Origin of the sequence: Microcystis sp. LE19-41.2A (genome assembly GCF_027530405.1) — a bacterium.
Lineage (GTDB): Bacteria > Cyanobacteriota > Cyanobacteriia > Cyanobacteriales > Microcystaceae > Microcystis > Microcystis aeruginosa.
Window position 1 is genome coordinate 1 of sequence record NZ_JAPZQJ010000425.1, and the last position, 40,739, is coordinate 40,739.

At 40.9% G+C, this 40,739-nt stretch carries 33 protein-coding genes, 8 pseudogenes and 2 CRISPR repeat arrays; of the genes and pseudogenes, 26 read left to right on the top strand and 15 right to left on the bottom strand.

The features are described 5' to 3' along the window. Nucleotides 1-182, bottom strand: a 182-nt coding sequence (locus O9290_RS28225) for a hypothetical protein (protein WP_061430960.1), incomplete at its 3' end; no start/stop codon positions are given. Nucleotides 183-422: 240 nt separating this feature from the next. On the opposite strand from O9290_RS28225, the gene O9290_RS17460 reads away from it, so the two are divergent. From O9290_RS17460 to O9290_RS17485, 6 genes are all read left to right on the top strand, one after another. Next, a complete protein-coding gene (locus O9290_RS17460; protein WP_288055378.1) occupies nt 423-1,778 on the top strand; it encodes an AAA family ATPase in 1,356 nt (451 codons plus the stop codon). Further along, entirely contained in the window at nt 1,756-2,604 is an 849-nt protein-coding gene (locus O9290_RS17465; protein WP_288055381.1) for a DUF4435 domain-containing protein, read from the top strand. The genes O9290_RS17460 and O9290_RS17465 overlap by 23 nt, the downstream gene beginning before the upstream one ends. Before the next feature lie 368 nt (nt 2,605-2,972). Continuing rightward, nucleotides 2,973-5,141 (top strand): polyphosphate kinase 1, encoded by a 2,169-nt coding sequence (ppk1, locus tag O9290_RS17470; RefSeq protein WP_288055384.1) that lies wholly within the window; start codon nt 2,973-2,975, stop codon nt 5,139-5,141. A gap of 235 nt (nt 5,142-5,376) precedes the next feature. Next, complete coding sequence (locus O9290_RS17475; protein WP_002762890.1) at nt 5,377-5,622, top strand: hypothetical protein; 246 nt, start codon at nt 5,377-5,379, stop codon at nt 5,620-5,622. Nucleotides 5,623-6,020: 398 nt separating this feature from the next. Beyond that, nucleotides 6,021-7,496 carry a bifunctional metallophosphatase/5'-nucleotidase gene (locus O9290_RS17480; protein WP_002762888.1) on the top strand — a complete coding sequence of 492 codons (1,476 nt, stop codon included), beginning with the start codon at nt 6,021-6,023 and terminating at the stop codon, nt 7,494-7,496. Between the two features lie 8 nt (nt 7,497-7,504). Beyond that, a CRISPR array of direct repeats spans nt 7,505-7,835; the repeat unit is 35 nt; unit sequence CTTGCTTCCAATTCGTGAAGCGTATGAATGGAAAC. Nucleotides 7,836-7,896: 61 nt separating this feature from the next. Then, nucleotides 7,897-8,043: a hypothetical protein gene (locus tag O9290_RS17485; protein ID WP_287700101.1), complete on the top strand. Its 147-nt coding sequence runs from the start codon at nt 7,897-7,899 to the stop codon at nt 8,041-8,043. A gap of 462 nt (nt 8,044-8,505) precedes the next feature. Here O9290_RS17485 and O9290_RS17490 read toward each other — a convergent pair whose 3' ends face one another. Both O9290_RS17490 and O9290_RS17495 read right to left on the bottom strand, forming a co-directional pair. Further along, nucleotides 8,506-8,637 carry a type II toxin-antitoxin system HicA family toxin gene (locus O9290_RS17490; protein ID WP_288055387.1) on the bottom strand — a complete coding sequence of 44 codons (132 nt, stop codon included), beginning with the start codon at nt 8,635-8,637 and terminating at the stop codon, nt 8,506-8,508. 95 nt (nt 8,638-8,732) lie between these two features. Then, nucleotides 8,733-8,951 (bottom strand): type II toxin-antitoxin system HicB family antitoxin, encoded by a 219-nt coding sequence (locus tag O9290_RS17495; RefSeq protein ID WP_002733908.1) that lies wholly within the window; start codon nt 8,949-8,951, stop codon nt 8,733-8,735. A 234-nt stretch (nt 8,952-9,185) separates the two neighbouring features. Here O9290_RS17495 and O9290_RS17500 point away from each other — a divergent pair, with 234 nt between their 5' ends. From O9290_RS17500 to O9290_RS17540, 9 genes and pseudogenes are all read left to right on the top strand, one after another. After that, nucleotides 9,186-9,401 (top strand): hypothetical protein, encoded by a 216-nt coding sequence (locus O9290_RS17500; protein ID WP_002741152.1) that lies wholly within the window; start codon nt 9,186-9,188, stop codon nt 9,399-9,401. Further along, complete coding sequence (locus O9290_RS17505) at nt 9,401-9,562, top strand: hypothetical protein (protein WP_288055389.1); 162 nt, start codon at nt 9,401-9,403, stop codon at nt 9,560-9,562. The genes O9290_RS17500 and O9290_RS17505 overlap by 1 nt, the downstream gene beginning before the upstream one ends. Before the next feature lie 22 nt (nt 9,563-9,584). Continuing rightward, the gene (locus tag O9290_RS17510) at nt 9,585-9,659 is read left to right on the top strand and encodes a hypothetical protein (RefSeq protein ID WP_238560405.1); all 75 of its coding nucleotides are present in this window, start codon (nt 9,585-9,587) and stop codon (nt 9,657-9,659) included. Nucleotides 9,660-10,111: 452 nt separating this feature from the next. Then, nucleotides 10,112-11,695: direct repeats of the CRISPR family, unit length 35 nt; unit sequence CTTGCTTCCAATTCGTGAAGCGTATGAATGGAAAC. 214 nt (nt 11,696-11,909) lie between these two features. Next, nucleotides 11,910-13,601, top strand: a complete 1,692-nt coding sequence (locus O9290_RS17515) for a Cas10/Cmr2 second palm domain-containing protein (protein WP_288058284.1) — start codon at nt 11,910-11,912, stop codon at nt 13,599-13,601. Nucleotides 13,602-14,063: 462 nt separating this feature from the next. After that, on the top strand, nt 14,064-14,780 hold the full coding sequence (locus O9290_RS17520) for a DUF433 domain-containing protein (protein WP_016516788.1): 717 nt from the start codon (nt 14,064-14,066) through the stop codon (nt 14,778-14,780). Next, nucleotides 14,777-15,199 (top strand): annotated as a pseudogene (locus O9290_RS17525) (PIN-like domain-containing protein). The gene O9290_RS17520 and the pseudogene O9290_RS17525 overlap by 4 nt, the downstream one beginning before the upstream one ends. Before the next feature lie 254 nt (nt 15,200-15,453). After that, nucleotides 15,454-15,690: a 50S ribosomal protein L28 gene (rpmB, locus tag O9290_RS17530; protein WP_002775299.1), complete on the top strand. Its 237-nt coding sequence runs from the start codon at nt 15,454-15,456 to the stop codon at nt 15,688-15,690. A 144-nt stretch (nt 15,691-15,834) separates the two neighbouring features. Next, complete coding sequence (gene psaK / locus O9290_RS17535; RefSeq protein ID WP_002760753.1) at nt 15,835-16,101, top strand: photosystem I reaction center subunit PsaK; 267 nt, start codon at nt 15,835-15,837, stop codon at nt 16,099-16,101. 229 nt (nt 16,102-16,330) lie between these two features. Beyond that, entirely contained in the window at nt 16,331-17,467 is a 1,137-nt protein-coding gene (locus O9290_RS17540; protein ID WP_288057622.1) for an amino acid ABC transporter permease, read from the top strand. 57 nt (nt 17,468-17,524) lie between these two features. On the opposite strand, the gene O9290_RS17545 is transcribed toward O9290_RS17540, so the two are convergent. Next, nucleotides 17,525-17,833: a ssr2422 family thylakoid membrane protein gene (locus O9290_RS17545; protein WP_002798015.1), complete on the bottom strand. Its 309-nt coding sequence runs from the start codon at nt 17,831-17,833 to the stop codon at nt 17,525-17,527. Nucleotides 17,834-17,891: 58 nt separating this feature from the next. Continuing rightward, the gene (locus tag O9290_RS17550) at nt 17,892-19,067 is read right to left on the bottom strand and encodes a DUF4336 domain-containing protein (protein WP_002760764.1); all 1,176 of its coding nucleotides are present in this window, start codon (nt 19,065-19,067) and stop codon (nt 17,892-17,894) included. Nucleotides 19,068-19,125: 58 nt separating this feature from the next. Between O9290_RS17550 and O9290_RS17555 the strand changes: the two genes are divergently transcribed. Both O9290_RS17555 and O9290_RS28230 read left to right on the top strand, forming a co-directional pair. Further along, entirely contained in the window at nt 19,126-20,388 is a 1,263-nt protein-coding gene (locus O9290_RS17555; RefSeq protein ID WP_288057619.1) for a YcjF family protein, read from the top strand. Nucleotides 20,389-20,505: 117 nt separating this feature from the next. After that, nucleotides 20,506-20,700, top strand: a pseudogene (locus O9290_RS28230) (hypothetical protein). Here O9290_RS28230 and O9290_RS17560 read toward each other — a convergent pair. The 5 genes and pseudogenes from O9290_RS17560 to O9290_RS17580 form a co-directional block, all read right to left on the bottom strand. Next, a pseudogene (locus O9290_RS17560) lies at nt 20,681-20,812 on the bottom strand (Het-E N-terminal domain-containing protein); the annotation flags it as partial. The pseudogenes O9290_RS28230 and O9290_RS17560 overlap by 20 nt on opposite strands. Before the next feature lie 354 nt (nt 20,813-21,166). Beyond that, entirely contained in the window at nt 21,167-23,953 is a 2,787-nt protein-coding gene (locus tag O9290_RS17565; protein WP_288059884.1) for a cation-translocating P-type ATPase, read from the bottom strand. Between the two features lie 223 nt (nt 23,954-24,176). Then, entirely contained in the window at nt 24,177-25,283 is a 1,107-nt protein-coding gene (locus O9290_RS17570) for a hybrid sensor histidine kinase/response regulator (protein ID WP_043999005.1), read from the bottom strand. 365 nt (nt 25,284-25,648) lie between these two features. Next, entirely contained in the window at nt 25,649-26,158 is a 510-nt protein-coding gene (locus O9290_RS17575) for a DUF4164 family protein (RefSeq protein ID WP_288059883.1), read from the bottom strand. Nucleotides 26,159-26,211: 53 nt separating this feature from the next. Then, nucleotides 26,212-27,771, bottom strand: coding sequence for a hypothetical protein (locus tag O9290_RS17580; RefSeq protein WP_288059882.1), 1,560 nt, complete (start codon nt 27,769-27,771; stop codon nt 26,212-26,214). A 419-nt stretch (nt 27,772-28,190) separates the two neighbouring features. Here O9290_RS17580 and O9290_RS17585 point away from each other — a divergent pair, with 419 nt between their 5' ends. Continuing rightward, nucleotides 28,191-28,682: a hypothetical protein gene (locus tag O9290_RS17585; RefSeq protein ID WP_002758540.1), complete on the top strand. Its 492-nt coding sequence runs from the start codon at nt 28,191-28,193 to the stop codon at nt 28,680-28,682. Here the strand turns inward: O9290_RS17585 and O9290_RS17590 are convergent. Further along, nucleotides 28,679-29,713 carry a M42 family metallopeptidase gene (locus tag O9290_RS17590; protein WP_288059881.1) on the bottom strand — a complete coding sequence of 345 codons (1,035 nt, stop codon included), beginning with the start codon at nt 29,711-29,713 and terminating at the stop codon, nt 28,679-28,681. The two genes, O9290_RS17585 and O9290_RS17590, sit on opposite strands and share 4 nt — an antisense overlap. Between O9290_RS17590 and O9290_RS17595 the strand changes: the two genes are divergently transcribed. Continuing rightward, a complete protein-coding gene (locus O9290_RS17595; RefSeq protein WP_256378303.1) occupies nt 29,699-29,824 on the top strand; it encodes a hypothetical protein in 126 nt (41 codons plus the stop codon). The two genes, O9290_RS17590 and O9290_RS17595, sit on opposite strands and share 15 nt — an antisense overlap. A gap of 3 nt (nt 29,825-29,827) precedes the next feature. Here the strand turns inward: O9290_RS17595 and O9290_RS17600 are convergent, their stop codons facing one another. Further along, a complete protein-coding gene (locus O9290_RS17600; protein WP_288059880.1) occupies nt 29,828-31,165 on the bottom strand; it encodes a helix-hairpin-helix domain-containing protein in 1,338 nt (445 codons plus the stop codon). A 605-nt stretch (nt 31,166-31,770) separates the two neighbouring features. Between O9290_RS17600 and O9290_RS17610 the strand changes: the two genes are divergently transcribed. The 5 genes and pseudogenes from O9290_RS17610 to O9290_RS28235 all read left to right on the top strand — a co-directional run bounded on the left by O9290_RS17610 (nt 31,771) and on the right by O9290_RS28235 (nt 34,642). Next, a complete protein-coding gene (locus tag O9290_RS17610) occupies nt 31,771-32,040 on the top strand; it encodes a hypothetical protein (protein WP_002758535.1) in 270 nt (89 codons plus the stop codon). A gap of 611 nt (nt 32,041-32,651) precedes the next feature. Then, a pseudogene (locus tag O9290_RS17615) lies at nt 32,652-33,312 on the top strand (IS1/IS1595 family N-terminal zinc-binding domain-containing protein). A gap of 182 nt (nt 33,313-33,494) precedes the next feature. Then, nucleotides 33,495-33,783: pseudogene (locus O9290_RS17620) on the top strand (IS1 family transposase); the annotation flags it as partial. 310 nt (nt 33,784-34,093) lie between these two features. Continuing rightward, nucleotides 34,094-34,375 carry a hypothetical protein gene (locus O9290_RS17625; RefSeq protein ID WP_288087338.1) on the top strand — a complete coding sequence of 94 codons (282 nt, stop codon included), beginning with the start codon at nt 34,094-34,096 and terminating at the stop codon, nt 34,373-34,375. A 1-nt stretch (nt 34,376) separates the two neighbouring features. Then, nucleotides 34,377-34,642: pseudogene (locus O9290_RS28235) on the top strand (type II toxin-antitoxin system RelE family toxin). A 328-nt stretch (nt 34,643-34,970) separates the two neighbouring features. On the opposite strand, the pseudogene O9290_RS17635 reads toward O9290_RS28235, so the two are convergent. Next, nucleotides 34,971-36,485 (bottom strand): annotated as a pseudogene (locus tag O9290_RS17635) (NACHT domain-containing protein); the annotation flags it as partial. A 78-nt stretch (nt 36,486-36,563) separates the two neighbouring features. Between O9290_RS17635 and O9290_RS17640 the strand changes: the two are divergent. After that, nucleotides 36,564-37,562, top strand: a complete 999-nt coding sequence (locus tag O9290_RS17640; RefSeq protein WP_288087340.1) for an IS630-like element ISMae24 family transposase — start codon at nt 36,564-36,566, stop codon at nt 37,560-37,562. Then, complete coding sequence (locus O9290_RS17645) at nt 37,555-38,490, top strand: P-loop NTPase fold protein (RefSeq protein WP_288087342.1); 936 nt, start codon at nt 37,555-37,557, stop codon at nt 38,488-38,490. Before O9290_RS17640 ends, O9290_RS17645 begins: the two co-directional genes overlap by 8 nt. Nucleotides 38,491-38,876: 386 nt before the next feature. Here the strand turns inward: O9290_RS17645 and O9290_RS17650 are convergent, their stop codons facing one another. Both O9290_RS17650 and O9290_RS17655 read right to left on the bottom strand, forming a co-directional pair. Beyond that, the gene (locus O9290_RS17650) at nt 38,877-40,391 is read right to left on the bottom strand and encodes a GMC oxidoreductase (protein ID WP_288087344.1); all 1,515 of its coding nucleotides are present in this window, start codon (nt 40,389-40,391) and stop codon (nt 38,877-38,879) included. Nucleotides 40,392-40,619: 228 nt separating this feature from the next. After that, a pseudogene (locus O9290_RS17655) lies at nt 40,620-40,739 on the bottom strand (IS630 family transposase); the annotation flags it as partial.

A 40,739-nucleotide genomic window follows, 5' to 3' on the forward strand; every position in this document is an offset into this window, starting at 1 on the left:
TAGGGTCTGCTGAATAAATCTAAAAACCTTGTTGGATAAGACTTTTGGACTTTTTTCCCCTCAAAAAGTGCCAGCCATTGCGGGGATCGGGGGGAAAATTCCTGGACTTTTTCCCTGAAAATTAGGTAGTTGACCACCTGAAAATCGATAAAACCCCACACCCCACACCCCACACCCCACACCCTGCCACCACCGAAAAGCTTTTTGCCGCAAACCCTAAGTAGCGGCTAGGAGAATGGGAAGTGGGCTGTTAAAGTTCGATCGGGAGTTAATCATACTATTTAAAAGGGATTTGGTATAATACAGTGTCTATAGGCGTTTTTTGAAAACGTCTGCCAAAATTTCTAGCTTCAACGCCTCGATCCTCTCAAGTTATGAGTAGTAGAGTGCGTCTAAGTTTAATCGCTTGCTCCCGGGAAATTATGAGAATTAAACAAATTACAGTTAAGCATCTTTTTGGCATATTTGACCATACAATTAATCTCAATATGGAGGAAAGAATAACTATTATTCATGGTAAAAATGGCTTTGGGAAAACCTCAATACTGCGATTAGTCAATGGCTTTTTTAACTTAAAGTATTCAGATATAAGAGCTATTCCTTTTCAAAAATTTACTATAATTTTTGACGATAACAGCTTTGTGGATGTTGTCAAAGCTTCCACCAGTAAGAATAAAAAAAGTAATGTAAGACCAAAGATTAATTTTAATTTTACTTCCTCCGATCAAAAAGAAAAACTGACTTTTTATCCTAATTTACTAGACGGGAAAACAATTTCTTTCCCTCTCAGCATGATAGATGATTTCATACCCGGTTTAGATAGAGTTGGATCAGAAAAATGGCTCTATACCCCCACAAAAGAAATTCTGGATTTAGAAGATATTTATGAACGATTTGGAGAATATTTACCCAAGCAATTCCAGAAAGAATATCCTGATTGGTTAAAGAAAATTATAGACTCTATTAATGTTCGTTTTATTGAATCACAACGTCTATTAGATATTTCCAATAGTGCCAAAAATGGCAGAACTATAAGGATGCCGATGACATTGTACTCTGTGGCCAGCTATTCTGAAGATTTAGCAGAAAATATTCAAACTAAATTAGCAGAGTATGGACAACTATCTCAAACTTTAGACCGAACCTTTCCAGCGAGAGTTGTACAAAAAAAGGCATCATTGACCGATGATCAACTAAGGGAAAAAATTGATCAACTTGAAAGCGAAAGAAATCAATTAATTAGTGCAGGACTATTGAAAAAAGATGAAGATTCTAACTTCCAAGTTAAAGATAGTATTGATGATAGCACCAGAAAGTTATTATCGGTTTATATTGAGGATGTATATAAAAAGCTCAATGTATTCAATGACATTTATCCTAAAGTAGAGCTATTTAAAAATATAATTAATAAAAAATATTCTTTCAAAAGTGTTACTATTGATCAAAGCAAAGGGTTTATCTTCACTACCCAGGAAGGGGAGGTTTTATCGCCAACAGATTTATCTTCTGGGGAACAGCACGAATTAGTAATTTTATATGAATTGTTATTTAAAGTTAAACCTAATACTTTGATCTTAATTGATAAACCAGAAATGTCACTTCATATTTCATGGCAGCAGGAATTTTTAAAAGACTTACAGGAAATCACGAAACTTTCCGGGTTAGATATTTTGATGGCTACCCATTCTCCTGATATTATTAATGATCGTTGGGATTTGACAGTTGAATTAGAGAAACCAAAGCAAAAAAGCAAAGATGAGAGAACAGATAACACCTGACAGAATTGCTAATAGCATTCGTTTACTACGCAGCGATCATGAGGGAGTTTTTTTAATTGTTGAAGGTCATAGCGATAAACTTATTTATGAGCGATTAGTAAACAAGCAAGAGGTTAGGATCACAATTGCCTCTAATAAAAATAATGCTATCAAAGCATTATCCATCTTAGAAAAAGAAAATTTTTGCCGAGTTGTTGCTGTTATAGATGCGGATTTTTCGAGAATAGAACAGCAAATTCCCGACAGTAATCATCTCTTTTTAACCGATGAACATGATTTGGAAATGATGTTAATTAAATCTGCTGCTTTCGATAAATTATTAAAAGAACGAGGAAGTGAAGAAAAAATTGCAGCTTTTCCCAAAGATATTAGAGAAACTTTACTAAAGTTAGGTCAGGAAATTGGTAAATTAAGATTGCTATCTCTTAGGAATAAGTTGGATTTAAAGTTTGAAGGATTAAAGTTTGGTAAGTTTATTGACAAAGAGAAGCTGAATCTGTCAATAGATATTGACGAATTAATTAGAAGTATCAAAAATCATTCTCAGAAACTGTCCTTAGACGAACAGCAAATTAAACAGGATTTATCGGTAATTAGCGATGAAAATCACGATCCGTGGCAGCTATGTTGTGGACACGATTTTATCAGTATTTTAGCGATCGCACTCTGGAAGGTTTTAGGTACATGGAATGCTAATGATGTTAAAAAAGAAGACTTGGAAAGAGAGTTAAGATTAGCTTATGAGTTATCTTATTTTTATCAAACACAAATATATACACTAATGATTAATTGGCAATCTAATCATCATCCTTATCAAATATTCTGATTCGGATTATTGCCTGAAGTTGGAGATGATATATTCAACAAGTCAGATCGGCTCGACTTTGTGTTATAATCAAAGCTGGGCTTTAAAGACAATATTCTCAGCAAATTATGCCTATTGTTCTTCCTGGCACTCTAATTTCACTGAAAGATTAATTTAACCTTGATCTGTCGGGACTGATTTCTTAACCTGTTAATAAATTGATTTTTTCCCCAGTCAGGCTAGAATCAGTAGGACTAGCATCCAAGATAATCGGGGTAACTTTGGTTAATCTGGGGCAATGTAGCCTAAAAAAACGCCAAAAATAGTCAAATTTAGACTTGAGTGGCTTCTTACTAACTGTTTAATCTATTATTTAGGTATTAGACTCTATGACTAAAGCTCCTACCGTAACTTCTGCAATCGATCTTAAAGATTCGCAATATTACTTCAACCGAGAATTAAGCTGGTTAGAATTTAATCGTCGTGTGCTTTATGAAGCACTTGATCCTCGGACTCCTCTACTGGAAAGATTAAAATTTACCGCCATTTTTTGTGCCAATCTCGACGAATTTTTTATGGTACGGGTGGCAGTGCTTAAACAACAAGTAGAGGCAAATGTAGCCGTTTTAAGTGCCGATGGCCGGACTGCCTCGGAACAGCTAACCGAGATCAGTAAACGTCTGCGTCCCCTTGTGCAACAGCAGGATCGTCTTTTTGAACACACCCTAAAAAATCTCTTAGTGGAACAGGGAATTCATCTGATTAACTATGTAGATTTACATCAAGAACAGCGCAATTATCTCCACGATTACTTTGAACAAAATATTTTCCCCGTTTTAACTCCCCTAGCGGTGGATCCTAGTCATCCTTTTCCCTATATTTCTAATCTTAGTCTCAATTTAGCCGTAGTCGTTCGCGATCCCGACACCGATAAAGAATTATTTGCCAGAGTGAAAGTGCCGCAGGTTTTCCCCCGTTTTCTGGCATTATCAAAAGAATTACGCCACCAAGACGGAAAAGCTTCGATTTGGACGGGAGTACCCCTTGAACAGGTGGTAATGCACAATTTAGAGGCACTTTTCCCCGGCATGATCATTCAAGAATGTTATCCTTTTCGGGTGACACGCAACGCCGATATCTCCGTCGAAGAAGATGAGGCCGATGATTTATTATTAGCGATCGAGGAAGAAGTACGCAAGCGCCGCATCGGTAAATCGGCAGTACGTCTGGAAATCCACAGTTCTACTCCTAGCAATATTAAAGACCGGATCATGCGCGATCTGGGACTTGAGGAGATCGATGTTTACGATGTGGATGGACTGCTGGGACACAAGGATTTATTTTATTTTATGTCTTTACCCTGTCCCGAACTGAAAGATCCGCCGTGGAATCCTGTCACCCCACCGGTTTTACAGGGATTGCGAGAAATAGTTGACGGTAACGAAGACGGTATCCTAGAACAGGATGGCGAAGATATTTTTACTTTAATTCGCAATAACGATATTCTCGTTCATCACCCCTACCATTCCTTTAGTGCCTCAGTACAACAGTTTATCGCCCAGGCTGCCCATGATGCCCATGTTTTAGCGATTAAAATGACTTTGTATCGTACTTCCGGAGATTCCCCGATTGTCAATTCCCTGATTGCAGCGGCGGAAAATGGTAAACAGGTAGCGGCGTTAGTGGAACTAAAAGCACGCTTTGATGAGGAAAATAACATTACTTGGGCGAAAAAGCTCGAACAAGCCGGAGTTCACGTTGTTTATGGCTTAGTTGGTCTAAAAACCCATACGAAAGTGGTTCTCGTGGTCAGAAAGGAAGGGGATAAAATCCGTCGTTATTTCCATATTGGCACGGGCAATTATAACCCAAAAACGGCTAAATTATACACTGATTTGGGTTTACTTAGCTGTCGTGAGGATTTGGGGGCAGATATCACCGATTTATTTAACTTTCTGACCGGATACTCCCGTCAGCAATCCTATCGCAAACTTTTAATTGCTCCGGTGAGTTTGCGAAAACGGATGTTAGCAATGATCGATCGCGAGGCCAAAAACTGTAAAAATGGCGGTACGGGGCGCATTGTGGCAAAAATGAACTCTATTGTCGATAAACCGATTATAGAAGCTTTATACGCCGCTTCTCGTGCCGGTGTGCAGATTGACTTGATTATTCGCGGCATCTGTTGTTTACGGCCCGGATTGCCAGAAATAAGCGAAAATATTCGAGTAATTAGCATTATCGGCCGCTTTTTGGAACATTCCCGCATTTTTTACTTTTACAATGATGGTCAGGAGGAGGTGTATATTGGTAGCGCCGATTGGATGACGCGGAACCTGACTCGTCGCGTGGAAGCAGTGACACCCATCGATGAACCAGCGATCGCCAAAGAACTAGAAGAAATTCTCGGCATCATGTTGTCAGATAACCGACAAGCATGGGAATTACAATCCGATGGCAGTTATATTCAGCGTCGTGCTGACAATGAGGGACAGGAAAGCAGTACCCATGTAATTTTAATGGACAAGACCCTTAAATCTGCGGGTATTAGTCCATAGGAACAGTTATCAGTTATCAGTTATCAGTATTCTCTCGTTGACCCCCTCGGATGCCCTTCTACTTCTGGAGTTCGGGGCTTGATAATCTGACTTATTGAGAATAATTTTTATTTGTCGGAGATAATTTAACCCCCCCTCAGAAAATGGGGTGTAGAATGGTGTCAGGGCAATACTTTCATTTATTTCACGGGAACTATTTGTTAGGATCGAAAAATCTTTACGTTCAGCCACAACCATGAGCGTTCTTGTCAAACCCTCTAGCCTGATTCCCAAAGGATTGCGGGTACAACAGATTAATAATCTCACCCTATTCAAATTTACAGATGAACTGGGCGATCGGATGCAGACGCTTCTTGACAAGAAAAAAGCTGATGATCTCACCCCGGAGGAAGTCCTTGAGCTAGAAGCGATTGGCGAACTCGACCAAATTTTCAGCTACATCAACGCTGTCATTGCCGCCAGAGTAAATGGTCATTCCTAAATCGCTCCACCATATTGTTCGACAACGCGCTAGGTTCCAGTGTGAATACTGTCACTATCCCGAACTCCTCAGTGATGCTCTCACCCTGTTTTTACATTGGCGCAAGTCATGCTATATTATGGGCTGTGGCTCTTCGTTACTTGGCATGATTCGATCAGGGGGCATAAATCGAAGCAATGTCTTTCTGTGTAAGGGTTTTATCCTTTATAACCCCCCTCCATTGCATAACACAAACCGAAGAGCCTAAACTGCTAAAAGCTGAACTTTTTCTGGATCGGCTAGAAGAAATCACAGACCAAGCTTCTGACGGTATTCAGAAAGCCAAGCTTTAAACCGTTCGCAGTACCCAAATCAAACTATCTCTTTCATTTAATCAACTCAAACTACTGGAGAGACTCATGGTTGAAACTACAACAAAACTCAAAAAGTTTACGATTTTACATTCCAATGATATGCACGGCGACTTTTTAGCGGAGGCTAAAACTGGACAAGGTGGTTTGATCGGCGGGTTATCATTGCTTTCTGGTTATATCAATCAAGTGCGTCAAACGGAAAAAAATACACTTTATGTTATTTCAGGTGATATGCTTCAAGGTTCGATGATTGATACCGAATTTAAAGGCTTATCAACCATGGAAATCATGAATTACCTAGCACCTAATGTAGTGACTTTAGGAAACCACGAATTAGACTATGGCTTTCCTCATTTGCTCTTCTTAGAAAAAATGGCAAACTTTCCTATTGTTAATGCCAACTTGTACATTAAAAAGTACGGTAAAAGGTTGATGAACCCCTATATCATCCTCAATGTAGATGGATTTGATGTTATGTTCATTGGTATTGTCACCGAAGAGGTTCTTAGTGCCTTAAAGCTGGACAAAAGCATTGGTACATTTGTTGGACTAGAAGATGCAGCGGCTGAAGTTGGTAAGATCTGTAATACCTACAAAAATGAAGATATTGATTTGACAATTCTCCTAACTCACATTGGTTTTGAAGAGGATCAAAAGTTAGCGGCTATGTTAGACCCTGAGTGGGGGGTGGACATGATCATTGGTGGACATTCTCATACACTTTTAGAACAGCCTGCCCAAGTAAACAACATTTTAATCACCCAGGCCGCCGTTGGGACTGATCAGATCGGACGTTTCGATATTACAGTAGACGACGATACGAACAGCATTGTCGAATGGAAATGGGAACTTATTCCTATTAATGATCAGGTAGCTAGTCCTGACGTAGATTTGCAAAATTTTATCAATACCTACAAAGAACAAGTAGATCGCAAGTACAATCGTATTGTTAGCCGTTTAAATCGTCAATTGACTCATCCCGTGCGCGAACAAGAAACTGAGTTAGGTAATTTAATCGCTGATATCTTCTTAGAAATAGATACGATTGATGTCGTGCTTGTCGGTAGTGGTTCCATACGAGGTAAAGAATTAGGGCCTGTGGTCACTCTTGAAGATCTTAAGAAGGTTTATCCGTATGATGGTTCTCTTTATAAAATTAAAGTTACTGGAGCGCAACTGACAAAGGTATTTACCCATTTTCTGCGCCCAGAAAACAGAAAGCCTGGGGAAAGTCAATGTTATCAAATCAGCAAAGGTGTTCGAGTAGTTTATAACAATACTAAGAAAGCAATTGAATCTTTCAGTATTAATGAACAACCTGTAGAGGCTGATCGTTTATATGTAATCTGCGTGCAAGATTATCATTATCAAAATTCGCTGAAGAGTTTGAATCTCACGCCTGAAGAAATAGCTAACGCTAAAGTTGTTACTACTTCAAGCCAAGGTGTTCTTGAAGAATATTTAAGTACTCATCAACTCCTTGACGGTCAGGTGGAAGGACGCTGGACTTTTGTTAACTAGAGTTTATGACTCTACCCAATTCGTGAAGCGTCTGAATGGAAACGAGGAATGTTAAAACATTCCTTTTTATTTTCCGTACAACTTGCTTCCAATTCGTGAAGCGTATGAATGGAAACCAAAAACGCTGCCCGACCCGACCTTCTGTGGGAAAACGATAGCTTGCTTCCAATTCGTGAAGCGTATGAATGGAAACGTGCCACTAAGGCCACGGGTAAAGGGAGCAGTTAGCTGACTTGCTTCCAATTCGTGAAGCGTATGAATGGAAACCCAAAAGGATTTTGAATCGCATCTGGCACATCAAAAGCTTGCTTCCAATTCGTGAAGCGTATGAATGGAAACAGAATGCCAGGGATCAATCCCATCTCATCGGTTAAGAAAAATCCGAGATTTCAGCGAGATTATGCGTCAGTGGGGACAAAAATTTCAGAGGGACTTTAACCAGACTGAACTCGGCAGAATAATTTATGCGGGAGGAGATGATTTTTTGGGCATCGTTTATAATAGCCAATTTCCCGATCTACAACTCAACTCGATCGATCTCGATTGAGTTCTCCACTGGCTACAAACCCCTCATAAGTAGGGTTTGCTGAATAAATGTGAAATGTAGGCAAGGTCAGGGTTTTGTGGCTTTTCTCGTGAAACAGGTGCAAGATTTTGAGAGAATCGTGCTTCAAAACCTTGCGTCTTCATCGGCCCGCGTCCTGTAGGGGCGAAGCATTCGGGCAGTAACCTATCGGTGAAACCGTAGATTTTCTATCCGAATGCTTCGCCCGTACTTTTTCAGCAAACCCTAAGTAGCGATCGCACTTTCAAAAGACCAAATAATCACATTTAAAGGATTTTGCTTTAAATCTTTTCATAAGTAGGTAGGCGTTAAAAGCTGTCAGATGCCCCCCTTATTAAGGGGGGATTAAGGGGGGATCCCCCCGCCTATCGGCACCCCCCTTATCAAGGGGGGCAGGGGGGATCGAACCTAAAATCCATTTTTAATTTAATTATAACCAGCTACTTAGGAAGCAATAAAATCATCTCGTGAGATACCCGCTTGAGTGCAAATATTCCTTAGTGTAGAGCTTTTAATTTGCTTGTGATTGGGTAGCGTTAAAAGTGTTTTTGTTCCATCTGGATTTTTTCTAATCATAGAAATATGCTCTTTTTATCTAACAATTGAAAAACCAAATTTTTCAAGAACTTTAATCACTTTGGCTTTAGGGGCATCAGCCGGAAATTTTGCCATTAGACTATTGCTTCTACAACAAAGGCTTCTAATAAAGATGAGTCAGCTTCGAGAACTGATTCCCCAAAGGTTTCAACATGAAAAGCGATCGCCGATTGCACATCATTAAGAGCATCTTCATAGGTATCACCCTCACCGACTACTACGCCTTGAATTCCCAATGGATAGGCGATATAGCCATCAGAATGTTTTTCCACAATGATTTTAATGGATTTCATAAATTCTTGACACTTTACAGGAATTTCCTGATCCTATCTCATTTCTATAGGACTTTGATAAGAAAACGATCGCCCCTCCCCATCATCAAAATCTCCAAAAAAGTTGACTCTCCAAAAGTGATCGCTATTCCTCATCATCAAAAAGCGATCGCATCCTCCAATTGTATCCCCACAAAACGTGATCGCTATTCTTAAACGATGCTATAGTCAGAATAGTGAGTTCTAATTACAAGAATGCAAGTTAAAGACCTAAGTGTTGAAGATTTTAAGTTTTTGATTCAAGAAACTGTTACGGAAACAGTTCAATCTCTACTAAATGATCCTGATGTTGATAAACAACTTAAAACCGAAGTCTCTCAATCTCTAGCTGACTCTTTACAGCGAACTCGAAATGGAGAACGGGGAATTTCTGCGGAAGAAGTAGCTCAAAGATTAGGATTAGATTGGTAATGCCTCGCCATATAGAATTTACCGATAAAGCTTTTGAAGGTTTAGAGTCGCTTACGGCAGTTGTTCGGGAGCGTGTCTTTAAAAAAGTTCGTTGGATAAATGAAAATTTTGATGATATTAGACATCAAAGTTTAAGTTCTAATTTAAAGCGGTTTGTTTAAACTTAGAATTGGCGATTACAGGGTGATATATTCTTTTGATGATGACTTTATTACGATTCATCAAGTTGGTCATCGTCGAGATATTTATTCTGATTAGTTTTAGTTTAATTACTTCCATTCCAAAAAATTGCTCCTTCTAAAAGCGATCGCACTCCTCCTCATCAAAATCGCCAAAAAAGTTGCTTCTCCCAAAAGTGATCGCTATTCCTCATCATCAAAAAGCGATGTCGTCCTGACAATGAGGGACAGGAAAGCAGTACCCATGTAATTTTAATGGACAAAGCCCTTAAATCTGCGGGTATTAGTCCATAGGAACAGTGATCAGTTATCAGTTATCAGTTATCGGTTATCAACATTTTTCGCGGGTTAGACACAATGGCTGAAAATCTAGAGTTTTCGTTGAGGTGCGTCGATGCCTTGTCCAGTAAGGCTTTGAGCCTGATGACCGAGGTGACTATTGACAATTATTATTAATAATGTCTATGCTTTTCAGTATCCCACGAAAAATCGTTGTACAATCCTTGTACAGCCTAGCTTTGCAAAGCTAGTCTTGCTTCCAATTCGTGAAGCGTATGAATGGAAACCCAAGGGGGGTGGAATGATTATATCCGCCAAGTTATGCTTGCTTCCAATTCGTGAAGCGTATGAATGGAAACACTTAGGAGGGCCGAAAGGGCGTTTGCGTACCCCTCTAAGCTTGCTTCCAATTCGTGAAGCGTATGAATGGAAACTCCGCATTGTTTTACACCAGCAACAAAGTCTGTTAAAACCTTGCTTCCAATTCGTGAAGCGTATGAATGGAAACCGATAAAAGATGCGTATAGCAAAAACCATTGTTTCCATTCTTGCTTCCAATTCGTGAAGCGTATGAATGGAAACTTTAAAGCTGATAGTATGCTTGGAACCAACCACAATACTTGCTTCCAATTCGTGAAGCGTATGAATGGAAACGGGGCTGCCAAGATGGGTTCGGTAATCTGGGACCTTGCTTCCAATTCGTGAAGCGTATGAATGGAAACCCAATGATGGCTGCACCAACCATCATGATGATGACATTCCTTGCTTCCAATTCGTGAAGCGTATGAATGGAAACGTTTATGCGTGTAAGGTATGCCATGGGCTTTAAAATAACCACATCTTGCTTCCAATTCGTGAAGCGTATGAATGGAAACAGTGAGGGGACAGGTGACAGGTGACGGGGATAAAAACTTGCTTCCAATTCGTGAAGCGTATGAATGGAAACGGGAAGTGCTCTTGGAAGAAATCAGCTGGGACATTGTTTCCATCTTGCTTCCAATTCGTGAAGCGTATGAATGGAAACGGCATGGTATGTGATAAAACCTCCTACGATTGATGTCTTGCTTCCAATTCGTGAAGCGTATGAATGGAAACGCATCCTCCTGCTGCAGCAGGATGTGTTGATTCCGCACCTTGCTTCCAATTCGTGAAGCGTATGAATGGAAACAGTAGTAAGGGCGAGTTTTACCAACATCCAGTAACTTGCTTCCAATTCGTGAAGCGTATGAATGGAAACCCTAGCGTCTTGACAGTCATGGCAGCCTTTTCCTGCTTGCTTCCAATTCGTGAAGCGTATGAATGGAAACTTATACAGCCCATCGGCTAACGCTTCATCCAGAGTTATCCTACTTCTTGCTTCCAATTCGTGAAGCGTATGAATGGAAACCCTGATACCAACAGTGATCATAATCCTCTCGCCAAGCCTTGCTTCCAATTCGTGAAGCGTATGAATGGAAACTCTTTTGTACGCCCTGGCCGAGTTAAAACAAGAATTTTTTTTAACTCGCCTTGCTTCCAATTCGTGAAGCGTATGAATGGAAACCGATAGCGGCGGATTCCTCCTCCGTTATGTCCTCAGCTTCCTTGCTTCCAATTCGTGAAGCGTATGAATGGAAACTGGAATCTGCTTTCTTTTCGCAGACAACCTCATTCTTCTTGCTTCCAATTCGTGAAGCGTATGAATGGAAACCTTTGTCTGGTGCTATCAAGCAACCAGAAGAGCTAATCTTGCTTCCAATTCGTGAAGCGTATGAATGGAAATAATGTGTAGGGTTAATTCATGAATTAACCCTACAATTTTTTTAATTCCAATTAGTTAAGCGTCTGAATAGAAACGATACTTAATTAAGAAAAATCAATAAAAATAAAGATTGTTTAAGAAAAATTATTTAAAATTAACATAATAATTAGAAATTTAGTGATAGATATAAAAGTACAAAAGAGCCAATTAATCTAACAATCCTATTTTTTTAGCCAGAGATAAGTCTTTTCTAGGTCTTTTCAAGGCTGTTGAATATACCTCTTAAACAATCGAGTTTTCTATAGCTTTATGTCCAAATATATAGCCATCACCTTCTCCCCCGTCCAAAGCTTTATTGAAAAATCCCGCAAATTGAGAGACCTGTACGGAGCCTCTCAGATTCTCTCGGATCTGACCAGTACAATCGTCACCCACCGGCCCGAGCAGTACCACCTAATTAGCCCCGGACTGCTAAACTCCCAACAGGGAATGCCCAACCGTGTTCTCCTGAAAATCGATAGCGAAATGCAGTCCTCCTCCTCCGAGGAAATCATTGCGGAACTGCAACGAGCCTTTTTAAATCGTTGGAAAAATATTCTCGCAACCTGTAGAAAATGGGTCGAAAACGCCCTCGCGCCTTACTATCGATCCTCAGAATGGAATTGGCAAAAAAGCTGGAAAAAGTGGGAAAAACGCACCTGGGAATTTTTCTGGGGCATGGGGGACGATCTAGAGTCCGCCATGGTCGATCTAGAAAATCGTAAACTCGCCCGCAATTGGCAAGGGGTGAATTGGGTCGGGGAAAGCTCTAGTCTGTCCGGGACTGACGCGATCGCTTGGTACGGGATGGATCGGGAAAACCAAGACATGAAAACGCTTGACTGGAGCGAAGAAAACCGACATATCGCCCTATTCTACCGAAGATTAGCCTTCCTTCTCGATGGAGTTAACGATCCTGACGGTCAACCCAAAGATAGACAACCGGAAGGCAAATACATCGATGGAAACGAAAGATTGAATATTCCCGAATTAACCAAACGGTTGATCACTCTCCCACATATCGCCCGCTCTCTAGGAGTTGAACTTCCCGAAGAACTTCGCCAGCGAGGATTTCGAGACCTGATCAGGAGACCGCAAGATAACCCCGCCTCAGTGGGACAAAAAACGGGCTGGTTCATGGGAGATGGCGATAAAGTAGGCGATTACCTGAAAGACCTCGGCTCAGACCAAAAAATCCGAGATTTCAGCAAGATTATGCGTCGGTGGGGACAAAAATTTCAGAGGGACTTTAACCAGACCGAACTCGGCAGAATAATTTACGCGGGAGGAGATGATTTTTTGGGCATCGTTTATAATAGCCAATTTCCCGATCCACAACTCGACTCGATCGATCTCGATCGAGTTTTTCACTGGCTACAAACCCTCGATCAACAGTGGAAAACTGGAAAAACTGAAGAAATCAATCAACGGGTGACTCTAAGTCTCGGCTTCGTTTGGGCAGCCCACAGCATTCCCCAGAGAGACGTTTTACAGCACTGTCGGGAAGCAGAACAGCGATCGAAAAAACTAGGACGCGATCGCCTCACCATCCGCGTTTTATTTAACAACGGGCAATATGTTCAATGGACAACCAGATGGAAATACTTGAACACGCTAAACCACTATCGAGATCGGGACGGCGGGAAAAACTGGGGTCATATCTATAGCGACTTTGCCCGACTAAAAGCCCGTCACGCTTTCGGTCTGGGCTATCTCGATAACCCTAGAAGCCATTCCGATGGCGCAGACTTGGAAATCCTCGATAACCTCTCCACACTCCTACAGTTTTTCGATCTATACTTTAGCGGCTATAAAAAAATTTTAGAAAAAGAAGATGATCAGATCGTCTCCCTCCCAAAGGACGCGCCATCGAAGGACTACGCTAGGGCGATCGTTCGCTGGATAGACGAACTGATCGCGATCGGTTGGCATCTCTCGATCGGGGAAACGATCAAAAAATAATCCTAAATCCGGTTATTAAAGACCGATTATCTATTGCCTTCTGCCTTGAAAATACAAGCTGAAATAACGCAAACTTGTCAATCATACTAAATCCCTTGAGTATAAGCTACATATCAGGAGAGACACTACTGCAAGGGGAGTGACTCTTAGATTATTACAGATGTGTCAGCGGCTGCGTGTAAGCATCCCACCGAAAAACTAATGCGCGGGGGGTTTGGGGGCGGCGCCACGCCCCCAACGGGGGGTTTGGGGGGTAGAACCCCCCAAAAGCTTGGATTGATTAATAAAGTCGGAAGTAATGCCCAATTTTATCAGAGAGTTTTCGCGTAAAAATCCCAACTTGCTAGATTTACAAAAATAAGATGTACCCTGCTTTATCCCTATCCTCAAGGATACCAAAATTAGCTAGAATGAAATAATAGGCGATAATCTCATCTCAACAACTTCACCAAAATATTAACGATGGTCAAAGCATCATCTCCCTTATCTCTAGAGCATCTCTATCATGTTCCCACCTACACTATAGCCGATACTGCGCGCTATCTCCATATTCCTTTACCCACTCTGAGAACGTGGGTACGAGGACGCACCTACCCCACTAAAAAAGGACAAAAAGAGTTTTTACCCCTCATTCAACGACCTAATCCGAATATTCCGCAACTTTCCTTTACTAACTTAGTGGAAGCGCACGTTTTAAGAGTTATTCGCAAAGTTCATAACATCCCTCTCGATAAAGTTAGACTTGCCCTAGACTATATTAGTGAACAATTTAACACCGATCATCCTCTAGTTCAAAAACAATTTAGTACCGATGGAATTGACCTTTTTATTGAACAATTTGAACATTTAATTAATGCCTCCCGTTCGGGACAATTGACGATGAAACAATTCTTAAATAATCTCTTAACTCGTATTGAATGGGATGAACAAGATATCGCCACACGGCTTTTTCCCACTATCGACATAAATGGGGAAGACTTCAGCAATAAAGTCCTAAAGATAGACCCTAATATTTCCTTCGGAAAACCCGTGATCACAGGAACAGGAATTCCCACTAAAGTTGTCACAGAACTTTATGATGCGGGGGACTCTATAGAAGATATTGCCAATGATTATAATTGTCAACCTTGGCAAATTGAAAAAGCGATTTTATTCGAGTGCAATTGGCAAGCGGCATGACCTATCAATACACCTATTTTATAGACCGCGCTTTAGGAAAATCTATCGGTGAAGCTTTGCAAGAAATAGGGGTTAAAATTGAATTTCATCATGCCCATTTTGCCCCAGATGCACCGGATACGGATTGGCTACCTATTGTTAGTCAAAGAGGATGGATAGTATTAACTAAAGATGTAAACATTGGTAGAAATATTTTAGAAGTTCAACAGATAGCCCGTTATCAGGCTCAAGTATTTGTTCTAGTTTCTGGCAACTTACCTCGTCAAACCATGATTAATATTTTTGTCGAAACAATCGATAAAATCGAAAGAATAACCCAAGATAATTAAGCCCCTTTTATCGCCAAAATTTACCAAAATTGTCAAGTCAAATTGTGGAAAAATAAAAATGAATTAACCAGAATAATAGAAACTATGTAAAACTTATTAAAATATTTTTTATTCAGTAAAAAATTACAGCTAAATTTGTTGACAATATTCTCACCATTACCTTTGAGGCAATTGTCGAAATTGTCTGAGCAGTGAACCGGTTTAATCAACTTCTTAATCCCCCCACTTGCTGTTAAATTTATCTCCGTTCACTTCACCCAGGGGAAGGGGGGGACTTCTGGCGAGATTTGAGTTAAACTAGAAAGGTTGACTATTGACAAACATCGATCGCACAGGAGCAAATTATGTCTAGAGTCTGTACTATGACGGGGAAAAAGGCCAATAACGCCTATGCGGTGTCCCACTCCCACCGTCGCACCAAAAAATTACAAGAAGCTAACCTACAATGGAAAAGAGTCTGGTGGTCGGAAGGCAACCGTTGGGTAAAACTACGCATCTCCACCAAAGCTATCAAAACCATTGAAAAGAAAGGATTAGCCGTCTTCGCTAAAGAAGTAGGCTTAAACTTGAATTTGTACTAAGCGAGTAGTTCAAAAGTGGAGACGAATCGGCCCTATCGTTGACTCCTGTGCTTTTGATTATTAAGTATTGCAACAGGGCGTGATGTGGGGTGAAAACTACCTTTAAGATTAAAAACTTAAAACGACCTGTTCAGGAGAATTTCAATGTATTCAACCCTATTAATGGCCGCCACCGCCGTACAAGGTTCCAGCGAATGGAGTCCCAAAGTGGCGATTGTCATGATTATCTGCAATATTCTCGCTATTGCTTTCGGTAAAGCGACTATTCAACAACAAAATGTCGGTCCTGCTTTACCTTCCCCCGCTTTATTCGGTGGTATGGGATTAGGCGCTTTACTGGGTACTACCAGTTTTGGTCATGTCCTCGGTGCCGGTGTCATCCTCGGTCTCTCCCGTCTCGGAGTTATCTAAATATGTTTTGATTTTCTCAATCGGTGGCCAAAAGTCACCGATTTCTTTTGTTAAAAATTCTGGACTATATAAGTAGGTAGGTGTTAAAAATTATCAGATGCCCCCCTTATTAAGGGGGGATTAAGGGGGGACTAAGGGGGGATCGGCACCCCCCTTATCAAGGGGGGCAGGGGGGATCAGAGGCAAAATCTATCTTCTATTTAATTAGAACCACTTACTTATAATAAATATGACTTTACCTCAAAAAAATTCTTTTTGGTACGATGAGCGATTTCAGAAGATTTTTCTACAGGTAATTATCCTGCTAATTGTCTGCCTAATTTTCTGGTTTTTTGGCCGCAATTTAGTGATTAATTTCCAACGCTTACGCTTAAGTTTTGGCTTTGGCTTTCTCTTTGATCCCGACCGACCAGCCTCTTTTGCTATTGGTGACTCTCCTATTGCCTACAGTCCCACCGATACCTATTTTCGCGCTCTTTTGGTGGGATTAGTTAATTCCCTCAGCATTATGATTACTGGCATATTTTTGGCGATTAGTCTGGGAATAGTCATCGGGTTAGGTCGCTTGTCGGATAATTGGTTAATTCGTCAGTTAGCAACAATTTATGTGGAAACTATTCGCAATACTCCTTTATTATTACAATTATTTTTTTGGTATTTTGCTGTGTTTCTGAAACTGCCGAAGATTGAGGAATCTCTAGAGTTTTTTGGCAGGGTATTTTTAAATAACTCAGGAGTCTATTTACCTTTTCCCGCTAATAGTTTCAGGACATGGTTAGCCTTAGCTATCATTGCTTTAGGAATAATTCTCTCAGTATTTTTATACCTAAAAAATAAACTTAGTTTATGCCTAACTAGCCTACTAATCCTAGTTATAATTCCTCTAATCTGGGGTTTACAATGGCAAAGTCCCCAAGTTAATCCTCTTAATCAAAATATTGACTTTGGTTTACATCTTTCTTCTGAGTTTGCTACTCTCTTAATCGGTTTAACTGTTTATACAGCTGCCTTTATTGCGGAAACGGTACGGGGGGGGATTCAATCGGTTAATCGGGGACAATGGGAAGCAGCTAAAGCCTTGGGATTAAAACCTTTATTAGTGATGAGATTAGTAATTTTTCCCCAAGCTTTGCCAGTGATTATTCCTCCTTTAACTAATGAATGTTTAAACCTGGTTAAAAACTCTAGTTTAGCGATCGCTATTGGTTATAATGATATTTATGCTATCTCTAGTACCATCGCTAATCAGACGGGAAAAGCTGTAGAAATGTTAATAGTAGTTATGGCCACCTATTTATTCTTTAATCTGGTGATTTCCTTGACTATGAATCAATTAAACAAACGGGTAAAAATTCAGGAAAGATAGGGTGTGTTAGCAAGCGCCTAACGCACCGAATCGCACCAGAATTTAGCGATAAAGTAACTAATGAGCATTAGCAGAATATAAAGCGGTGATAATTGCTGTCACCGCAGGACTAAGACTAGATAAAACCACCACAGAAGCGGTGGCAATGATGATAGTAGTAGCCATTCTCACCATACCGTCTGTACCTTTTTGATAGGCATCAAATTTATAATCTATGCGATCAATTTTTTGTCCTATTTCATCTCGCCACTTACTGAATGCGTCCTGGGATTGGCTGAATTTTTCTTGCAAATCACTAACTTCATCACTTAATTGAATCAACGCCGCTCTGATGTCATCATTACTGGGATTTTCGGGAATTTGCATGACTTTGATTAGCAATCAACTAACAACCGCCTATATTATAGCAGTTCTTAGCCATAAATTACAATTTTTTATCAGGAGGAGGAGTCAATCGCCAGCGCACTAAAAAACTATCAATACTTTCTAAACATTCCAAATCATCTTTAGGTAAATAAGAATCTTTTGACAAGAAAGAAAAAGCCTGCTGAAACTCTTGACTATCAGCTTGAATCGGACTAGCAAAATGACAAGGAATAACCTGTTTAATCGGCCATTGGTAAATTCTATCAACCCATTGACTAACCTCGTCAGTAGTGCGATTAAGAATCAAAGTTTGCAAAATTGGGGCTACTATTAACCTCCCCTCTCGACGCAAATTTAAAAAAGTCCTTTGCCAATCATCCCCCCATTGAAAAGGGAATAAACCAAAATAGGCTTTTTTACTCTTTTCCTTAGCAGTAAAAGCATCTCGAAAGACCTTAATCCAATTGGGAACAGCTAAAACAGGAGGTTGAAAATAAAGAGCAAAAAGACAAATTCTCTGCCAACCCCGACGGCGATTTTCTGGGGTATCCTCCACCAAATCCTTAGCACTATTTTTAGCGTGAAACAGCAGCGGATAGGGGTCTAATTCTAAAATAGCGGGAGGATTTTCTGGGATAGAAATAATGCCATCAGTCAGCAGCAGAGTTTGAGAGTAGTGATGAAAAAAAGCCACCTCCGAGAAGTATCCCACATTCAGATCAATTGCGGGTAAAATTTCATAACTAAAATCTTTTCCTAAAGGAGTGGTTGCCGAGTCAGCAGGTAAAATTTCCGTTCGTTTTGCCGGTAAACCCAACCAACTCAAAGGTAAATTAAGAGGAAAACTCCATTGATTAGGAGCAACATAAACTATAGCCTTAGGAAAATAACGGGCAAAAGGACCAACAAAAACCTTATGTTCAATCCCAGAAATCGTAGGCAAAATAATATATTTAACTTCCCCGTGTTCACCTTCCAACTCACGCATTAAGCGAATACATTCAGGAGTCGGGGCCACTGGTGCATAAACAAATAAACCCCCGGATGCTAACTTAATTACCGTCATGCGAATCGGCACGACCACATAAAAAATACCCTGCAATTGCTCAAATGTCCAGAGCGTATCTTTCACCACTTCTTGGCGAATTGTCCGTCTTTGACCGTAGGGATAAAGTGGTACAATTGGCCAAAAAGGCCATGATAAATCTTGCGGAGTTATTGCGGCTTTTGTCATCGTCTGATTCTATTGCTGAAAATCTCTATTTTAGTTATCATAAACCCTTCTAATCCCCATGACTAATAAACTGCCCATTGATTCTTTGGTCAATACTTGGAATAGTCTCACGGGGGAAGTGATGAAAAGACTCCCCATCGACCAGTTGACTAATACTGTCCTCCAGTGGTTTAGTGTTAGTGACACTCAAGTGGCGGAAATTTTAGAAAAAGTCCGTCAAGAATTGCCCACCACCGAGGCGCTGTTAATCGGCAAACCGCAAACGGGAAAAAGTTCGATTATTCGGGGAATAACGGGAGTTTCGGCGGAAATCGTCGGGCAAGGTTTCCGTCCCCATACCCAAAACACCCAGCGCTATACCTACCCCGCAGAAGACTTACCCCTGTTGATTTTTACCGATACGGTGGGGTTAGGGGATGCCTATCAACACACAGACACGGTAATCGCGGAATTATTAGCAGATTTAGCCGAAAACACGGGACGCGCCCAGGTTTTTATCGTGACGGTAAAAATTAATGATTTTGCCACCGATAGCCTCCTGGAAATTACCAAACAACTGCGGCAAAAATACCCTAAAATCCCCTGTTTACTGGCTGTCACCTGCCTTCATCAGCTTTATACTCCTAATACCGCCGATCATCCCCCTTATCCTCCCGATTGCGAGGATATCAATCGCGCCTATCAAGAAATCAAAGAAACTTTTAAGGATTTATACGACAATTCTGTGCTAATAGATTTCACCCTAGAGGAAGACGGTTATAACCCCGTTTTTTACGGTTTAGAGGCATTTAGAGACAATTTAGCCGATTTATTGCCAAAAGCCGAGGCTAACACCATCCACCAACTTTTAGATCGGGAAACCAGCAATAAATTAGGCCATCTCTATCGGGACGTGGCCCGACGCTATATGTTAGCCTTTTCCGTCATAGCGGCGACCTTGGCGGCGATTCCCTTACCCTTAGCGACTATGCCCGTTTTAACCGCCCTACAAGTGTCAATGGTGGGGGTTTTAGGCAAATTATACGGTCAAGTCTTAACCCCATCCCAAGCCGGCGGAGTCGTCAGTGCGATCGCTGGCGGCTTTTTGGCCCAGGCCATCGGTCGGGAATTGGTGAAATTTATCCCCGGTTTTGGCAGTGTGATCGCCGCTTCTTGGTCTGCTGCCTATACTTGGGCCCTAGGAGAGGGCGCTTGTGTCTATTTTGGCGATTTAATGGGGGGTAAAAAACCCGATCCTAAAAGGATTCAAAGGGTGATGAAAGAGGCTTTTTCTGCTGCCCAAGAAAGATTTAAAAATGTCGCTACGGGAGGAGATAATTGATCGGTATTCAAAGAATATAGTCATTTCAGATAAATCTGATACACTCTAGAGCGATGGGAAAATATCTTAAGAATTTGTGGTATGTAGATATAGATTTGTGGCTCTTCGGTTTGTGTTATGCAATGGAGGGGGGTTATAAGGGATGGAACCCTTATATAGAAAGGCATTTAGCGATTTTTGTCAATTGTTTTTTATCTAGAGCGAACTAATCAATTAAGTCTCTTGCCAGATAAGGATTTAGTCGATTTATGCCCCCCTATCGAACCATACCAAGTAACGAAGAACCAGTATTCTCGGCAAATTTCTTCTTAATCAACGCTTTTAAACTCTCATAAGCATCCTTAACGGCTGTTCCTGCCGTATCCTTAGCAGCAGCCGTCGCACCAGCAGCCAACGCAGCGAGAATTAGAGAAATCGGTTCCATTGCCTGAGACTCCAAATTAGATATTGCTAACTCAATCTTACATCAAATCAGTTTTTAATAGTAAGCCAAATCGCAATCAGCTAGAGAACTGGAATTTCACGGCCAAGCCACTAAGCCTTAAAAGTATTGCTAAGTAGGTAGGCGTTAAAAATTATCAGATACCCCCCTTATTAAGGGGGGACTAAGGGGGGATCGAACCTAAAATCGATTTTTAATTTAATTATAACCAGCTACTTATGCAAAAATCTTAGCCGAAAAAGCCAAACTACGGTTTTCCCAGTGGATGGGGTTTATCAGTTATCAGATTTGAGTTTTCAATTCACTGTTTACTGAACAATGAAAAAAACTCCCTGATTATCGCCGATGATACCAACGGGTAAATAATTTTTCTAACTCTACCCAAACGAATAACAAGGTACTAAATCCCAAACAGATTAATAATTCTTCTTTAGTTAAAAATTGAGTGCCGAAAAAATCCCGCAGGGCAGGAACATAGATTAACATCAGTTGAAAAATTGTCGTCAGGGTTACTGCTACCCAGAGATAGGGATTAGTCAAAGGATTCATTTCTATGGTAAGATGATCGCTCGATCGCACGGAAATGGCATGACCCATTTGAGCTAAACAGAGAGTAGTAAAAACCATAGTTTTCCATGAACCAGTATTACCAAAAAGTGGATCCAAGCGCACAGCGATCAACATTTGAGTGATATTAATAATCGAAAAAATAATCCCAATTCTCACGATATAACTGCCCAAACCGCGAGCAAAAATACTTTCTTGGGGACTAAAAGGAGGGCGACGCATAATATTAGGAGAAGCGGGTTCCACTGCCAAAGCTAAAGCAGGTAAACCATCAGTAACTAAATTCATCCAGAGAATTTGTAGGGGAGTTAGGGGAGTAACTAAACCCAAAAGAGGCGAAGCAGCGATAGTAATCACTTCCCCGATATTACTGCCGAGAATATATTTAATAAAACTGCGAATATTGTTATAAACCACTCGCCCTTCTTCCGTGGCAGCGACGATGGTGGCAAAATTATCATCAAGGAGAATCATATCACTAGCCTCTTTGGTGACATCGGTGCCAGCGATTCCCATGGCAATACCTATATCTGCTTGTTTCAAGGCCGGAGCATCATTCACCCCATCTCCGGTCATAGCAACAAATTTACCCTTTTTTTGCAAGGCGCGGACAATAGTTAATTTATGTTCGGGGGAGACACGGGCATAGATGTTAGTTTTGTCAATGATGTTTTCTAGCTGAATTGGTGATAATTTATCTAATTCTCGCCCTGAGATGACTAAAGCTCCCGCTTGGGCAATACCAAGACTTTTAGCCACCGCTAGAGCGGTTAATTGATGATCACCGGTGATCATGATTGGACGGATTCCCGCTTCTCGACACCTAGCCACGGCGATTTGTACCTCCGGTCGCGCTGCGTCGATCATACCGACCATTCCTAACCAAATTAGGGCATCTTCGCTGATTTCAGTTGATTCTGGCGGATAAATCAGGTTTTTGTAGGCTAATCCTAAGACTCGTAAACCCCTGTTAGCCATAGCATTGTTAGCGACTAAGACTTTTTCTTTTTCCCTATCCCCAAAAGGAAGACTTTCTAATCCCGATTGGTAGGAGAGACATTGTTCAAGGATTAATTCCGGGGAACCTTTGGTAAATAGTACGCGATTGACTCCTTGACAAATGACCGACATTCGCTTTCTTTGAGAAGAAAAGGGGATTTCAGCGATTCTAGGGAACTCTTGCTTGGTTAGGGATAAATTTAAGCCCGCTTTCGCCCCTAAAACTAATAAGGCTCCTTCCGTGGGATCGCCTAAAATGCTATCGTGACCGTTATCGAGGTTTAAACTGGCATCGTTGCAGAGGATACTGGCAATTAAAAGATGATGTAATTCTAGATCGGTTTTGGGATCGATCGCCCGTTGCTCGGTGTCTAAAAATTGTCCTTTTGGGCTATATCCTTCCCCAGTAACTAAAAAACTGCGATTAACTGTCTCTATCTCCCGCACGGTCATTTTATTTTCCGTTAGCGTCCCGGTTTTGTCGGAACAGATCACATTAACGGAACCAAGGGTTTCTACTGCCGGCAGTTTACGAATCAAGGCCTGACGTTTGACCATGCGTTGGGTACCTAGGGCGAGCGTTAGGGTGATAACTGCGGGTAATCCTTCGGGAACGACGGCTACTGCCATACTAAGGGAAACTTCCACTAATTCCTCTAGGGCCGACCAACCGGCATTGATCAGGCCGATGGTAATAGTTAGGGCCACTAGAATGAGAGAACCAGCAACAAGGACATTACCCAAGTGAGTCATTCTTTTTTGGAGAGGAGTGGGTTCATTGCCGACTGTTGCTAACATTTGAGCGATTTTGCCTAATTCCGTTGTCATCCCCGTATTGGTAACGATGACCTTGGCCCGGCCTTGCAGTACCTCTGTTCCGGTAAAGACAAAATTTAAGCGATCGCCGAGGGGAGTATCTCTGTCTAAGGGGTCAATGGAGGCGGATTTATTAACACTATTTGCCTCTCCTGTCAAGGCCGATTCGCGAATTTGCAGGTTAAAAGCTTCGATAATTTGGCCGTCGGCACTGATTTGGGTTCCCGCTTCAATCAGCATGATGTCCCCGGGGACGAGATTAACCGCGTCTATTTCTCTGCGTTGACCCTCGCGAATAACATTAACTTGGGGAGAGGAAAGTTTTTTTAAAGCGGCCAGAGCTTTTTCGGCGCGACTTTCTTGCAGATAGCCGAGGATGCCATTGAGGATGACAATTGTTAAAATAGCGATCGTATCTTTGAAGGGAACACCAATTTTAGCCAGATGACCGCGCTGTAATGCTAGTAAATCTAGTCCCCCAGAAATTATGGCCACGGCAATTAAGAGCAGGAGCATAATATTGGTAAACTGATCTAGGAGAATTTGCCAATTACTGCGCCCTGGACGTTCTTGTAGTTCATTTTTGCCATAATATTTAATTTTTTGGGCGATTTGCTCCCTATTGAGGCCATTAACAGCCGAACTACCGAGGATAGATAGGGTGGTTTCCACCGGATAGGTATGCCAAGGTTGTTGCAAGTTAAGGCTAGAATGGGCAGAATAGTCGGCATTAGCGGCCATGGCAAGTGAAGATAGTTGATCTAAATAGATCTTAGCCCTTTCTTTCCCCGGTAACAGGAAAAAACAAATGTTTAAACTGGCTCTTCCTGCTCATAGACAGTCTTAACGAGTAATGTAGATAAGTAGCTGGTTATAATTAAATTGAAGATAGATCCACCCTTAATCCCCCCTTGATAAGGGGGGTGTCTGAAAGTTTTTAACATCTACCTACTTAGTCAACAGCTTAGTAGGGCAAAGTAAACCAAAATTGTGAACCTTTTTCGTCATTATTCATAATGCCAATTTCGCCCCCGTGAGCATGGATAATTTGACGACATAGATATAAACCTAGTCCTAAACTAATCTGATGATTATTATTGCCTCGTTGATAGCGATCAAATAATTTTTTTCTCTGGGTTTCGCTAATTCCCACCCCATTATCGGCAATACTACACCGGAGATAATTGCCCTCTAGTCTAGCGGATAAAGTGATAATTATCCCCTGGGGATTGTGTTTAAGGGCATTGGCTAATAAATTCTCAAAAACTCGCCAGAGATGGTGAGCATCGGCATTAACTAAGGGTAAATCGGGGGGAAAATTATTAATTAAAGTTGCTTGATTTTCCTTTAATCTTAACTCCCATTCCTGACTGATCTGTTGACCAATTTCGTAGAGAGATAAAGGCTTTAGTTCTAGGGAAACTCCCCAAAGATCATTTTGTCGGGTTTCGACGAGAGAATCAATTAAAGTTAATTGTCGATCGCAACTGTTGGCCATCTGTTGTAAAATCTTCTGGGATACTTCTTTAGTTTCTCCCTGAGAATTTTTAATTAAATTATTTAAGATCATTGACATCCCGATCACGGGATTGCGGAGATCGTGAGAGACGGCATGAAGATAAATTTCTAAAGTTTCCTCAGTTTTTTGACGTTCTTTAATTTCGTTTTGGAGTTGTTTTTTTTGACGGCAAATAGTTAATTGATTTTCGATGCGGGCCATCACTTCTTCCCCTTGAAAAGGTTTAGAAATGTAATCGACACCTCCCACTTGAAAAGCTTTGACTTTATCTAAGACATCATCAAGAGCGCTGATAAAAATCACGGGAATTTCTCTGGTTTTTTCATCAGCTTTTAACTGTTCACAAACTTGATAACCATTGAGATCGGGCATATTAATATCGAGGAGGATCAGATCGGGAATTAGCGATCGCACTGTATTCAGGGCCATCTGTCCATTAATCGCTTTGCGTACCTGATAGCCCTTCTCGGTGAGCATAATCGACAATAGCCGCACATTATTGGGCAAATCATCGACAATTAAGACACTAGGGCGCAGTGTGAGTTGAGTCATGCCGGTTATCTTATAACTCAAACTATTTAAATAGGGTTTGCTGAATAATGGTAAAACCCTTTTAAAATAAGGCTTTTGACCTGTTAAAATCCGATGTTCATGCCGCGAAAATCGGATTGGGACCTTCAAAAACCTTGCATTATCCTTCTTGTAGTACAAAAATGGTACGAAAAGAGAGGGCAACAAAGCCTGAAACGACCGACGACCGGCTACTGACGACCGACTCCTAACCCCACCAACAAACTTTTTCAGCAAACCCTAAATAAAGTGTATAAAAAAAACAGGGGCTTGCCGAAAAAGTTTTTCCTGGGGGCAGCGTGTCGGGTGGGACAAGCGAGAAAGTCTCGTTACTCTACAGCGAGCGACTAGGGATTGTTGCCCATAAAAAAAGCACGGAACCCCACAGCAATCAAGGAACCACTCAAAAGAGTTATTAATGTCCAAATTTGGTTACTTTGGGTTCCTTCCACCTTGATCAGTCGATTATCCATACTATCGACTTTCTCTGTTAAAGTTGCTAGTCCTATCTTGACATCGGTGACATTTTTCTGTAGGGTTTCTAGCTTTTGCTCGACATTTTTCTGTAAAGTTTCTAGCTTTTGATCAAACCTTTTTTCGAGATTATCTAGCTTTTGCTCGAAACTTTTTTCGAGATTGTCTAGCTTTTGATCAAACCTTTTTTCGAGATTATCTAGCTTTTGCTCGAAACTTTTTTCGAGATTGTCTAGCTTTTGCTCAAACCTTTTTTCGAGATTGTCTAGCTTTTGCTCAACATCTTTCTGGAAGGTGTCTAGCTTTCGATCAACACCTTTAATACTATCTTTAATTTCCTTAAGGACAGATTCCAGGGAATAGGTAACGGTTTCTGCTGTCATTGCGGTTAACTCCTATCAGTCGAGAGATAATGTAATTATCGATAAAAATCCTCTTAATTCTCCACTTGATTTTTTTGGGAAAATCTCGCATCATCTTCCAATTTGTCGCTGATTTCCGGCAGTTTTAGCAATATTCCAGCGAATAACCAATAGTAAACAGAAACAGGCTCGACGGAGAGAGGATAATAGTAGGGGTTATAGCTAATAAAAAGTATAAAAATCCAGATACAGAGACCCCAATGCTTTAAAGCAGCATTTTTTACTTTTAAATAGGCTTTAAAGGTGAGAATACAGAGAATTGTCACCAGTGCCATAAAAGCGATAAAACCGATGATACCGATTTCGTGGACGAGTTTAGCGTAGTAGGTTTCAATTAGTCTTATCCCTTCTTCTCCCGCTACATGAAGAGCGCCACTGCTGGCTCTGCCTAAACCAAAACCAAAAAGCTGTACATATCTGAAGCTCAACTGCATTTGATTGCCTACAAAGTCAATGGGAGACGAATATAGCCAGCGACCGATAAAATTTAGCCCTCTTTCCTGAATAAAGGGAATTAACGTCACCGCGAGCAGGGAAATCAGTCCCAAGATTCCCAATTTTAATGGTAACTTTCGTTTACTTTTGCTAGTAACAATAAAAAGAACCAAGTAAAACAAAGGTACTAGCAAAAAAGGTAATCTTTGTCCAGAAACCAGAGTCGCAAGCAAGACTAAAACCATGGCCACCCAACCAGCGACGCGCCATCTTTTTTGCGGATCACTAAAACTGGCCGCGTAACTGATGACGCTACTAGATACTAAAAACCAACCCCATTGCCAAGGATCGGAAAATGTGCCGGGGAGACGAATTAAGCCTCGATCGGGATTATACAACAATGAACCGCCGACAAAACATTGAGCTTTCAAGGTGGCTTTTTCGGTAATATCCGGATAAAATTGGCTGTCAGATTTCGGGACACGGACTTCGAGTTGATTGAGGAATTCATTGTCAGGACAGATACCTTGGACGAGTAAGAAGTATTGAATTAGAGCTAAACCGCAACAGACTAAGATCATCACGATTAAAACTCGGTTAACCATGAATAAATCTCGTTTTTGCTCGATTAAATAGTACCCACAGAGAACTAGGGGAATATAACTGAGGAGGATTTTTAATCCCACAATTCCCACAGCAATTGCTCCTTGGGGCAGATTGACAAAAAGAAAAGTTATCAAGCTGCTGGCAAGTAAAATCAAAGCTGTGATGAGAAAAGGCTTGATTTTGGGGCGTAATTGTTTAAAAGTTTTTGTTTTAATTAAAATTGCCGCTAAAGCGGCGAAATAAAAGGCATCCTTGGCGATTTTGTAGAGAGAATATGATGGCTCTATGCCAATAAAGTTGCCCACTACTTGAAAAACTCTCACCACAGACAAAGCGAAGGTATTACTCAGGGGAAGATAGATGATTAGGGCTAATAATCCCAGACGGGGATGGATGAAAGAGGCGACCATGGCAGGAACTGCCAGAATTCCTAATAAGGCCGCTTTTTCGTCAAATACAACCCCTAAGACTAGACTAATTATTGTAGTGGCGATCACTAATATAATTAGCAACAGGGGATTAATCTCTTTCATACCGTGCGGGTTGAACAGGTTTAGCAGAAAGTGTACCGGATTTTTGCCGAGATTCTCATTCTCAATGGCGGAGGTGGGGAGCTTTTCAGTGATCAGTAAACAGTGAACAGTAAACAGTAATCAAGTGAGGTTCTTTTTGTTTGTGTTAGGCAATAGACGGGGTTATAAGAGATGAAACCCTTATATAGAAAGACATTTGGCGATTTTTGTCAATTGTTTTCCATCTAGAACGAACTAATCAATTAAGTCTCTTGCCAGATAAGGATGTAGTCTATTTATGCCACCCGATCAAACCATACCAAGTAACGAAGAACCATCAGTGAACTGAAAACTCACATCTGATACTGATCAAAGTTTCCTCTTGCTTCTTACCTCTTGCTATACTTATGTAAAATTTTATTTATCTCGATCTTGACTCCGTGGCCGAAAATCTTTCTTTTCAAGACCTTTATCAAGCTGGAATCAGTGCTTTTGAGCGTGGACAATATCGTCTTAGTGTCCAGCAATTAAATGCGGCTTTAGCCTTAATTTCCTTAGGCTCCCGAGAAGGGGGTGAGATTCAAATTTGGTTAATTTCTGCCCATCAAGGGTTAGGAGAGGGGGAGAAAGCTAGTGAAATCTGTAGGCAACTTATTACCCATCCTATCTATCAAATTCGCGAACAGGCCAAGCGTCTGCTTTATATTATCGAAGCTCCCCGTCTCAAACGCCCAGATGAGTGGATGACGAAGATTCCCGATTTAGAGAAACTTCCCGATAGTACACCGCAATTTAAAAAGGGGACAAATAAACAGAAAAAAGAAGAATCCCCCGCACCCATGCAGTTAGAGCAGCATAAAAATACTGTTTTTAGCGGACTGGCGATCGCTATTGTTCTATTGATGCTCTGGTTTTTTGCTAAAAATAGCTAAATTAGTTGACAATAAACTTCTAATATGCTAATGCAGTTAGCTATGGCTCCTAAATGGGCGATTTCATAACCGTGGGTGTTTTGGGTGGGAAAACCTAAGCAAGCGGCCTTAGCTATATGACCGAATTTCATGGCGATGGAGGCATCGCTACCAAAACCACTAATAATGGCTAATTGCAGCGGTATTCCCGCCTTTTCGGCCGCGGTTCGTAATTCTTGATTTAATTGCTCATCATAGATACCGTAACCATCCTGAGACAATAACACAGGACTGCTGCCATCCTTAATCGGATATTCAGGAGCGAGGGGACAGATTTCTAGGGCAATTAAAGCATCTAAGCGGTTATTTGCGGTAAAAAATAAGGCCCCTAATGCTCCTACCTCCTCCTTAGCTGAGGCAACCAGATATATATCCACCGCGGGGTTAATTACTCTGGCCGCTAATGCTAAAAGAATCGCCACGGAAGCCTTATTATCAAGGGTATAACTGGCAATGTAGTCTTTTAGTCGCAAGGGTTGTTTTCGGTGTTTTCCCACCACGACTCGACTACCGACGCGCACCCCGCAAGCGTCTAATTCTTCTGGAGTCAATTTCGTCTCTATCCATGCGGATTCCCAGGTGACGGGAGTGTTTTCCTGCTGTACTTTTTGCGGAGATTGATGGGAAATATGACGGGAACCAAAGGAGAGAATTCCCGATCTGGTTTCCCTATCACCGATAATATCCACCACTCCCTCTCCGTAAATCCAAGGAAAAGCTCCCCCAAGTTGGCGAATTTGCAGAGTACCATCGGGATTAATTGCTTTGATAATAGCACCAATTTCGTCTTTATGACCAGTAATAGCAATTTTTTTGGTCGAATCTCGTCCTCTAATTTTGCCGATGACATTTCCCGCTTGATCTTGCCATGTTTCTAATCCTAACTCTTGAAAGCGTTCTAGTAAAAAGCGATCGATTTCCGTTTCCATCCCACTAGGAGAATGATGGAGGACAAGAGTGGCAATAGTGTCAAAGAGGTGATCAAAATCCATATTTGTCTTGATTTGTGGGTCGAAAGAGAATTATTATCGAAACCGGAAATCGAAAAGGTTTTACAGGAACAATATTGGCGCAGCCATGGCTCTTGGGTGATTGCCAGTTAGCATTTAATGATTAATCAGAGGTGCAGAATTAGCCAGAAAACCCGCAACTTTCAGAGACTCTAGCACCGAATTGTCATCCTCTACCCAATAGTTTTGTCCTAAACGCACAAATTGACGCTGAGTTCCCGCACCAATGGTGGCAATAACGGGAACTTTTGCCTTTTGTTTGTCTCCCGATTGCAGAATACTTTTGAGAAGATTTTGACGATTTTGGTTGACGACATCTTGCAGCGATAAATTAACCATCACCATTTTAATGGTTTCGATCGGTTCCGCATCTTCGATAATTAATTGTACCCGATCATCTCGGCGATCAACTTTTCCCCACACCATTAAAGTTGCTTCCTCCACTAATAATTTTTGCAGACGTTCGTAGGTATCGGAAAAAACCACCGCTTCCGATTGTCCCGAGGCATCTTCTAGGGTTAAAAATGCCATCGGAGTCCCTTTTTTGGTCATAATTTTCTTAACGGCATTTAATAAGACAATTGCACTAACTTTTTTTCTGGTTTTGTGTTCTTCTAAGTCAGCTAAATTGATAGGAGATAGGACTTGAGCGGCTCTTTGTAAAGCTTTTAAAGGATGTTCGGAAACATAAAAACCTAAATGTTCTTTTTCCAGTTTTAACTTTTCCTGTAGGGAAAAATCTTCTACTGCGGTGGCACTGGGAGACTGTTCAAACTCGGATTCTTGTTTATTTTCTGTGTTACCTCCTAGCATATCAAAAATATTCATTTGACCACTTTCTTTCTCTTTGGTGCGTTTTTGCGCCCAAGCAACTACTAATTCTAAATCTTCAATTAATTGATGGCGATTGGGTTGAATTTTATCAAAAGCACCACAATAAATTAGCGTTTCTAAAGCTCTTTTGTTGACCAATCGCAAATCAACACGCTCGCAAAAATCCCCTAAGGAAGTAAACTTTCCTCCTGTTGCTTCCCGGGCTTTTAAAATAGCCTCGATCGCATTTTCGCCCAGATTTCTAACTGCGGACAAACCAAAGAGAATTTTGCGTCCAATCGGGGTAAAATGTTTTTGCGATCGATTGATGTCGGGAGGTTCGACATCGATATTCATTTTCTGACAGTTTTCTCGATACTTTTCCACCTTATCCTGATTATCGCTACTAGCAGTTAGTAACGCTGTCATATATTCCACAGGATAATTAGCTTTTAAATAAGCGGTTTGATAGGTGACGTAAGCATAAGCGGTAGAGTGAGATTTATTAAAACAATTGGAGGCAATTAACCCGTTGCCCAGCAAAAAATTATGATCTTTCTCCACACCAATATCGTAAACGGGTTTTCTTCCCAAGGATTGACGACTGATAATTTTAACCATATTAGTAACTCAACTCTCCAGAGATTTTTGTAACGGGGGTAATGGAAATATGGCATTTCTTTGCCAAATCAGGCCGCCAAAGTCCCAAAAATGGCTCTCTTATTCCTTGTAACATAAGTTTAACTTATATAAGAGCGATCAATCTTTGTGTCCTTTGTGTCCTTGTGGTTCTTTCTACTAGCTCGCCAGCAGGACTGTATCTTAGAATACATTTTACCCACCAAACCTAAGAGAGCCAAAAAATTACCATATATATTGATACCTAAAGTGTATATCCTACCTACTATAGGTTACGATCAATGTTAACCGAGGAGAAAAAAACAGAAAAACTAGACTTCTTGAATGGGGTTAGCTGCGGCCGTTTGCCACAAGGTTTAAGACACCTGTAAACAGCTTTTACTAATTTCTTGGCTGGTCGTACAAAATTTGGTTAAAGGGGAGCAACGCAAAGCGGGGCAAAATGCAGCCGTTAGGATAGCAAAGAAACCTTGCCACTGACGGCAAAGGCCTATATTTTACCTTGACGAGAGGTCGGCGCTCGGTAGTTCACCCATTGTGTTATAATCCTGGTCAAGCTATCAAGGGATTTGAAAAGGAGTAACACCATGAGTCTATCTTCAGAAGCCTATCGCCAAGCCCTCGTGCGGGATGGAGAACGGCGCTATCAGGAATGGCACCAAAATTATCACAACCAATGCCGTCAATCAACGGCTGAATACCAAGCTCGTTCTGCCCAACAACGTCCAACAAAGCCTTGGATTTCCTCGGAAGCCTACCGCCAATTTTTAGTCAAAGATGGGGAGCGGCGTTTTGCGGAATGGCATGGCGAGTTTTTAGACTATCAAAGACAATTTCTGGCCCGTCAATCCACCTAAACGGATGTCAACAAATCCGCATTACAGCAATCTCTGAAAATAGTGGCCAGAGTCCCCGAAAAAATAGCTAATACCAATTTTCAATAGTCCTGGCAGGCATTCTACCACCCCCCCCCTTGCCCACCCGAATTCGGGTAGGCAAGGGGGGGTATCGCATCTCAAAAGCTATTGACAATCGGCTAATTTTGTGATAGGTGTGGGCATTTCAAGTGATACCAGTCAATCAAAATAGTTACGAAATCTTAACATTTAGTCGATTTTTGTTTAACAGTTCAGATGAGAAATTCTACTCAAGTATGCCTGGATCGCCCTCTGGGTAAGCAAATCACACGAGGTTCATTTTGTCAAGGGGTGTTAAGATGTGTTTACCTTACCATGTTGCTTATTCGGTATGAACTGTGTAATATACTTATTACTCTCGGCTCGCAGATCACTATAGATGGTGTTTTGACAACGGATAAAACCTACCCGAAGTCGAATTAGTTCAACTTACGCCAGTACAGGCAGTGGGTGGCTTAATCCAAAAACACCATATGTGGAAAATGAGCGAACCGTCAGTTTATCAATAAAAATAATTGGCTCAAATCAATCCTTAAACCTCTAGCTTGATCATGACTTTTCTGATAAGTATCTCTTTATGGCTCGTGGAGGGCCTGCTCAAATATCAGCCTAGCACGGAGCAAAATCCCCCCACTGGTTTGCCTGTATTTACTTGTCCTAGTTGTGGTTCTCACCATACTATTAAGAACGGTTATATTCCTAAAGGGAAACCCAAACGTCACTGTCAAGAATGTGGTCAACCGTTTGTGATCAATCCCACTAATAAAACTATCTCTCCCGATACCAAGACAATTAATCGATCAACTCTTGCTCGAACGAATTTCCTGACGAGGAATTGCCAGAGTAACAGGGGTAAATTGGTCATGTTTACAAAATTATGTCAACAATAAACTAGCGGCTGTACCCCGTCAAGTAAAGGTTTCGGACAAACCAAAAGGTAAATTGCTCATAGAATGTGATGAGATGTGCCCTTTTGTTTTTTCTAAGACGATAAAGGTCTATATTTGGCGGTTAATTGATAGAAAGACAAGGGAACTTATTGGTGGTCATTTAGGATATAGGAGCCGCCAATCAGCTAAAAAACCTTGGCCAAGTTTACCCAGTGTTTACCGACAATGTGCTGTTACTTACACTCATTTTTGGGAGTCCTATAAGACAGTAATTCCGAGTAAACGTCATCGAGAGGTAGAGCCAAGAAACTGGTCAAAGTAATCCCCTTGGAAGACTTAATAATACCTTTCGACCAAGGATTTCTCTGCTGGTGAGAGAGAGCCTATCTTTCTCTAAAAAAATGGAGAATCACCTTGGGGAGTCCTTTGGTATTTTATCCATGACTACAATCCACAGCAAAGCAAAGCATTAAGGCTCCATCACCACTACCGAATCACCACCCAGAAAAATCAAAAGGCAAATTAGTCATAGAGTGTGATGAAATGTAGTCATTGGTTTTTTTTAAGACGATAAAGGTTTATATTTGGCGGTTAATTGATAGAAAGACAGGGGAAATTATTGGCGGCTATGCGCGGAGATAGGAGTCGCCAATCAGCCAAAAAACTTTGGGGCCAGTTTACCCGGTGTTTACCGACAATGTGCTGTTACTTACACTGATTTTTGGAAGTCATATAAGACAGTAATTCCGAGTAAACGTCATCGAGCGGTAGGAAAAGAAACTGGTCAAACTAATCCCATTGTAAAGACTTAATAATACCTTTCGACCAAGGATTTCTCTGTTGGTGAGAGAGAGTCTATCTTTCTCTAAAAAAATGGAGAATCACTTTGGCGCTGCTTGGTAAGCTGAACGGCTTTTACTTCGGATCACCGATATAGACTCCAAAAGGGTTATAGCTGTTGGATCATGCAGGTTAAGCGCCGTTTAGCTTAGTTGGACAAAAATAAAGTTAACTGTGGGGTCAGGAGTCGGTCGTCGGTCGTCGGGAGACGGGATACACGCTAAGATACAAATAATAAACTTGAGAGAAGCACTTGATTAAATATGACTCTAACTGACGTTGAAGTAAATCCCTCGACTCCAGAAGATTTTTTAGATTCTGAAACATTAGTACAGGTCGATTTAATGCAGCAAAAGATTCAACAATATGTACAAACCCTATCAGTAGAAAATTTAAAGATGATTCTAGAATTTGCCGCTTATTTGTCAGATAAAGAAAGTGAAAAGGCAACGCAAGAAATTAGAGCAATCCCGAATATTATGGAACATTTGAAAGAAGCTGAAATGGATTTACAATCAGGTTGCCTCATTGATTGGGAAAGCTGAGATGACTTATAAAGTCCGTTTGACAGCTAAAGCAAATAAAGTTTATTCTGAAGCGGTCCAATCTTAAAAAAGAAGATTGCTAAGTGTTTAAAACTCCTTCAAGAAACACCGAAAAATCACCCTCAAATTAAAGCATTAAAGGGAGAATTTGCTGGGAAGTATCGCTTCCGCGTTGGAGACTATCGGGTTATCTATACCGTTGATGATAGTCAGTCTCAAGTTATCGTCTTGCTGATTGAACATCGCAGTCAAGCTTACCGCCAATAAATAGGGCTTGCTGAATAAATGTGAAATGTAGGCAAGGTAAGGGTTTTGTGGCTTTTCTCGCGAAACGGGTGCAAGATTTTGAGAGAATCGTGCTTCAAAACCTTGCGTCTTCATGGTTCCGCGTCCTGTAGGGGCGAAGCATTCGGACAATAACTTATCGGTGAAACCGTAGATTTTCTATCCGAATGCTTCGCCCGTACTTTTTCAGCAAACCCTATGTTCTATAAAAATGGTAATGCAAGGTTTTTGAAGCTCCCAATCCTCCTAGTGTTAATATTCGCTAATCTCATCCAATTGGAAAGGCAAAATTTGAGAAAAAAAGTAGAAGTTAAGGAACGCGGAGCATTCGTTCTTCGATTTCTTGCCAGACGGTAGGGGAAATATTAACAGCCACTTTTTGGCAGTCGAGAATCAGGCGATTAATATAAAAATAATGCTTGTCTATTTCGCTAATTTCTTGGCGGGTGGATAAATTAAGTAATTCAGGCGTTAAATTAAAAGCAGTATTCGAGATTTTAAATAATTGATAAAAAAATTCTTGATGTTCTTTTCTAGTTGCTTTATCATCAGGAATAATTTGTTTTAAAGCTTCTAAATCAGCGATTAATTGGAAAAAATTAACCCTAGAAACAATTCGATACTGAGCAAATAATTTAACTAACCGGACAAACTCATGAATGAAGTTGAAGGTAAAGAGGATACCAGAGATGTTGTAGGCGATCTCGGGGGCGTAGGCGTAGGCGATGATGATGCTGTGGGTGATGGGGATGCCGATGAGGGTGCCGATGCCGATGACGTTGGGGATGACTTTGGCGTAGGCGATGAAGAGCCAATAGGCGAGCGCTCTTCTTCCTACAGGTTTAATCGGACTATCAACAGAATCTTTAGTCATCTCATCTGCCCATTGCAAAATCGGCACTAATTTTTGACCGAGGGGCGTTGTAAGATAATTATGGGCTTCTTTCTCCATTGCTAATAACAATTTATCGGCTTTCCCTCGCATCAAACCCGCCACTAACAAAAACACCTCTTGCCAACGAGTTTCTGTTACATAATTCTTAACTGCTTCTTCAATCAAATCATTATCATAGATATACTGAGCCGTGAGGTATTCCTGAAGGGTTAAATGAGAAAAAGAATAGATATCTCTCGCCCGCTCTACTAAAATTCCCTGTTCAATTTCAATGGTTTTTAATACTTTTTCTCCGTCCAGATGTTGCGGAGCATTTAAGTTTTGTTTAAGGTGATCTTTAATTTGCTTAACAACTTCTCGTTTTTCTAAAAAAAGTTTATCTGCTACAAAATTCTGATAAGCAATTTCAGATAGCAAAATTTCTTCTTGCTCAATACTGAGATTTTCATAAACTAAACCGCGATTAGGTAAACGTTTTTCGGCTGACCATTTTTCCAATAAAATTCGTAACGCATCTTGATAAAGGCGACTGCGATTTGTGGGAAAAGATTGATTTTCATCATAAACTAAACACAAAAAAGTCAACAATAACGGTGTATGGGCTAACTCTTTTGCACTTTTATACTCCTCCTTTTGCAACAGTTCCCAACAATTTTTAGCCGTCTCATTTTTGCGGTCTAATTCCGAACTAAACCAATGTTCAATAAAACTTTGAATTTGCTGATCATCAAATTCGACAATTTCAATATCGGTAAATCGTCGAAGATGAGTTCTAGCAGCAGTACGACAGGAGAGAATAAAACGATTTTTATGATGCCTATCTACAAAATCTTGAATTTTCTCGATTACATTATTCACATTAGCTGTTGGCACTTCATCCAAACCATCTAATAAAATTAGTAATTCCCCTTTTTCTAGTTTATTGCTAAGTAGTCATGCAAAATTAATTACCCAAATAAAAAATTAAGAAGTATAATACATAAAAAAACGAAGCAGCAGGAAAATACAATGAGATTGATTAGAGACCTAAACCCCGAGAGCCAGAAAATGCTAGAGAGAATTTATCGAGCTAGTAAACATCATCAAGTAAGAGAGCGAGCGAAATGTATACTCTTAAGTTTTCAGGGAACCACGATAGAAGAATTGAGCGGAATATTTGGAGTTACGAGAAAGACCATCTATAATTGGTTGACGGCCTGGGAAGATAGAAAACTAATTGGTTTTTATAATCGTCGAGGAAGAGGTAGAAAACCTAAATTGACAGAAGCACAAGGTCAACAAGTTATTGACTGGGTAAAAGAAGAACCGAAAAGCTTAAAAAAAATCCAGATAAAAATTGTAGAAGAATGGAAATTAACCGTAAGCAAAGACACGATAAAAAGACTCATAAAAAAAATCAACATGAGGTGGAAAAGGGTGAGAAGAGGGGGCGCCAAAACCCCTGATGAGTGGGAGCTTGAGGTCAAACTACCTATTTTAGAAGAACTAAAAAAACAGGAAAAAAGAGGAGAGATTGAGATAGGATATTTGGATGAAATGGGATGGGATTCAAAGCCTTGTATTCCTTACGCTTGGCAAGAAGAAAAAACCACGATAAAGTTACCACCAATTGAAGGTAAAAGACTAAATATTTTAGGAATAATGAAACGAGATAATCAATTATTTTATGAGACACAGGTCGGAACGGTTACTAGCGAGATAGTTATTAATTTTCTGGATAAATATTGCCAAAATATACAGAAAAAAACCGTCATAATAATTGACCAAGCTTCCATTCATACCAGCGAGGCATTTATGGAGAAACTTGAGGAATGGGAAAAGAAAAACTTGAAAATATTTTGGTTGCCCACTTATTCACCTCATTTAAATTTAATTGAAATATTATGGAGATTTTTAAAATATGAATGGATTGAATTTAGCGCCTATAAAGACCGAAAGAGCCTCCTCGCTTACGTTAAAAAAGTGCTGGACAATTTTGGAGGCGAGTATGTAATTAATTTTGCCTAGGTACTTAGATGATTTAGATAGGTGCGAACCTCAAAAAGCAGTCGAAGTATTGCAAGCAATTAAATTATTACTTGATTTTGATACGTTTATTATCTGTCTTGGCATTGATGCCCGAATCATTACTCGTGCGGTAGAAAAGCATTATGCAGAACTTCTCGGCCCAGCAGGGACTTCAGGTTATGAATATCTAGATAAAATTGTTCAGATCCCCTTCCGAATTCCAGAACCCACCTTAGATGAAGTTAAAATATTTATTACTCAACAGCTAGGTGAACCAAAACCTGTTGGTAGAGATCTTCAACCGTTTGAGTTATCGCAAGAAAAGTTTAACCAAGCCTCGATTGAGATTGGGAATTCAGCTATCACGAGTGAATCAGAAATGAAAAGCTCTATGCCTGATGCGTTAGTCCCTTTTACATATGAGGAACTTCAAGCTTTCCATAGCTTTGCTCGTTTTCTGCGACCTAATCCTAGACATCTTAAACGATTAGTGAATGTCTATCGGCTAGTTCGTACTTTGGCCAAATACAAAAATGAATCTCTAATTTTAAATAATCCAGATATTACTATTTGCTGGTTGGTTATGAGTGGGCAATGGCCTTATACAACTTATGCAATTCTTTATTATTTTGAGGAGATGCAAGAACGAAAAGAAGAAGGAAAACTAGCAGATTTTCCAGAAAGAGACCCTTTAATATATCTTTTTCAAAAAGTCAGCTTTCAGATAACACAGGATCAGGACGCTTTAAGTAAACAACGAAGACTAGATTATGATCCAGATCTATTACGAATGCTATTACAGAGTCAGGAGGGACGCTTATCATGGAAAAGCTTGGAAGTAATACGTCAATATACTGTCAATTTCAATCCCGCAGTTGGAGTTGAGTTGAAAATGGAATTACCAGTAAAATTTCTAGACGATGATTAGCAAACCATGTAACTTTGCAAAAGCGACAACCACCTAACAACCCCAATGCACACCGACCGACGAAAGGTTATCGGTTAGAGTTCAAGGTTATCTGCGGCGGGTGATTGGGAACGTTAGCCGTAGGGTGCGTTCCCTGATGTCACTCCTAATGCTCTAGCGATCGATTTTAAGGAACGCACCATGCACAACTATCCCCCAATAGCGATCGCTAAATAAATCCCACAGCATCCCGGATATTCTGCGCCGGACGCTGTGGGTGCTGATGCCTTTAAATTTAGCCCTGCCCGTCCGCGAAACCCGCAAATTTAAGTTTTGCTTGTAGTCCCTTAGATTGGTAGGATAGAGCGGCGATCGGTCACGAAATATTCAGAGCATTGTTGATTCTTTTAACCCAAATGGTCGGAAAGTCTTAAAGCCAATCCTGCCAGAGCGAGTACGGGGTTAGCGGCGGTGCTGATGGGCATAACGGACATATCGCAAACGTATAGTCCCGTAGTGCCTCGAACTTTCAGGTCTTCATCGACAACCGAATCGTTATTGAAATTGGCATTACGGTTAGCTTTCCAGGGCATCCGCAAAGTGCCGCAGGCGTGGTGAACAGTACCCCACCCAAAAGGCCATTGTTTACCGTCGCCCTCGCCATATTCTCCTGTGTTGAAGTTCACGTCGTTGAACTCGGCAAAAATGCGATTTCTTGTTTGATTAAGTAGAGCGAAAAACTCATTTTTGCTTTTATTCCAGCCTGCAAGAGCCGGGAAACGAGAACCCAACAAATCATCTAGATTTGAAAAACGTTTGAAGCGGATTTCGGGCGTGTAGTTATCGTTAGCGTGGGAGAAAATGCCATTCTCATCATCGAGACAGTTTCCAAAGCTAAACTTGATGTCAACACGGGTTCTGCTAGTATCGTCAACCACGGGTTCGGCAGAAGGATCGTTGTTTCTCAGATGCCAATATTCATGATTAACATTCATTTCTATATTGAAGGGGTAGATCACTTGACCGTTAGCATCTCGATTTCCCCGCGAGTAGAAGATAATTTTAGCGTGGTCTTGACGACTGAGGGGAATTAGTGAAGCGTTTCTTCCCAGAGACGACACATAGGCTTGGGATTCTCCTGTCACGGGATGGTCGGTTAAGCCAAAACCTACTTGTTTACGAATTCTATCGGGCAGGCTTTGATAGACGGTCGAACGATGGAGTAGTTTCGGGCTTTCCGTAGAACCCGCGGCGATGATTACCTTGGGGGAATAAAAACTGAGCTGCTCTCCCGTAATCGTGTTAGTGGTCTTGACCTCATACCAGTCAAAAGGGACGTTCTGAACCGCTTCTACGAAACTATTCAGTTTGATGAATAGACCCTTCCCGTTTTGATCGACACCAGGGGTCAGTCCAACTTGGTTGATCAGCAGTTCGGCGGTGTTGAACACTCCCGTGGGTTCTGCAAAGAATTGATCTCGTGGTGTGCCGTCGGGGTCGAGATAGGGTTGATGGACGGCGCGAGGTGTTTGTTTTATTTCAAAATCTGAATTAAGAGAACTGGATTGAAAATAGCTCACCAACTTTTTTGCTTTATCCCCCAGCGATGACGATAGATTCATCCTGTCATTAGCCAATCGGAAATACTTCGATTCCAAGTCTTGACGTACATTATCCGGGAAAAACTCCATCTCCCAACTTTGAGCTTGTGGAATCAGTCCCGACCAAAAAATAGAACGCCCGCCAAAACATAATTGGGGTTTAGAGCCGATAAAATGGGAACCGCTAGGTGACTGCTTGAAATTATCTACGCCAAAGTGGGGGGCTACCGAACCGTTAGGGATGCGACTGATATTATAGACATGGGTTGGATAGATGAAGGAGCCGGCATCCAAAACCAGAATGCGATGACTTTGCCCCAATCGATCGGCTAGGTCGTCTGCTAAGATGCCACCTCCTATTCCAGAACCGATGATAAGTAGTCATGCAAAATTAATTACCTGCCCGATCGAGCTAAAACCCTTACGGGGCAATGATCGTCATGTGTAAATAATTTTGCCTAGGTACTTAATGAAGTCAAAATCCTTATTGCTGCCGTCATAATCTCGGATCAAGCGGGTGTGAGCTTGAGGTTTTTCCGTAACTATACTTTAGACGTTCATAATCTGAGATTTATTAAACTTCTGAAATCGTAGAGTCAGCAAGGAATCCAGTTCTTTTTTATGTTTCAAATGGGCATCATTCAAACATTCATAAATGGCTGAAGAAAA

Bases quoted from the DNA above. Each gene is read 5' to 3' on its own strand.
- O9290_RS17460 (WP_288055378.1), top strand. From the start codon at position 423: ATGAGAATTAAACAAATTACAGTTAAGCATCTTTTTGGCATATTTGAC.
- O9290_RS17465 (WP_288055381.1), top strand. From the start codon at position 1,756: ATGAGAGAACAGATAACACCTGACAGAATTGCTAATAGCATTCGTTTA.
- ppk1 (WP_288055384.1), top strand. From the start codon at position 2,973: ATGACTAAAGCTCCTACCGTAACTTCTGCAATCGATCTTAAAGATTCG.
- O9290_RS17475 (WP_002762890.1), top strand. From the start codon at position 5,377: ATGAGCGTTCTTGTCAAACCCTCTAGCCTGATTCCCAAAGGATTGCGG.
- O9290_RS17480 (WP_002762888.1), top strand. From the start codon at position 6,021: ATGGTTGAAACTACAACAAAACTCAAAAAGTTTACGATTTTACATTCC.
- O9290_RS17485 (WP_287700101.1), top strand. From the start codon at position 7,897: ATGCGTCAGTGGGGACAAAAATTTCAGAGGGACTTTAACCAGACTGAA.
- O9290_RS17490 (WP_288055387.1), bottom strand. From the start codon at position 8,637: ATGATTAGAAAAAATCCAGATGGAACAAAAACACTTTTAACGCTACCC.
- O9290_RS17495 (WP_002733908.1), bottom strand. From the start codon at position 8,951: ATGAAATCCATTAAAATCATTGTGGAAAAACATTCTGATGGCTATATC.
- O9290_RS17500 (WP_002741152.1), top strand. From the start codon at position 9,186: ATGCAAGTTAAAGACCTAAGTGTTGAAGATTTTAAGTTTTTGATTCAA.
- O9290_RS17505 (WP_288055389.1), top strand. From the start codon at position 9,401: ATGCCTCGCCATATAGAATTTACCGATAAAGCTTTTGAAGGTTTAGAG.
- O9290_RS17515 (WP_288058284.1), top strand. From the start codon at position 11,910: ATGTCCAAATATATAGCCATCACCTTCTCCCCCGTCCAAAGCTTTATT.
- O9290_RS17520 (WP_016516788.1), top strand. From the start codon at position 14,064: ATGGTCAAAGCATCATCTCCCTTATCTCTAGAGCATCTCTATCATGTT.
- rpmB (WP_002775299.1), top strand. From the start codon at position 15,454: ATGTCTAGAGTCTGTACTATGACGGGGAAAAAGGCCAATAACGCCTAT.
- psaK (WP_002760753.1), top strand. From the start codon at position 15,835: ATGTATTCAACCCTATTAATGGCCGCCACCGCCGTACAAGGTTCCAGC.
- O9290_RS17540 (WP_288057622.1), top strand. From the start codon at position 16,331: ATGACTTTACCTCAAAAAAATTCTTTTTGGTACGATGAGCGATTTCAG.
- O9290_RS17545 (WP_002798015.1), bottom strand. From the start codon at position 17,833: ATGCAAATTCCCGAAAATCCCAGTAATGATGACATCAGAGCGGCGTTG.
- O9290_RS17550 (WP_002760764.1), bottom strand. From the start codon at position 19,067: ATGACAAAAGCCGCAATAACTCCGCAAGATTTATCATGGCCTTTTTGG.
- O9290_RS17555 (WP_288057619.1), top strand. From the start codon at position 19,126: ATGACTAATAAACTGCCCATTGATTCTTTGGTCAATACTTGGAATAGT.
- O9290_RS17565 (WP_288059884.1), bottom strand. From the start codon at position 23,953: ATGGCCGCTAATGCCGACTATTCTGCCCATTCTAGCCTTAACTTGCAA.
- O9290_RS17570 (WP_043999005.1), bottom strand. From the start codon at position 25,283: ATGACTCAACTCACACTGCGCCCTAGTGTCTTAATTGTCGATGATTTG.
- O9290_RS17575 (WP_288059883.1), bottom strand. From the start codon at position 26,158: ATGACAGCAGAAACCGTTACCTATTCCCTGGAATCTGTCCTTAAGGAA.
- O9290_RS17580 (WP_288059882.1), bottom strand. From the start codon at position 27,771: ATGAAAGAGATTAATCCCCTGTTGCTAATTATATTAGTGATCGCCACT.
- O9290_RS17590 (WP_288059881.1), bottom strand. From the start codon at position 29,713: ATGGATTTTGATCACCTCTTTGACACTATTGCCACTCTTGTCCTCCAT.
- O9290_RS17600 (WP_288059880.1), bottom strand. From the start codon at position 31,165: ATGGTTAAAATTATCAGTCGTCAATCCTTGGGAAGAAAACCCGTTTAC.
- O9290_RS17610 (WP_002758535.1), top strand. From the start codon at position 31,771: ATGAGTCTATCTTCAGAAGCCTATCGCCAAGCCCTCGTGCGGGATGGA.
- O9290_RS17625 (WP_288087338.1), top strand. From the start codon at position 34,094: ATGACTCTAACTGACGTTGAAGTAAATCCCTCGACTCCAGAAGATTTT.
- O9290_RS17640 (WP_288087340.1), top strand. From the start codon at position 36,564: ATGAGATTGATTAGAGACCTAAACCCCGAGAGCCAGAAAATGCTAGAG.